Source organism: Streptomyces sp. NPDC058758 (assembly GCF_042746075.1).
Classification (GTDB): domain Bacteria; phylum Actinomycetota; class Actinomycetes; order Streptomycetales; family Streptomycetaceae; genus Streptomyces.
Genome location: NZ_JBHYPS010000044.1, coordinates 19677 through 60469 on the forward strand (window position 1 = coordinate 19677; position 40793 = coordinate 60469).

A 40793-nucleotide genomic window follows, 5' to 3' on the forward strand; every position below is an offset into this window, starting at 1 on the left:
TTTTAATTCCCGGCCCCCCCCTTTTTTAAACCCCCACCTTTTGGTGGGCTGGCTTTTTTTTTTATATTATACTCGCTGGTTTTTATGGGGGGGGGGGCGTGTCGCGCCACGCCCGCACTCCTGGGGAGGAACGTTTCCCTTGACCCGCACCATCCGCACCCGTACCGGCACCGGCCGCCCCCTGGCCGCCGCCGTGGCCCTCGTCGTCGCCGTGACCGGTGGCGCCGTCTCCGCCACGCCCGCCCTCGCGGCCACCCCCGCCGCCACCGGTGCCCCGACCGCCGGGACCCAGGAGCGGGAGCCGGTCTCCCTGCCCACCGGCAACACGCTGCGCGGCGGCGGCCCCAGCGGCTTCCTGTCCTCCGACGCACAGCTGGAGCGCTTCTCCTGGACGCGCTACGCGGACGGCGTCACCGTCGAGCTGCCCGCGGGCCGGTACCGGGGCGCCGTCGGCAGCGACGTCGTCGTGAAGGAGAACGGGCCGAACTCCTTCGAGCTGTACGACATGGCGACGGGCGCCGATCCCGTCCCGCTCGACACCGCGTTCCTCGGCTCCTCGACGAGGCTGCTCAGGTCCGCCGGGAAGATCCTCGTCATGCAGGCGCTGGACGCCTCGGGCAACGCCTCCCTGCACCTGCTCTCCGTCCAGGACGGCAAGGCCGTCGACCGCGTGGTGGCAGGGCTGCCCTCCGACGCCAGGTTCGTGACCTACGACCTGAACGAGCCCGGCGTCTTCGCGCTGGCGTACACCGGCACGGTGGGCGGGGCGGCCGGGAAGTGGCTCGCTTCCGTCGACCTGGCCACCGGCACGATCACGGACCGGCGCGCCCTCCCCGCCGTCGCCGCCGACGTCGCCGCCTCGGCCACCCACCTGGCCTGGTCGGAGCGGAGCGCCGACGGGCAGCTGACCGTGGTGTCGGCCCGCCACGGCGAGACCGGCACGGTCCGGACGCCGATCGGCGCCGGCGACTGGGTCCGGGTCGACCTGATGGGCGACTGGGTCACCTACACCCGGACGGGCGGCGCGGAGGCGACCGAACCGAACCCCCTCTTCCCGCTCAAGGCCCGCCCGCTCGCGGGCGGCACCCCGATCACGGTCATGGAGAGCACCGAGGTCCTGTACGGATCCGAGCAGGTCCAGGGCGGCACGGCCGCACACGGCGAGGGCGTCTACCGGATCGCCCCCGGCGCAGACGGCAAGCCGGTCGCCACGCTCCGCGCGAGCAACGGTCGGGCCACCGTTCTGGACCTGACCGGCCAGCAGGTCCCCGCCGTCCTCGACTTCCGCAAGGAAGTCCCGTGGCCGACCATGACCTGGTACCTCAACCGGGGCAACGCGCTGGTGCAGGTCGACCTCATCCACAAGGCGACCGGCAAGCGGTGGACGTCCGGCCCGTCCTACGCTTACGGGGACGTGCCCCGCTACACCACGTCCTGGGACGGCGCCTTCGACGACTACACGGCCGCCCGCAACGGCGCCTACACCTGGAAGCTGACCGCCAAGCCCCGCAACGGCGTCGGCCCCGACCTGGTGCGCACCGGCACCCTCACCGTCGACAGCGGGACCGCCCCGCACGACTACTCGGACAGCGGCGCCCCGGACCTGCTGGTCCGCAACGACTCGGGCCGGCTCCTGTCGTACGACTTCCGGCAGATCCTCACCCAGTACCTCGTCCAGCCCGAGCGGACGGACCGGGGCACGGGCTGGAACGTCTACGACCGTCTCGTCGCCACCGGCGACGTCGCCGGCTCGCGCTTCGCCGACGTCGTCGGCCGCGACCGCACCGGAGTCCTCTGGTTCTACCAGGGCACCGGCGCGGGCCTCGCCCGCCGCGTCCAGGTCGGCGGCGGCTGGCAGACGTACGACAAGCTCACCGCCGGCAGCGATCTGACCGGCGACGGCCGCGCCGACCTCGTCGCCACCGACAGGTCCGGCGTCCTGTGGCTGTACACCTCCACCGGCAGCGCCACCAGGCCCTTCGCCCCTCGCAAGAGGATCGGCGGCGGCTGGCAGACGTACGACAAGCTCACCGCGACCGGGAACATCGCCGGCGGCCGGGGCGGCGACCTCGTCGCCCGCGACCGCGACGGAGTCCTGTGGCTCTACCTCGGCAAGGGCGACGGCACCTTCACCGCCCGCACCCGCGTCGGCGGCGGCTGGCAGCAGTACGACGAGATCATCGGCATCGGCGACGCCGACCGCGACGGCCGCCCCGACCTGCTCGTCGAAGGGGAGACGATGTACGGGGCCCAGTTCCTCTCCTTCTACAAGGGCACCGGCGACGCCCGCGCCCCCTTCTCCGCCCGCAAGAAGCTGTGGACCCTCGAGGAGCTCAACAACGACAGAGGGCTGGTCTTCTGAGCAGCGGGAAAGCCCCCGTGTCCCCCGGGCCCGGCGGACACGGGCCTTCGTTCCCGGACGGCACATCAGCTCGCCGGAGAGCGACGAACACCTCCACCGCCCCGCACTTTCCACCCCCACCCCCGAGAGGCACGACTCCGTGACCCGTCCCAGACGCACCACCCCGCGCCGCCTCGCCGCGGTCGCCGCCGTCGTCCTGATGGCCACCGCCGGACCGGCCGTGCTGCCGGCCGGCGCCGCCACCGGGACCGGCTCCCCGGCCGCCGCCGCGCCCGCGGCGACGGCGGACGCCACGGCGCCCGCCCTCAAGCCGGGCGACCGGGTCCTGGGCCTGGGGCGGACCGGGTTCCTGAGCCGGGACGCGGACGACTACACCCTCATCCGCTGGACCCGCCTGGCCGACGGGGCGGTGACCACCGTCCCGTCCACATCACGCACCTACCTCTCCCGCGACTCGGACGTCGTGGTCCTCCAGAACCGTGACACCACCTCCCTGAGGGACATGGCCACGGGAACGGACCTCTACTCGGTGCCGGTGAACTGGGACCGGTACGCGGGAGCCGTCGGCTCCCACCTCTTCTTCGGGGCCGACCTCGCGGGCCACGGCCCCCTGGACGTCTACTCCCCCGGCCCGGACGGGCCGGTGCGCCGGACGGTGACCGGGCTGCCCGAGGACGCGTCCGAGCTGTTCGCGGTGGCGGGCGCCGCCGGCGAGGCGCTGGTGAGCTACCTCACCGGCGAGAGCACGACAGCGGTCGCCCGCCACTGGGCGGTCGTGGACCTCGCCTCCGCCACCGTCACCTCCTCCCGCCGGGTCCCGGCCACGGGCCCGATCGGGGAGTACGCCTACGCCCTCTCCTCCGGATACGTCGCCTGGACCGAGTACGACTTGGCCTCGGGTACGAACGTCGTCGTGCTCGACCGCTCCACCCAGAAGGTCCAGCGCTTCCCTATGCCCACATCGGGGAGGCTGCTCATCGGCCTGACCGGGGACTGGGTCACCTACTCCCGGCCCGGAGGGCTTCTGAAGGAAGAAGCGGACCCGCTCATTCCGCTGACCGCCCGCAGTCTCACCGGCACCACCACGCGCAAACTCCTCGACCACACGGTGTCCGGTTTCGGTACGGTCGGCGGCGCGCACGGCTTCGTCGGTGGCACCGTGGCCGGCGGCGAGGGCCTCTACCGGGTCGCGCCCGGCACGGACGGCGTCCCGGTCGCCTCCCGGATCGCCGCGACGGGCGAGCCGACGCAGGTCACACTGCTCCGCCAGGACGTCCCCACGACGGTGGACCTCGACCGCACCGGCGGCAAGCTCTCCATGGCCTGGGAGCTCAGCCGGACCAACGTCACCATGTGGGTCACCCTCCGCAACACCCGCACGGGCGAGTCGATCACCGAGTACGTCGAGCAGCCGGCGCGGGACGAGAATGCGCAGCCGACGCGGTTCGACTGGAACGGCACGCTCAACTGGCAGGGAACCCCCAACCTCTGGACCTCCGCCTCGCCCGGCCCGTACACCTGGGAGATCAGCGCGATCCCGCTCAACCGCGTCGGTCCCACGCTGAAGGCGTCCGGCTCCCTCACGGTCACCCGCAAGACCGGTGCGCACGACTACGACAGCGACGGCTCCCCGGACGTCCTGGCCCGCGACGAATCCGGCAACCTGTGGCTCCAGGACGTCCACTACCAAGAGGAGTGGCGAGAGACCCACCAGAACCCGGAGTCGCTCGTCGGCGGCGGCTGGCAGACGTACGACCGGATCGAGGCCACGGGCAACATCGCGGGTGCCGCCGCCCCCGAGATCGTCGCCCGCGACCGGAGCGGGGTGCTCTGGCTGTACCAGGGCACCGGCAGCGGCAAGGCCCCGTTCACCACCCGCACCCGGATCGGCGGCGGCTGGCAGGCGTACACCCACCTGACGGGCGGCAGCGACCTCACCGGCGACGGCCGCCCCGACCTCGTCGCCACCGACGGGTCCGGCCGCCTCTGGCTGTACCGGAGCACGGGCTCCGCGTCCGCGCCCTTCGCCGCCCGCCGGATGATCGGAAGCGGCGGCTGGCAGACGTACGACCGGATCACCGCGACCGGCCACCTCGCCGGTGGCGCCGCCGGCGACCTCGTCGCCCGGGACCGCTCCGGCGTCCTCTGGCTCTACCTCGGCAAGGGCGACGGCACCTTCGCCGCCCGCACCCGCATCGGCGGCGGCTGGCAGCGCTACGACGACCTGATCGGCTCCGGCGACGTGGACCGGGACGGCAAGCCCGACCTGTACGCGCCCGACGTCAACGACGGCATCCCGACGCCGTTCGTCTACCGGGGCACGGGCGCGTGGCAGGCGCCGTTCCGCCCCGGAGAGGGAGTGAGCCTCATCCAGGACAGCCGTTGGTTCAACCTCTTCGCCTGACTCCTACCGACGCGGGACGGTCGCCCAGACCGTCTTGCCGACCGTGCGGTCCTTGACGCCCCAGGCCGTCGCGAGGGCGGTTACGAGCAGGAGCCCGTAGCCGCCCTCGTCGGGCTGCCGGGACGGTAACGGCCGGCGCTCGCCCCGCGCGTCCGAGAGCTCGATCCGCACGTGCTCCCCGTCCCGCTCCATCCGCAGCTCGAAGTCCCGCCCCGGCACCCGCCCGTGCCGCACCGCGTTGTTCGCCAGTTCGGCCACCACCAGCTCCGCCGCCTCCGCCGCGGGCCCCGCCACCCCCCAGTCGCCCAGCTGGTGCGCCGCCAGCAGACGGGCCAGGCGCGCGCCCCGGGGCGTGGGGGTCAGACGGAGCGTGAACTCCGGCGCGTACTCACTTGTAGGGGTGGTGTTTTCCGGCTTCATGACTCCGAGGGTGGCGCCCGGGACCTACGCTGAACAGCAGCGACGCCACGACGCTGGGTAACTGTACGGGTACGCCAAGAGGGCGGTACGGATGTCGGGGAAACACGAGGAGCGGCCGGAGAAGCCCTCCGAAGTGGACGGTACGGCGCACTTGTTCAAGGCGCTGGGAAAAATCATCAAGGTGCTGCGGACCAACGCGGGCCTGAGCCAGGCGCAGCTCGCCTCGATCACGCATTGCAGCGAGGACCTCGTCTCCGCGATCGAAAGGGGCGTACGGACCCCGCAGCCGGAGTTCCTGTCGCGGGCGGACGACGCGCTGGGCGGCACGGGCGTCCTGATGGCGGCGATCGAGGACACGGAGAAGGCGATCTCACGGGCGCGGACGCGGCACCCGGACTGGTTCCAGAGCTTCGCGAAGGAGGAGGCGCGGGCGCTGGCCGCGCACTATTACGAAGTGCAGGCGGTGCCGGGCATCCTCCAGACGCCTGCGTATGCACGGTCGCTGTTCGAGCATCGCCGTCCCATGCTGGACGAGGAAGCAATCGAGAAGCTGATCGCCGACCGCATCTCACGGCAAGCACTCTTCGAGCGCTGGCCGGCACCCACGCTCACCTTCGTACTGGAGGCGGCAGTCCTGCTCCGCCCCTTCGGCGGAAGAGAGACCCATCGAGAGCAGTTGCGGCGCATCCTGGAGGTCGGCCAGCGCCGGACCGTAGAGCTTCAGGTTCTGATGCTCGACAGGGACGACCACCCCTACCTGGGCGGTGCTTTCACTCTCCTGACGCCCCCTGGGCGGAGGGAGGTGGCGTACACCGAGATCTATGGGCACGCACGGCTCATCACCGACCCGGAAGAGGTTCGCCAGCACTCCGAGCGTTATGGAATCCTGCGCTCACAGGCGCTCTCCAAACGGGAGTCCCTGACCTGGATCGAGAAACTGCTGGGAGAACGATGAGCACCGCGGATCTTGCCTGGTTCAAGAGCAGCTACAGCGACGCCTCCGGCGGCAACTGCATCGAGGTCGCCTACGACTGGCAGAAGTCCAGCCACAGCGGCGGCGAAGGCGGCAACTGCGTAGAGGTCGCCGCCCATCCCACCCTCATCCACGTCCGTGACTCCAAGGTCCCCCACGGCCCCCAGCTCGCCGTCGCTCCGGCGGCCTGGGCCATCTTCGTGGGGGGCGCCGCGCAGGCGTAGGGCCGGCGTTTCTTCGCAGAGCCTCCCTGGGTGTCGGCCAGGGAGGCTCTTCGTCGTACGGGGGGCCTTCATACCCCTTCACCGAAACTTCAACGACGGCACGGTAACGAGACCTTGACGGACGTTCAGATGCTGATCGCACTGGGCTACCCTGTGGCCCATGCAGGGGGAATTGGAAAACGACTCTAGTTTGGCCGGGAGCGGAGCGATACCGCTCGCCGCGGACGACCCGCGCCGCATCGGCGCGTTCCGCCTGCTCGGAGTGCTGGGCTCCGGCGGGATGGGCCGCGTCTACCTGGGCGCGGTCCCGGGGACGTACGCGGCCGTGAAGAGGGTGCTGCCCTCGCTCGCGGAGGACAAGGACTTCCTCAGCCACTTCGGGCACGAGCTGGACAACCTGGCGCGGCTGCCCGGCGGGGCGAGCACGAAGCTGCTGGCGAGCGACCGGCTGGCGAAGCCGCCGTGGTTCGCGACGGAGTTCGTCCCGGGCGTGACGCTCAACGACGCGCTGCGGCTCAACGGCGGGCCGCTGCCGGTGGACGCGCTGTGGCGGCTGCTGCGGGAGGCGGCGGCGGGGCTGCGGACGGTGCACGCGGCGGAGATGGTGCACCGGGACCTCAAGCCGTCGAACGTGATGCTCACCGGGGACGGGCTCTCGCTCATCGACTTCGGGGTGGCGCGCGCGGCCGACCAGAGCCGGCTGACCAAGACGGGGATGATCATCGGGACGCCCGCGTACATGGCGCCCGAGCAGGCCGTCGCGGACAAGGTGCTGACGGGGGCGGCGGACGTCTTCGCCCTCGGCAGCCTCGTCCTGTACGCGGCCAACGGGCGGCCGCCGTTCGGGGACGGCTCCGGGCACGACCTGCTGTACCGGGTGGTGCACGGCGAGCCGGACTTCGGGCGGCTCCCGGAGGTCGACCCGGACCTCGCCGACCTGGTCCGCACGTGCCTCGCGAAGGAGCCCGCGGACCGGCCGACGGCCACCGAGCTGGTCGGGCACGCGGACGCGCGCGCGGCGGGCGTGGCGTGGCCGGAGGCGGTCGCCGCGCGGATCGCCGCGCGGACCGCCTTCGCGGCCGGGGCGCCGACCGCGGAGGCGCTGGCCGAGCTGGAGGCCGCCGATCCGTCGGAGGACGTGGCCACGGCGCCGCTGACCCCGCAGGCCCCGGTGACGGACCCCGCGTACGTGCTGGCGGGGAAGCGGGCGGGGGGACCGGAGCGGAAGCGGCGCAACCGGCTCGTCATGCTGGCCGTGCCCGTCGTCATCACCACGGGCACGACGCTGACGCTGACGCTGGGGCCGTACGAGATCGGCAGGGCGGGCGCGGACGGGCGGCCCTCCGCCTCGCCCACGGCCGTGCTCCCGCCGACGGGGGCGGGGCCGTCCTCGGCCGTTCCCGGCGGGAAGCCGTCCGCGTCCGCGAAGCCCTCCGGTTCCGCGTCCGCGTCCGCGCCGGCCTCGGCGTCCGCGACCTCCGTGCCGCCCGGGAGCCCGCCGCCGGGAGCCCCGCAGCCGCCCGCCGACGGCGGCGGTGGCGGAGCCGTCAGCGGCGGCGGGGGTTCGTCCACGTCCGGCGGGGGCGGCACGTCGACCTCCGGGGGGTCCTCGGGCGGCTCGTCCGGCGGTTCCTCGGGAGGGTCCTCCACGACGTCGGGAGGCACCTCGGGAGGGTCGGGCTCCGGCGGCACCACCACCCGGCCGACGACCACCGCGCCCCGCCCGGCCACGACCGCGCCCAAGCCTCCGCCGACCTCCGGCGGGGGCGGCTCGGGGCCGTCGGGGACGTACGCCCTGGAGAACGGGACCACCGGCAACTGCCTGACGGAGTACAAGCAGCCGTACGGGGTGGTCACGGTCAACTCGATGGAGTGCGGCTCCGACCCGGGCGCCGGGAACTACTCCTGGACGTACCGGGCCAACGCCGACGGCTCCTTCCGGCTGGTCAGCAAGAGGTCGGGGCAGTGCCTCCAGCCCGGCGGCGGCGTCGCCGTCACGGTCGCCGCGTGCAACGGCGCGAGCTCCCAGTCCTGGAAGGTCGCGTCCTCCACGTCGGCCGGCAGGCAGTTCAAGAACGCGGGCAACGGCCAGTGCCTGACGGCCAACCCGGGCGCCGTGATGTCCTACGCGTGCAGCAGCGGCTACGCGGCCCAGTTCTGGCGCGACATCGGCGCGCTGTGACCCCGGTTCCCGCGCCGCCTACGCGTCCGGTGGCGGCGCGGTGAACACCGGGACCGTCACGCCGTCGGCGCCCGTCCGGAAGGTGACCTCCAGCGGCATGTCCACGCGGAGGTCGCCCTCCGGGACGTCCACGACCTCCGTCATCATGCGCGGGCCCTCCGCGAGGTCGACGACGGCCGCCACGTACGGCACCCGGTCGCCGAAGGGCGGCAGGTCGTTGCGGTGGACGACGGACCAGGTGTGGAGCGTGGCGCGGCCGCTCGCCGTCTCCCAGTCGACGTCCTCGCTCCAGCAGTGGGGGCAGAACTCGCGCGGGTAGTGGTGGGGGCGGGCGCAGGCCCGGCAGCGGCGGAGCAGCAGGCGGCCCCGGGCGGCGGCGTCCCAGTAGGGGCGGGTGAAGGCGTCGACGTCGGGGGTGGCGGTCACGGGAAGAGTCCGATCGCGGAGTCGAGGGACCAGGTCTGCCAGGACATGGCGAGGAGGGCGACCAGGGAGATCAGCGCCATCATCGCGTTCTGCCCCTGCTCGGCCCAGTCGTGGATCATCAGGACGAGGTAGAGGAGGTTGAGGAGGAGGCCGGCGGCGAGGGCGACCGGGGTGAGGAAGCCGGTGACCAGGCCGAGGCCGAGGGCGAGTTCGGCGTAGACGACGACGTGGGCCATGAGCCGGGGGCGGGGGGCGACGACCGCGTCGAAGCCCTTCTTCACCTGCGGCCACCGGTGCTTGCCGGCGACCTCGGCGGCCCAGGCGATGCCGGTGCCGCGCTCGAACCAGCCCTTCTTGTCCTTGTGGCGCCAGCTCTCCAGCCACCACAGGCCGAGGCCGATGCGGAGGACGGCGAGCCATTCGGCGCCGGTGAGCCAGACGGTCTGCATGCGTGGTCCTCCTCGATGGACCTCGGGTCCGCGATCTGACGGTACGTCAGTTCAGCGCAGCGCCCCCGCCCTCCGCAAGGGGTCGGAGGGCGTGACCGTTTCGCAACCGAAATCCCTCTTGACCGAGACCCACTGCGTGTACACGTCATTACGCTCAGCGGTCATGGTCACCACCACCCCCCAAGAGCCGGTGTACGTCATCGGCGCCGGCCCCGGCGGGCTCGCGGTCGCCGCCACCCTGCGCGCCCGGGGCGTCCGCGCCGTCGTCCTGGAGAAGTCCGGGGCCGTCGGCACCTCCTGGCGCGGCCACTACGACCGGCTGCGACTGCACACCACCCGGCGCCTCTCCGGCCTGCCCGGGCTGCGGATCCCCCGCGCGTACGGCCGCTGGGTCGCCCGCGCCGACGTGGTCCGCTACCTGGAGGCGTACGCCGAGAAGCACGAGCTGGACGTCGTCACCGGCGTCGAGGTGCACCGGATCGAGCGCGCGCGGGACGGCTCCGGGGGCTGGGTGCTGCACGCGACCGGCGGGCGGCGGCTGACCGGCCGGGCCGTGGTCGTCGCCACCGGCTTCAACCACACCCCCCGGGTGCCGGACTGGCCGGGCCTCGACACGTACGAGGGGGACCTCGTCCACGCGCGGGAGTACCGGAACCCGGAGCCGTACGCGGGCCGGGACGTGCTCGTCGTCGGCGTCGGCAACACCGGCGCCGAGATCGCCGCCGACCTCGCCGGGGGCGGCGCCGCGCGGGTCAGGATCGCCGTCAGGACCGTCCCGCACATCGTCCGCCGCACCACGGCCGGCTGGCCCGCGCAGCGCACCGGCATCCTGATCCGGCGCCTCCCGGCCGCCCTGGTGGACCTCCTCGGCACCGGCATGAACCGGCTCGCCGTCCCCGACCTCTCCGACCGCGGGCTGCCCCGCCCCGACACCGGCCTCGCCACGCGCGCGCGTGCCGGGGCCATCCCGGTGCAGGACGTCGGCCTCGTCGACGCCGTCCGCTCCGGGAAGGTCGAGGTCGTCGCGGCCGTCGAGGCCCTGGAGGGCCGCGAGGTGGTGCTCGCCGACGGCACCCGGATCGCGCCGGACGCGGTGATCGCCGCCACCGGCTACCGCCGCGCCCTCGAACCCCTCGTCGGCCACCTCGACGTCCTCGACGCCCACGGCCGGCCCCGCGTCAGCGGCCCCCGCTGCTCCCGCCAGGCCCCCGGCCTCTACTTCACCGGCTTCGTCAACCCGATCAGCGGCATGCTGCGCGAGCTGTCCCGGGACGCGCACCGGATCGCCCGCCGGATCGCCCGCACCAAGCCCGGGCGGGAACAGAAGCGGAAGTAGGGATCATTCCGGACAGCGGCCCGCGCAGGCCCCGCCCCTCCCGGCGGGGCCTTCGCGCTTCCTCCGGCCCGCCCCATTCCTGACTGAGCGTCAGTTCTGTAATCTGACTGGGCGTCAGGTCACTTGTCCGGGACGCGTCCTGCACGGAAGGGCGGAGCGGAACGATGCTTGGATCGACTCACGGCACCTTCACCACCGGTCTGCGCGCCCGCGTGGACGCCTGCGGGGAGTCCCCCCGCACCGCCGTCCACGGGCACGCCGCCGCGCCCGGCGACCGGGACGTCAGCGGACGGGCGCTGTACGCCGAGGTCCCCGACCTCGACCGCTTCTTCCGTCCCCGGTCCGTCGCCGTCGTCGGCGCCTCCGACACCGAGGGACGGCCCAACACCGGCATCACCCGGCAGCTGCTCGCCTGGGCCGGGCGGGTCGGCGCGGAGCTCGTACCCGTCCACCCGACCCGCACCGCCGTCTTCGGCCTGCCCTGCGTGCGGTCCGTCAGGGACCTGGCCGAGCCCGTGGACCTCGCCGTCCTCCTGGTCGCCGACCCGCTGCCCGTCGTCGAGGAGCTGGGCGAGGCCAAGGTGCGCTTCGCCGTCGCCTTCGCCTCCGGCTTCGCCGAGACCGGCGCCACCGGGGCCGCCGCGCAGGAACGGCTCGCCGAGGCCGTGCGCCGCACCGGCATCCGCCTCCTCGGACCCAACACCAACCTCAACGCCTTCGAGCACTTCCGCGACGACCTCGAAGGCCCCGCCGTCGCCCTCATCACCCAGTCCGGGCACCAGGGCCGGCCCGTCTTCACCCTCCAGGAGCTGGGCGTCCGGCTCTCCCACTGGGCGCCGACCGGGAACGAGGCCGACCTGGAGACCGCCGACTTCGTCTCCTACTTCGCCTCCCTCCCGGAGGTCGGCGCCATCGCCGCGTACGTGGAGGGGCTCAAGGACGGCCGGTCCTTCCTGCTCGCCGCCGACCGCGCCGCCCGCGAGGGCGTGCCCGTCGTCGCGGTGAAGGTCGGCCGCACCGAGACCGGGGCCCGCACCGCCGCCTCCCACACCGGGAAGCTGACCGGCGCGGACCGGGTCGTGGACGCGGCCATGCGGCAGTTCGGCGTCATCCGCGTCGACGGCCTCGACCAGCTCCAGGACACCGCGACCCTGCTCGCCCGCGCCCGCAAGCCGGTCGCGGACGGCGTCGTCGTCTACTCGATCTCCGGCGGCACCGGCGCCCACTTCGCCGACCTCGCGACCGCCGCCGGGCTCACCCTGCCCACGCTCCCGCAGGCCCGGCAGGACGAGCTGCACCAGTGGATCCCGGAGTACCTGAACGTCGCCAACCCCGTCGACAACGGCGGCCACCCGGTCGGCGACTGGCGCGGCCGGAAGATCATCGACGCGATCCTCGCCGACCCCTCCGTCGGCGTCCTCGTCTGTCCCATCACCGGCCCGTTCCCGCCCATGAGCGACAGGCTCGCCCAGGACCTGGTGGACGCGGCCGAGGCCACCGACAAGCTGGTGTGCGTCGTCTGGGGCTCCCCCGTCGGCACCGAGGACGCCTACCGCACCACCCTCCTCGGCTCCTCCCGCGTCGCCACCTTCCGCACCTTCGCCAACTGCATCGGCGCCGTGAAGGCCTACCTCGACCACCACCGCTTCACCGCCGGCTACCGCTCCCCCTTCGACGAGGCCCCCCGCACCCCCTCCCCGTCCTTCCGCAAGGCCCAGGCCCTGATGCGGCCCGGGCAGCGGCTCAGCGAGCACGCCGCCAAGCAGCTGCTGCGCGCGTACGGCATCCGCGTCCCGCGCGAGCAGCTGGTGACGAGCGCGGCGGCGGCCGTCCGGGCGGCCGGGCTCGTCGGCTACCCGGTGGTGATGAAGGCGTCCGGCGGGCAGCTCGCCCACAAGACCGAGCTGGGCCTGGTCAAGGTCGGCCTGACCTCGGCCAGCCAGGTCCGCGACGCGTACCGCGACCTCACCGACATCGCCCGCTACGAGCAGATCGACCTCGACGGGATCCTCGTCTGCCAGATGGTCGGCAAGGGCGTCGAGATGGTCGTCGGCGTGACCCGCGACGAGCTGTTCGGCCCCACCGTCACCGTCGGCCTCGGCGGCGTCCTGGTGGAGGTCCTGAACGACACCGCCGTACGCGTCCCGCCCTTCGGCGAACGCGAGGCCCGCTCGATGCTGGACGAACTCCGCGGCCGGGCCCTCCTCGACGGCGTGCGCGGCGCGCCGCCGGCGGACGTCGACGCGCTCGTCGAGGTCGTGCTCCGCGTCCAGCGGATGGCCCTCGAACTCGACGGCGACCTCTCCGAACTCGACATCAACCCGCTGATGGTGCTGCCGCGCGGCCAGGGCGCGGTGGCCCTGGACGCGCTGGCGGTCTGCCGATAGCCGACAGGAGTCCTGCCGTGTCCGACGCACCCGAGCCGCCCGACGTGCCCGAGCCGACCGAGCCGCCCGACGTCCTCCACTCCGTCGAGAACGGCGTCTCCTGGATCACGCTCAACCGCCCCCACGCGATGAACGCGGTCACCTGGGACCAGCGGGAGCGGATCATCGCCCTGCTGGCGGACGCATCCGCCGATCCGTCCGTACGGGCCGTGGTCCTCACCGCCACCGGGCGCGGCTTCTGCGCGGGCGCGGACCTGCGGGGCTCCCCCCGGGTGGGGGACAAGGTCGCCGGGGACGTGGCCCGCATGATCCGGCAGGGCGCCCAGCGGTTCATCGCCGCCGTCATGGACTGCGAGAAGCCGGTGATCGCGGCGGTGAACGGCACGGCGGCCGGCATCGGCGCGCACCTGGCCTTCGCCTGCGACCTCGTCGTCGCCGCCGAGTCCGCCCGCTTCGTCGAGGTCTTCGCCCGCCGCGGGCTGGTCCCCGACGGCGGCGGCGCGTACCTGCTGCCGAGGCTGGTCGGCCCCCGGCGCGCGAAGGAGCTGATGTTCTTCGGCGACGCGCTCCCGGCGGCGGAGGCGCGGTCGATGGGCCTGGTGAACCGGGTGGTCCCGCCCGACGAGCTGGCGAAGACGGCCCGGGAATGGGCCGAGCGCCTCGCCCAGGGCCCCACCCGGGCCCTGGCCCTGACGAAACAGCTGGTCAACGCCTCGCTGGACACCGACCGCGCCACCGCCTTCGCGGCGGAGGCCACGGCCCAGGAACTGAACATGACCACCCGCGACGCCCAGGAGGGCGTGACGAGCTTCCTGGAACGGAGGGAGCCGCGCTACGAGGGCCGATGACGGTTCGGCGGCCGTGATCGTCCGCGAAGGAGGGCGTCGCGGCCATTCCCATCTGACGCATCGTCAGTTTCAATGCTGGACATGATGGGACACGCGGGGATGGCGGCCACCGCCGTCCGACACCTGAGAGCGGCCGGGGCGCCCACGGCCGTCGAACCCCTCCCCCGGCCCGCGCTGCGGGCCGTGCGCGAGGACGAGCGGGCGCCGGTGGACCCGGCGGAGTTCCGCCGCGTACTGGGCCACTTCGCGAGCGGCGTCACCCTCGTCACCACGGTGGACGGGGCCGGCCCGGCCGGCTTCGCCTGCCAGTCCTTCGCCTCCCTCTCCCTCGATCCGCCCCTGGTGGCCTTCATGGTCGCCCGCACCTCCACGACCTGGCCCCGCATCGCCGCCGCCGGCACCTTCTGCGTCAACGTCCTGGGCGCCGAACAGGGCCCCCTCTGCCGGGCCTTCGCGGTCAGCGGCGCCGACAAGTTCGCGGGCGTGGAGTGGTCCCCCGCCCCCGTCACCGGCGCGCCCCGCCTCGCCGGCGTCCCCGCCTGGATCGACTGCACGATCACCACCGTCCACACCGGCGGCGACCACCTCATCGTGGTGGGGAGGGCGGAGGCACTGGGCGCCGTGGAGGAGGGCGGCGAGCCGCTGTTGTTCCACCGGGGGCGGTTCGGGGGGTTCACGCCGTGAGCGGCAGCCCCCGGCCCTTCCCGGGGCGGCGGATGACGAGGGCCATCAGGGCGGCGGCGGCGCAGAGGGCGCCGGAGGCGTACCAGACGGGGTCGTAGGAGCCGAAGACGTCGCGGGCGGCACCGCCGGCGAAGGCGACGGCGGCGGCGCCGACCTGGTGGGAGGCGAGGACCCAGCCGAAGACGATGGCGGAGTCCTCACCGTAGTGCTCGCGGCACAGGGCGATCGTGGGCGGGACGGTCGCCACCCAGTCCAGGCCGTAGAAGACGATGAAGAACAGCATCGGCGGGTGGACGGAGGGGGCGAGCAGCATCGGGAGGAAGAGGAGCGAGACGCCGCGCAGGGCGTAGTAGACGGCGAGGAGGCGACGGGCCTCGAAGCGGTCGGTGAACCAGCCGGAGGCGATCGTGCCGACGACGTCGAAGACGCCGATGACGGCGAGGAGCCCCGCGGCGGCCGTGACCGGCATGCCGTGGTCGTGGGCGGCGGGCACGAAGTGCGTCTTGACCAGGCCGTTCGTGGAGGCGCCGCAGATCGCGAAGGTGCCGGCGAGGAGCCAGAAGGGGCCGGTGCGGGCCGCCTTGGACAGGACGGTGACCGCGCGGCGGGCCGCGCCCGTGACGGGGGCGGGCTTCTCGGCGTACTCCCCGCCGTACGGGGCGAGGCCGACGTCCGCCGGGTGGTCGCGGAGCAGCAGCCAGACGAAGGGGACGACGGCGAGCGCGGAGAGCGCGACGGTCACCGCCGCCGGGCGCCAGCCGTGGTGCTCGACCAGCCAGGAGAGGAGGGGGAGGAAGACGAGCTGGCCGGATGCGCCCGCGGCGGTCAGGATGCCGGTGACGAGGCCGCGCCGGGCGGTGAACCAGCGGTTGGTGACGGTCGCGGCGAAGGCGAGCGCCATGGAGCCGCTGCCGAGGCCGACGAGGACGCCCCAGAAGAGGACGAGCTGCCAGGCCGCCGTCATCCAGACGGTGAGCACGGAGCCGAGCGCGATGACCGTCAGGGCCGCCGCCACGACCCGGCGGATGCCGAAGCGGTCCATCAGGGCGGCGGCGAAGGGCGCCGTGAGGCCGTAGAGGGCGAGGTTCACGGAGACCGCGAAGCCGATCGTGCCGCGCGACCAGTCGAACTCCTCGTGGAGCGGTTCGATGAGCAGGCCCGGCAGGGAGGCGAAGGCGGCCGCGCCGATGATCGTGACGAAGGTGACCGCGGCGACGGACCAGGCGCGGTGGAAGCGCGGGGTGCGGGTGGGGGCGGAGGAGCTGCGTTCCGTTGTCTGGGCCATGCCGTCGAGGATCCCGTCCGGCTCCCCTCCCCCGCCATTGGCCCGACTGCCACGTTTCCAACGGATCGGGCCACCCGGCCCGGCCGCCCCGCGCGGCGGTGGCGCCGCCTGTCGCCCGCCCCGCCGCGCCGCGCCGCCGTCCGTTACGCCGCGCCGCCCTCACCGTGACGCCGCCCGTCCCGCTACGCCGCCCGCGGCAGGTTCCTGATCGGCCGGACCGCCAGCAGCGCCGCCACCACGAGGACCGCGATGCCCGCCCCCGCGAGCAGCACCGCCTCCGCGCCCACCAGGCCCGCGACCGGGCCGGACAGCGCGCGCCCGACGCCCATCATCAGCAGGGATCCGGCCACGTCGTAGGCGTGCATGCGGTTCAGGGCCTCCTGCGGGACGTGCGTCTGGACGGCCGTGGACCACATGACGAGCCAGTACGCGAAGGCCGTGCCCGCCACGAACTGCCCGGCCGCCAGCACGGGGACGGGCGCGCCGAGGCCGAGGAGCGCCAGGTTCACCGGCAGGCCGAGGAGGGCGACGGCGCCGGAGGCCAGCGGGCGGCGGGGCCGGATCCGGAGGGCGAGGAGGCCGCCGAGGGCGCTGCCCGCTCCGTTGACGGCCATCAGCGTGCCGTACACGGCCGCGCCGTGCGCGCCGGTGACCAGGCTCGCGGTGAGCGGCACCATCGGCCCGGCGACGGTCAGGCCGTAGACGGTCCAGATGGCGATGACCCCCCACAGCCAGCTCCGCGCGCGGAACTCCCGCCACCCGAGGGCCAGCTCGGAGGCGAACGAGCCGCGTTCCCGTCCGCCGGGGGGCGCGGGCGGGATCCGCATCAGCAGGAAGCAGACGGCGCTGACGGCGAAGGTGGCGGCGTTGGCGGCGAAGGCCGCGCCCGCGTTCCAGAGGGCGACGAGGAGGCCCGCGAGCGCCGGACCCGCCATCGTCATCAGCGCCTCCACCACCCGCAGGACGGCGTTGGCGCGCTGCACGTCGGGGGCGATGCGCGGGATGGTCGAGGCGACGCCCGGCTGGAAGAGCGCGGCGCCGACGCCGGCGACGACGGAGAGCGCGTAGACCGCCCACAGCGGCGGGCTGCCGACCGCGAAGGCGACGGCGAGCAGCGCGGCGCCGGGCAGCCGCAGCAGATCGGCGGTGATCATCATGCGGCGGGCGGTGAAGCGGTCGGCGAGGACGCCGCCGAAGAGGACGAAGGCGGCGAAGGCGGCGGTCCACAGGCCGAGGGCGTAGCCGACGGAGGAGCCGGGCCGGCCGGCGCCGAGGAGCCCCGCGGCGAAGGCGACGGGAACCATCCCCTCGCCCAGGACGGCGGCGGCGCGCGCGGTGAAGAAGAGCCGGAAGTTACGGTTCCAGAGGGCGGGAGGCGCGGGCGGCGCGGGGGGCGCGGGGATCCGCGCGCCGGCCCCGGACCTGTCCGTGGTGTCCTTGTAGGTGTTGTCCGTCACGGACAGCCAGTGGTACCACCGAGTGGTCTGGACCACCAGCCCTTTTCGCTCCGTCGCGACGGGAGGAACACCGTGCCGCACCGCGTCGTCGTCCTCGCCCTCCCCGGGCTGCTCCCCTTCGAACTGGGCATCCCGCACCGGATCTTCGGCCGCGCCCGGGACTCCCGGGGGCGCCCGCTGTACGAGATCGTGACGTGCGCGGTGGCCGCGGGGCCGGTGCCGACCGACGCCGACTTCGCCGTGCACGTGGAGCACGGCCCGGAGGCGCTGGCGACGGCGGACACGGTCGTGGTCCCCGCCTCGTACGAGCTGGGGCCGGTCTACGAGGAGGGCAGGCTCCCCGACGAACTGGCCGCCGCCCTCGCGCACATCCGGCCGGGCACCCGGCTCGTCGCGATCTGCACGGGCGGGTACGTCCTCGCCGCCGCCGGCCACCTCGACGGCCGCCCGGCCACCACCCACTGGGCGTCGGCCGACCACTTCCAGCGGCTCTTCCCGCGCGTCCGGGTCGACGCCGACGTCCTCTTCGTCGACGACGGCGACGTGCTCACCTCGGCGGGCGTCGCCGCCGGACTCGACCTCTGCCTGCACATCGTGCGCCGCGACCACGGCGCGGCGGTCGCCAACGACGTGGCCCGCCGCACGGTCGTCCCGCCGCACCGGGACGGCGGCCAGGCGCAGTACATCGCCCGTCCCGTCCCGGACGCCTCCGCCCGCGCCACGACCGCCGCCCGCGCTTGGGCGCTCGCCCACCTGCACGAGCCGATCCAGCTGCGGGACCTCGCCGAGCGGGAGGCGATGAGCGTGCGGACCTTCACCCGCCGCTTCCGCGACGAGGTCGGCGTCAGCCCCGGCCAGTGGCTCACCCAGCAGCGCGTCGAGCGGGCCCGTCACCTCCTGGAGACCAGCGACCTGCCCGTCGACCGCGTCGCCCGGGACTCCGGCTTCGGCACCGCCCAGTCGCTGCGCGTCCACCTGATGACCGCGATCGGCGTCACCCCGACCGCCTACCGGCGCACCTTCCGCCCGGGCCTTCCCCCGGCGTGACCTCCGTCCCCGCCCTCCTCCCCCGGCCGTGACGCCCCGCCCTCCCGGTTCCGTGCGAGGCGCCGTTCGCCGAGCGCGGCGGCGGTGACGAGCAGCAGGGTCAGGGCGACGCCGCACAGGATCGCCGTCGAGGGGGCGACGAACCGCAGCAGCCCGCCCGCCAGGGTGCCGCTCGCGGCGTAGCCGGCGCCGACGGCCGCGTACATCATCGAGTACCCGGCGGCCAGCGCCGACGGCGGCAGCGCCTGCCGCAGCGCCAGGTTGCGGGTGAGCATGGCGGGCGCCTGGAGCAGGCCGGCCAGGGCGAGGGCGGCGCCGAGGGCGAGGGGCCCCGGCAGCAGCGCCACCAGCGCCACCCCGGCGGTCACCCCGAGGACGAGCAGGAGCGACTGCGCCGGGAGCGGTCCGGGCCAGGAGGAGCGGAGCCCGTACAGGAAGGATCCGGCGACCGAGCCGAGCGAGAAGCCGGCGAGCAGCGGGCCCGCCCAGCCGATGCCGATCCCGCGCTGTTCGAGGAGGGCGGGCAGGATCAGCTCGGCGAGCGCGAGGAGGGTGAGGGACGCGGCCCCGAGCACGTACACCGGCCAGGCCGCGAGCAGCGCCCGCCGGGCCGCGCCGTCCTTCTCCTGCCGCTCTGCCGCCCATCCGGCGGGCAGCAGCCACAGTCCGGCGAGTCCGAGCGCCATGAGCGCGCCCTGGAGGAGGAGCGGCGCGCCGGGGCCCGCGCCGAGCGCGAGCCCGGTGGTGAGCGCGGGGGCGGCCGCCCAGATCCCGAAGGTCAGCATGGACTCCAGGCTCAGCGCCTGGGTGACGGCCCGCTCGGGCACCATGGCGGTGAGCAGCGCCCGCAGCCCGGCCGAGACGGCGACGGGCCCGGCCCCCGCCAGGACCGCCAGCGCCCCCAGGACCACGGGGTGGGCGCCCTGCGCGAGGCCGAGGCCGGTGAACCCGGCGGCTCCCACGCCCAGTCCGGCGGCCATCTGCGGCCGCGCCCGCTCGGCCCGCATCCGCAGTCCGAGGACCGGCGCGGCGACGATCTCCCCGATCACGTACGCGGCGGCGAGCACCGCCCCGAGGGTGTACCCGCCCGGCCGCTCCCGCACCAGGAAGACCAGCGCCAGCGGCGCCATGGCGACCGGCAGCCGGGCGGCGGTGGTGACGGCGCACCAGGTAAGGACGGGGCGGGTGAGGAGTTCGCGGTACGCCATGCGGGTGACCGTACTGGCGGACCGCGCCCGAGGACGATCCGGTTTCTAGAAGACCAGCACGCCCCGGGCCACCTTCCCCGCCTCGGCGTCCTGCCGGGCCCGGTCGAACTCCTCCACCGGGTAGGAGGCGGTGACGAGTTCGTCGAGGAGGAGGGCGCCGGTGCGGTACAGCTCGGCGTAGAGCGGGATGTCCTTCTGCGGGCGGGAGGAGCCGTACCGGCAGCCGAGGACGGACTTGTCGAGGAACATCGCGGCGGGCGGGAAGCTGGCCTCCGCCGTGGGCGCGGTCATCCCGAGGAGGACGGCCTGCCCGTGCCGGTCGAGGAGGTCGATCGCGGCCCGCACGAGCCCGGTGTGGCCGACGCACTCGAAGACGTGGTCGGCGCCGGTGGGCAGCACGTCCCGCACGCCGTCCGCGGAGGGCAGGAAGTGGGTGGCGCCGAAGAGGCGGGCCGTCTCCTCCTTGGCCGGGTTGGTGTCCACGGCGACGATGGTGAGCGCGCCGGCGATCCGGGCGCCCTGGAGGACGTTGAGGCCGATGCCGCCGGTGCCGATGACGACGACGGTGTCGCCGCGCGCCACCTTCGCCCGGTTCAGCACGGCCCCGACGCCGGTGAGCACGCCGCAGCCGAGGAGGGCGGCGGAGGGGAACGGCACGTCCTCGGGGATCCTCACGGCCTGCACGGCCTTCACGACGGTCCGCTCGGCGAAGGAGGAGTTGGAGGCGAACTGGAAGAGCGGCCGGCCCTGCCGCGAGAACGGCCGCCCGGGCATCCCGATGGCCTTGCGGCACATGGTGGGCCGGCCGGCGTCACAGTCGGCGCAGGCGCCGCAGTTCGCGAGCGTGGAGAGCGCCACGTGGTCGCCGGCGGCGACGTGCGTGACGCCCTCCCCCACGGCCTCCACGACCCCGGCGCCCTCGTGCCCGAGCACGACGGGCGGCGGGAACGGGATGGTCCCGTCGATGACGGACAGGTCGCTGTGGCAGAGCCCCGCGGCCCGGATCCCGACCAGCACCTCCCCGGGACCGGGGTCCCGCACCTCCAGATCCCCGACGACCTCGACGCTCTTCCCGTCGAACACCACACCCCGCACGACGACCCCTCCCTCTCCTCGGAAACCCGCGTCACCTGTTCGGGCGGTCGCCCGCCGCGGCCGCGCGGGCCATCTCCTCCAGCCGCGCCAGCATCGGCATCGGGTCCGTCCCCACCGTCCCCGGCAGGAAGTCCGCGATGCGCTCCGGCGTCCACACGCCGCCCTCCGCGTATCCGGCCCGCAGCTCGCGCGGCTGTGCCCAGACGGCGATCTTGGGGCCGGCGATCGTGTAGACCTGCCCGGTGACGGCGTCGGCGCGGGCCCGGTCGCTGAGCAGGTAGACGACGAGCGCGGCGACGTCCTCCGGCTCGCCGATCTCCTTGAGCTCCATGGGCACGTTGGCGGACATCCGGGTCCGGGCGACGGGCGCGACGGCGTTCGCGGTGACCCCGTACTTGTGCAGGCCGAGGGCCGCGCTGCGCACGAGCGAGATGATCCCGCCCTTGGCCGCAGAGTAGTTGGCCTGCGCGACGGAGCCCTGGTGGTTGCCGCTGGTGAAACCGATCAGCGCCCCGGAGCCCTGCTTGCGCATCACCGCCGAGGCGGCGCGGAAGACGGTGAAGGTGCCCTTGAGGTGGGTGGCGACCACCGGGTCCCACTCCTCCTCGGTCATGTTGAAGAGCATCCGCTCGCGCAGGATGCCCGCCACGCACACGACCCCGTCGATCCGCCCGTACGAGGCCAGCGCCACGTCGACGAGGCGCTGGCCGCCCGCCATGGTGGAGATGTCGTCGGCGACGGCCACGGCGGTGCCGCCGGCCGCCTCGATCTCCTTCACGACCTCGGCGGCGATCTCCGAGGTCGGTTCGCCGCCCTCGACGGAGACGCCGTAGTCGTTGACGACGACCTTCGCCCCCTCGGCGGCGCACGCGAGGGCGACGGCGCGGCCGATGCCGCGTCCCGCCCCGGTCACGGCGACGACCTTGCCCGCCAAGAAGTTCCCCATCTCCGGCCCCTTCCCGCAGTTTCTGACGGTCCGTTAGATTCTATGGGCCGTCAGATGCCGGAAAACAAGACCCCGGAGGCCCCCGATGTCCCTCCCCGCCGCATTCCACGAGATCGCCGAGCGCGTGAACAACTGGGGCCGCTGGGGCTCGGACGACGAGATCGGCACGCTCAACCTGATCTCCGGCGAGGCGGTCCGCGAGGCGGCCGCCACCGTCCGCACCGGCCGCCGCGTCCCGCTCGCCGTGGACCTGCGGCAGGACGGCGTGCAGACCGGCATGATCCCGGGCCGGGTCAACCCGCTGCACGTGATGGTCCAGGTGAACCAGGAGCTGTTCGGCCCCGGCACGGTCGCCACCAGCGACGACGCCGTAACCCTGGGCCTCCAGGCCGGCACCCACTGGGACGCCCTCACGCACGCCTCGCACTCGGGCCGCATCTACAACGGCCGCCCCGCCGACAGCGTCACCCCGCACGGCCGCGCCGCCTTCAGCGGCATCCACACGGCCCGGCACGTGGTGGGCCGGGGGGTGCTGCTCGACGTGGCGGCGGCGAAGGGCGTGGACCGGCTGCCCGGCGACCACGCGGTGACCCCGGAGGACCTGGACGAGGCGGCGGAGTTCGGGCGGGTGACGGTCCGGGCCGGCGACGTCGTCCTCGTGCGGACCGGGCAGATCCGGCTGTACCTGGCCGGGGACCGGCACGGGTACGCGTTCCCCTCGCCGGGGTTGTCGATCCGCACCCCGGAGTGGTTCCACGCGCGGGACGTCGCGGCCGTCGCCAACGACACCCTCACCTTCGAGATCTTCCCGCCGGAGATCGAGGACCTGTGGCTGGGCGTGCACGCGCTCGACCTGGTCGAGATGGGGATGCTCCAGGGCCAGAACTGGAATCTGGAGGAGTTGTCCACAGCCTGTGCACAAGAAGGGCGTTACGCCTTCCTGCTCTCCGCGATGCCGGAACCCTTCGTCGGCGGCACGGGCACGCCGGTGGCACCGGTCGCGGTCTTCTGACGCCCGGCCTCCGGGTCCGGGCCGCCGAACGCGGGCCGCCGGGACCGGGCGTACGGCTTCCGGCTACCGGCTACCGGCCTCCGGCTACTGGCTACCGACCGCCGACTACCGGGCCGGGCGTACGGCCTCCGGGCCTGCGGCTTTCGCGGGTGGCGGCGCGCCCGCGCGCGCCCCGAGCACGGCGCGGACCGCCGCCACCCGGCCGCGACCCGCACCTGCCGAGGGCGCACGGCCCTCGGCTCCCCTCGCCGCGAATCGCTCACCCCAGGGTGGGCAAAACGGAACGAAGCGTCAACAGTGCACCCGTCCGGGTGAGCCGACGCCCTCCCCCGACACCGCCGCCGCGGGCGTGCGGTCGACCTCGCACCAGATGCTCTTCCCCGCCCCTTCGGGCTGCCAGCCCCACCGGTCGGCGAGGCCGTCGACCAGTTCCAGGCCGCGCCCGTTGGTGTCCTCGCCGGCCGCGTGCCGGGGCCGGGGCGGCCGGTCGCTGCTGTCGGCGACCTCCACCCGCACCCCGCCCTCGGCCGCGAAGAGCATCCGCAGCACGGCCGGGCACCCGGTGTGCACCACCGCGTTGGTCACGAGCTCGGAGATGAGCAGCACCAGCGTCTCCGCCAGCGGCTCGTCGTCCCCTATCCCGGATCCGGCCAGCCGTTTCCGGGCCCACCTGCGCGCACGCCCCACCTCCGCCGGGTCCGGCCCGACCTCCAACTGAACCTGAAGCACCTGCACCGTTCACACCATCCGAACCGGCGGACACACCTTTACGGAACGTGATTCCCTTGTGGGACAGCATGGTTGACGTACAGTCACCGCAACAAGCGCTTCGGGCATATTCCAGCGCGAAGGAGTACGCATGGTCCATACTGTGCGACGCACGCGGCGGGGAGTCGAACGCGGGGCGCGACCCGGCCTCACAAGCACTCGCATCCCACGGAGAGTACCGGAGCGGAACGCCGACTCCGGCCCGTGACGACCCCCCGAAGGACACAACCCGGTATCGACGTTCCGCCCGGCGGCACCGGGATTCGAACACGCTCCGTCACCAGTTCGGGCCCGTGGCCCCCGGCTCAGAGCGCGGCGGCCACCTCCTCCGCGGCCCGCCCCGCCGGCAGCACCAGCGCGGCCCGCACCCACGCCCGCTTCAGGTGCAGGTGGACGTCCGCCTCCCAGGTGAAGCCCATCCCGCCGTGCACCTGGAGGCAGTCCCGCGCGTTCGCCACGGCCGCCTCGTCCGCGAGCAGCTTCGCCCCGGCGATCTCGACGGCGTCGCCGGTGACGGCGGCGGCCCACACGGCGGCCCGCGCCAGCTCGGCCCGCACCAGCATCCCCGCGCAGAGGTGCTTCACCGCCTGGAACCCCCCGATCGCCTGCCCGAACTGCTCCCGCTGCCGGGCGTACGCCACGGCGGCGTCGGTGCACCAGGCGGCGGTGCCGAGCTGCTCGGCGGCGGTGAGCAGCACCGTCACGGGCTCGGCCGGGCCCCCGGCGCCGGGCACCCGGTGCAGGGGCGTGAGGGGGTCGACCGACCGCACGGGTACGGCTCCGGCCGCGTCGCCGCGCACCGCGTCGGCGGCGTCCCGCCAGGGGACGAGCCCCTCGGGCGAGACCTCCGTGACGACCGCCGTCCCCTCCGCGGCGCCCGGCACGGCGCCCGCGGCGACGTGCGTGGCCACCAGCGGCCCCGGCAGCAGCGCCCGTCCCGCCTCCTCGAAGACCAGCACCGCCTCCGGCAGGCCGAGCCCGATCCCGCCCTCCGCCTCCGGGAGGCGCAGCGCGAAGAACCCGGCCTCGCCCAGCTCCTTCCACAGCCCCCGGTCCAGGACCCCGCCGTCCCCGTCGACGGCGGCCCGCAGCGCCTCCCGTCCGAAGCGGCCGGCGAGCAGGTCCCGCACCCCCCGCCTCAGGTCCCGCTGCTCCTCGCTCAACCGGAAGTCCACGCCCGGCTCACCGTCCCTTCGGCAGGCCGAGGATGCGCTCGGCGACGATGTTGCGCTGGATCTGGCTGGTGCCCGCGGCGATCGTGTACGAGAGGGAGGAGAGCCGGTCGAGGTTCCACTCCCGGCCGAGGTCGAGCGCGTCGGGGCCGAGGACCTCGGCGGCGGTGTCGTACAGCTCCTGGCGGGCGTGCGAGTAGTGCAGCTTGAAGACGGAGCCGCCGGTGCCGGGGACGCCGCCGGTGGCCTGCGCCTCGCTGACGTTGCGCTGGGTGAGCCGCCACAGGGCCTGGAAGGCGGCGGCGAGCCGCCCGAGGCGGCGGCGCAGGCCGGGGTCGTCCCAGCGGCCGTTCTCCCGTGCCGCGCGGGCGAGTTCGCCGAGCAGGCGGCGGCAGGCGACGACCTCGCCGACGAAGGCGGTGCCGCGTTCGAAGGAGAGGGTCACCATGGTGACCCTCCAGCCGTCGTTCTCGTCCCCGACCCGGTTCCCGACGGGCACCCGCACCTCGTCGAGGAACAGCTCGGCGAACTCGGTGGAGCCGGCGAGGGTCCGCAGCGGCCGGACGGTGACGCCCGGCGCGTCCATGGGCAGCGCGAGCCAGCTGATCCCCCGGTGCCGGGGCCCCTCGGTGTCCGTCCGCACGAGCAGTTCGCACCAGTCGGCGACCTCGGCGTGCGAGGTCCAGATCTTCTGCCCGGTGACGACGTACGCGTCCCCGTCGCGCACGGCCCTGGTGCGCAGCGAGGCGAGGTCGGAGCCGGCGCCGGGCTCGCTGAAGCCCTGGCACCAGACCTCGTCGCCGCGCAGCACCGGCTCCAGCCAGCGCTCGCGCTGCTCCGGGGTGCCCTCGGCGGCGATGGTGGGACCGGCGTGCAGGAGGCCGACGAAGTTGGCGCCGACGTAGGGGGCGCCGGCCCGCTCGGTCTCCTCCAGGAAGATCAGCCGCTGGGTGGGCGGGGCGTCCCAGTGGACGTGGCCGTACCCGGCGTCGTACAGGCGCCGCTGCCAGCCGCAGTCGTACGCCCGGCGGCCCGGCCAGTCGAGCGGGTCGGGCTTCGGCGGGAGCCCGGGCAGCTCGGCGGCGAGCCACTCCCGCAGCCGGGCCCGGAACTCCTCCTCCTCGGGGGTGTGGGACAGGTCCATCAGGCGATGCCCCGGTCGAGATCGAGGTCCAGCATCCGGATGGCGTTGCCGCGCATCAGCTTGTAGACGGTCTCGTCGTCGAGGCCCCGGACGTGGTCGAGGGCGACCTCCTTGGTGTGCGGGAAGGTCGAGTCGACGTGCGGGTAGTCGGTCTCGAAGGTGGCGTTGTCCCGGCCGACGACGTCGAGCGAGGCGATGCCGTGCTTGTCGCGGAAGAAGCAGCAGAAGATCTGCCGGTAGTAGTAGGTGGAGGGCGGCTCGGGGATCAGGTCGCGGACGCCGCCCCAGGCGCGGTGCTCCTCCCACACGTCGTCGGCGCGCTCCAGGGCGTAGGGGATCCACCCCATCTGGCCCTCGCTGTAGGCGAGCTTGAGGCGGGGGAACTTCACGAGGACGCCGGAGAAGAGGAAGTCCATCATCGAGGCCATCGCGTTGTTGAAGCTGAGGCTGGCCTGGACGGCGGGCGGGGCGTCGGGGGACGCGGCGGGCATCTGGCTGCTGGAGCCGATGTGCATGTTGACGACCGTGCCGGTCTCCTGGCAGACGGCGAAGAAGGGGTCCCAGTAGCCGGAGTGGATCGAGGGCAGTCCGAGGTGGGTGGGGATCTCGGAGAAGGTCACGGCCCGGACGCCGCGGGCGGCGTTGCGGCGGATCTCGGCGACGGCGAGGCCGACGTCCCAGAGCGGGATGATGCACAGCGGGATGAGCCGGCCGCCGCTGTCGCCGCACCACTCCTCGACCATCCAGTCGTTGTAGGCGCGCACGCAGGCGAGGGCGACCTCCTTGTCGTGCGCCTCGGCGAAGGTCTGCCCGCAGAAGCGGGGGAAGGTCGGGAAGCAGAGGGACGCCTCGACGTGGTTGAGGTCCATGTCGGCGAGCCGCGCCTTCGGGTCCCAGCAGCCGCGCCGCATCTCCTCGCGGGTGATCCCCTCCAGGGTCATCTCGTCCCGGTCGAAGCCGACGGCGGCGATGTTCCGCTTGTACGGGAACTTCAGGTCCTCGTAGATCCACCAGTCGGTGGGGGGCCCGTCGGGGTCCATGGTGATCTGGTACTTGCCGCCGACGTAGGCGAGCTCCCCGATCCCGGCCGTGAGCGCCTTCGGGCCCCGCTCCCGGTACTTCGCCGGCAGCCAGGTCTCGAAGAGGTGCGCGGGCTCGATCACGTGATCGTCGACGCTGATGATGCGGGGCAGTTCGGTCATGACCCCTCCACGTTTCTGATGGATCGTCAGATCCTGATGAGGTCAGGCTAGCCCCGGGGGTCTGGACCGACAAGGACCGGACCTCTACGCTCTCCGCACGATCTGACGGTGCATCAGGTACGGGTGCCGGTGGCGGCCGTCAGGAAGGGAGGCTCCGGTGACCGAGACCACGACCGCGACCGCGCAGGCCCTGGCGCTGGGCGAGTCCCGCACCCTGTGGGAACTCGTCGAGCGCCGCGCCGCCCTCACCCCCGACCGGCCCGTGCTGCTCCAGGAGGACCGCGTCCTCACCTTCGGCGGGCTGCGCGAGCGCGCCGAGCGCTGCGCCGCCGGGCTGTACGCCAGGGGCGTCCGCCCCGGCACGGTCGTCGCCTGGCAGCTGCCGACCCGCATCGAGACCGCCGTGCTCTCCTTCGCGCTCGCCCGGCTCGGAGCCGTGCAGACCCCCCTCATCCCCTTCTACCGGGACAAGGAGGTCGGCTTCGCGCTCCGCGAGTCCCGCGCCGAGCACTTCGCCGTGCCGGGCGTCTGGCGCGGCCACGACCACACCGCGATGGCCCGGCGGCTCGGCGCGCGGGGCGTCTTCGAGGCGTACTCCCCCGAGGACCTCCCCGACGGCGACCCCGCCGTCCTGCCCCCGCCGCCCTCCTCCGGCACCGACGTCCGCTGGATCTACTGGACCTCCGGCACCACCTCGGACCCCAAGGGCGTCCTGCACACCGACCGGTCCCTGCTCGCCGGCGGCGCCTGCCTCGCCCACGCGCTGCGCCTCACCCCCGAGGACGTCGGCTCGATGGCCTTCCCGTACGCGCACATCGCCGGCCCCGACTACACGGTGATGCTGCTGCTGTACGGCTTCCCCGCCGTGATGCTCGAACAGTTCGCGCTGCCCGGCTCGCTCGCCGAGTACCGCCGGCACGGGGTCACCGTCGCCGGCGGCTCCACCGCCTTCTACTCGATGTTCCTCGCCGAACAGCGCAAGAACCCCGGCGAGCCCGTCATCCCCACCCTGCGGCTGCTCGCCGGCGGCGGCGCCCCCAAGCCGCCCGAGGTCTACCACGCGGTCCGCGAGGAGCTGGGCTGCCAGCTCACCCACGGCTACGGCATGACCGAGGTCCCCATGATCACCATGGGCGACCCCGAGGACACCGCCGAGAACCTCGCCACCACCGAGGGCAGGCCGCCCGCCGGCATGGAGATACGCGTCACCGCCTCCGGCGAGATCCGGCTGCGCGGCGAGGCCGTCTGCCGCGGCTACCTCGACCCCGCGCAGACCGCCGCCGCCTTCGACGAGGACGGCTTCCTCGTCACCGGCGACCTCGGCCGGCTGACCCCGAGCGGCCACCTCGTCCTCACCGGCCGGGTGAAGGACGTCATCATCCGCAAGGGCGAGAACATCTCGGCCAAGGAGATCGAGGACCTCCTCCACGAGCACCCGGCCGTCGGGGACGCCGCCGTCATCGGCCTCCCCGACGCCGAGCGCGGCGAACGGGTCTGCGCGGTCGTCGAACAGCCCGAGGGCGCCCCGCCGCTCACCCTGGAGGAGCTGACCGCCTTCCTGCGCGCGGCCGGCCTCTCCGTCCACAAGCTGCCGGAGCAGCTGGAGGTGGTGGACGCCCTGCCGCGCAACGAGACGCTGCGGAAGGTCCTCAAGTACCGGCTCAGGGAGCGGTTCGGGGCAGCGGGGCGATCGGCGGCGGCGGAACCGGCAGGCTGACCGGCGGCCCGTCCGGCGCCTCCCGGCTCCCGGCGGGCCCCTCGCCCGCCAGGGCCTCCGGCACGCCCGCGTACACCTCGAAGAGGCGCGTCACGCCGAGCGCGGCGAAGACCCGGGTCACGTGGCCCTGGCCCTCCGCCGCCGCGGGCAGCACCACCCGCAGCCGCCCGCCGCAGGAGCGCAGCAGCCGACGGGCCGCGACCAGCACGCCGATGCCGCTGGAATCGCAGAACAGCACCCCGGACAGGTCGACGACCAGGTCGTGGCGACCCGCGGCTACGGCGTCGTGGACCCGCCGCCGTATCTCCGGGGAGGTCACCAGGTCCAGCTCGCCGCGCAGGCGCAGCACCGTCCATCCCCCGCGGTCGTCCTCGTCGGCCTCGATCGTCGTCACGGTCGGCCGCATGCCCGCCGGGGCCTGGCCGAAACCCCCCGGGCCGGGTATGAGCCGGGTATGACGCTTTCCTTACCATCCGCTCCTGCGTGAAGGCCGCACTTGCGGCAAACAGGCGTGCGTTGTCGGCCGCTCGCACTAGTTTGGGGTGGAGGACGGCACACGGCGGCACGACGAGGCACGGCAGCGGACGAGACACGGCTACGGCACGGCGACGAAGGCGAAAGGCGGAGGGGCCCGGATGGCGAACGACACACCACCGCGCTGGGACCGCAAGATGCAGCAGCGGCTCTCCCGCGGCGAGGCCGCCGCCCTCGGCGAGCTCTACGACCGCTACGCCTCCCTGGTGCACAGCCTCGCCCACCGGGTCCTCGACGACGACCAGGCCGCCGACCAGATCACCCGCGAGGTCTTCGTCTCCATCTGGGAGAACCCCGACGCGTACGACCCCCGGCAGGGCAACCTCCGCTCCTGGGTGGCCCGGCTGACCCAGCGCAAGGCCGTCCACCGGCTGCGGCAGAACGAGGCGACGGCGTACGCGGAGACCGGCGTCGGCTCGGCGGAGGAGCTGGAGGCCAAGGTGCGCCGGGCCACCGCCGCGGCCCGCGCCGACTACATCGTCACCTCCATGCCGGCTCCGCTCCGCAAGGCGCTCGAACTGGCGTACTTCCAGCGGCGGGACTACCGCCAGACCGCCGCCGACCTGTCCATCAGCCACGAGGAGGCCAGGCGCCGGCTGCGGCTCGGCCTCCAGCTGCTGTCCACGGCGAACACCCGCCCGCTGGACGGACCGCCGGGCGGCTACGGGCGGACGCCGTGACGGGGGCGGACGGCGAGGGCGACGACCTCGCACGCGCCCCCTGGATACCGGGCCCCCGGGAGGCCGCCGACGACCACGCGGACCTGTCCGACCGGGCCGCGCCCCCGGCCCTCTCCCACACGGTGCTCAAGTCCCTCCTCGGGGCCTGGGCACTGTCGGCGTGTTCGGCCGCGGAGACCCGGGCCGTCGAGGAGCACCTGACCGCGTGCGCGCCGTGCGCGGACGAGGCGCTGCGGCTGCGGGACGCGGTGACGCTGCTGCACGAGGACCGGGACCTCGACCTCGACCCGCTGCTGCGCTCGCGGGTCCTGGAGCACTGCCTGGGCCGCCGCCCCGCCCGCGTCCCCGTGCCCGCGTGGGCGACGCCGTACGACGCGGAGACCGCCCGCCTGGACGCGCTGCTCCGCGACATCGGCGAGTCGGAGTGGCACGCGCCGGTCCGCCTCAAGTGGTACGAGGACGACCGCCCGGTGCGGCGGAAGTCCACCGTCGCCGGGGTCATCGGCCACCTCCTCGCCGTCGACGGCCTCCTCTCGGGCGCCCTCGGGCTCGACGACCCGCTCGGCCCCGACGTGCCCGAACTGTCGCCGGCGGAGCGGACGGAAGCCTTCTGGGAGGCGCTGGACCGGCCGCCGAACCGGCGGCTGCGGGTGCCGTGGCGGGACCAGAGCCACACGCTGATCCGCACCGTCTCCTTCGCGGGCCGCGGCGTCTCGGACCTGACGGTCACCTACGGCGACTTCGCGCTGCCCCTCAAGGACGCGCTGCTCGAGCGTGCCTTCGAGTGCTGGGTCCACGCGGAGGACATCGCGAACGCGGTGGCCTATCCGTACGACCCGCCGAGCGGCCCGCACCTGCACGGCATGATCGACCTCGCCGCCCGGCTCCTCCCGGCGGCCGTCGCCCACCGCCGCCGCACCGGCCGCGCGGCGCCGCCCCGGCACCTCGTCGCGGCCGGCGCGCCCGGGCGCTCGCTCCACCTGGAGGTCGAGGGCGCGGGCGGCGGCCACTGGTACATCGCCCTGGACTCCCCAGCCGCGCTCGGCTCCCCCGACCACACGGTCGCGCAGGTCGCCATGGACGGCGTCGAGTTCTGCCGGCTCGTGGCCGGGCACATCTCCCCCGAGGAGGCCGCCGCCGGCCAGGACGGCGACCGGGAGGCCATCCACGACGTCCTCTCGGCCGCCGCCTCCCTGAGCCACCTGTGACGACCCGGGGGCCGCGCCGGGCGCGGGCCGCGGGGAGGGTCAGGTGAAGGTGACGGTGCGGCGGCCGTTGAGGAGGATGCGGCGCTCGGCGTGCCACTTGACGGCCCGCGCCAGCGCCTGGCACTCCACGTCGCGGCCGATCGCCACCAGCTGGTCCGGCGTCACCTCGTGCCCGACGCGCTCGACCTCCTGCTCGATGATCGGCCCCTCGTCGAGGTCCGCCGTCACGTAGTGCGCCGTCGCCCCGATGAGCTTCACGCCGCGCGCGTGCGCCTGGTGGTACGGCTTGGCGCCCTTGAAGCTCGGCAGGAAGGAGTGGTGGATGTTGATGATCCGCCCGGAGAGCCGCTTGCAGAGGTCGTCGGAGAGGACCTGCATGTAGCGGGCGAGGACGACCAGCTCGACGTCCTGCTCCTCGACGAGGGCCAGCAGCTCCGCCTCGGCCGCCGGCTTCGTCTCCTTCGTGACCGGGATGTGCCGGAAGGGCAGGTCGTAGGAGGCGACGAGCTCCGCGAAGTCCGTGTGGTTGGAGACGACCGCGACGATCTCGACGGGCAGCGCCCCGATCGAGGACCGGAAGAGCAGGTCGTTCAGGCAGTGGCCGAACTTCGAGACCATCAGCACGACCCGCATGCGCTCGTCGGCGCGGTGGATCTGCCAGTCCATCTGGAAGGAGTCGCCCACCGCCGCGAAGCTCGCCCGCAGCTTGTCCACGGTCACCGGCGCCTCGGCCGAGAAGTGGACCCGCATGAAGAAGAGACCGGTGTCACGGTCTCCGAACTGCTGGCTGTCCTCGATGTTGCATCCGGTGATGAAGAGGTAGCTCGACACGGCGTGCACGATGCCCTGCTTGTCCGGGCACGAGATGGTGAGGACGTACTGGTCGGTCATCCCGACAGCGTGCCACACCGCGCCGTCCGCCCCGTACCTCCGTCCGCCCTCCGGAACGCCCCGTGGACGCCCGCGGACGCCCCTGGGACGCGCCCCCGGGGCACCCGGGGGACGTCCGGGGAACCGTCACGCGCGCGTGAGGATCCGCAGGACGTCCAGGGAGCGCGGCGGGGCCTCCGGGTCGTCCCCGTCGGCCGTCGCGAGGCGCACGTGCGCCTCGCGCGCCGCGTGGACGGCCTCGGACCAGCCGGGGTGCTCCTGGTAGGCGGAGAAGGGCGCGTCGGGGCCGACCTGGTGCAGGATGCGCAGCACCCGCAGGACGGCGACGTCGACGAGCTGGGCCTCCGCGGAGTCGCGGAAGATCGCGCCGACGTACTTCTCGGCGGACCAGCTGTCGAGCCAGGTGTCCTCGACGAGCCGGTAGACGGCGTCGGTGACGTCTCCGTACCCCTCCTGGCCCGCGAGCCAGACGGACCGGTGGAATCCGGGGTCGGAGAGCATGTGCAGCGCAGAGCGTACATGGGCGCGCCAGCGCCACCACGGCATGTCGTTGAGCGGCATGCCGCCCATGGTGGAGGAGCGACGGCCGCGACGGGAAGGGTTCGCCGGACCGGGGACGGTACTGGACATCGCTCGATCGTACGGTTCGCCACCGACAAGCGGATTCACACCCTCCCCTTAGGCGCCCCGACCCCCGCAATTCACCTCCGTGTCACCGAGCGTTGAACAGTGCACACTCCCGCGTTACCCCGGGAGCGGAATGGTGCGTGGACATGACCGGTAGGCGACTGTCCACTCTCCTCGCGTCCGTCACCGCCGCGGCGGCCGGCGCGTCGCTCCTCACCGGGTGTGGCGTGCTCCCTGGTGCCACGGGGGGCTCCAGGGAGCCCGTCACGGTGATGACCTGGGCCCCCGACCAGACCCGCGCGACCAACATGCCCGGCATGCCCGCCATGGCCCAGGCCTACGCCCGCTGGGTGAACTCCCAGGGCGGCATCGACGGCCACGAGCTGCGCGTCCTCACCTGCAACGAACAGAACACCCCGACGGGCGCCGCCGCGTGCGCCCGCCGCGCGGTCCACGAGAACGCGGTCGCGGTCGTCGGCTCGTACAGCCAGAACGGCCGCGCCTTCATGGCCCCGCTCGAAGCGGCCGGCATCCCGTACATCGGCGGCTACGGCGTCACCGAGGACGAGTTCACCAGCCCCCTGTCGTACCCCGTCAACGGCGGTCTCGCCGCGCTCATCGCCGGGCACGGCATGCAGCTCGCCCAGTCCTGCCGCAAGGTCTCCCTGGTCCGCCCCGACACCCTCGCGGGCGACCGGCTGCCCAAGCTCCTCGACGCCGGCCTGAAGAGTTCGAGCAAGCGCGGCGCCGTCGACATCCGGGCCGTCGAGGACGCCACCGAGTACACCGCCCAGGCCGCCACCGCCCGCGCCAGGGCGGGCACCGAGTCCGGCTGCGTCACCGCCGTGCTCGGCGAGCGGACCCAGACCTTCTTCGACTCCTTCCGCCGGCTGCCGGAGTCCACCGGCGGCGCCCGGGCGGACGGCGGGGGCGGGAAGGGCTCCGTGCGGATCTCCTCCGTCCTCGGCAGCGTCGGCCAGCCCGTCATCGACCGCACCGGCGGCGCCCGCAGCCCCTTCGAGGGCGCCTTCGTCACCGGCTGGTACCCGGAGGCGGACGACAAGAGCTGGGAGCCGATGCGGAAGGTCATCCGGGAGCACGCCTTCGCCGACAACCGGGTCGACCCGAACGACGCCGGCGTGCAGACCACCTGGATCGCCTACACCGTCCTCAAGGAGGTGATCGAGTCCCTCGACACCGACACGGTCACCGGCTCGCGCCTCTCCGAGGCCCTCGACCAGGGCACCCGGGTGGACACCGGCGGCCTCACCCCGCCGCTGCGCTGGATGTACGAGGACCTGCTCGGCGCCCCGGACTTCCCCAGGATCGTCAACCACGCGGTGACGTTCCAGGTGGTCCGGAAGGGCCGGCTCGTCGCCCAGAAGCCCGGCTTCGTCGACGTCGGCCCCACCGTCAGCAACCGGGGCTGAACCGCCCCGGCCCCTCCGGTCCGCCCCCTACAGCTGGGTGGCGGACCGCTTCGGCAGTCCGTACTTCGCGGCGGTCGGGTTCCACAGCCCGGCCGCCTCCTTCTTGGCCGCGGTCGCCTCGCCGCTCTTGTCGTTGGCCGCCTTGAGCCGGTTGGTCGACTTGGCCTGGCCGCCCTTGCAGGCGTTCTTGGCCTTCATCTGGTCCGCCCAGCCCGCGTAGTGGTCGTCGGCCGCCGCGGACGCCTGCCACGCGCGCGTGAGGGCCGCCGTCAGGGCCCCGTTGTCCGGGAGCTTGTCGACCGCGAGCGCCTGGAGCTTGGTCACCAGGCTCCGGCGCTGCTCGGCCGCGCCGCGCAGGTCGGCGGCCGCCCGGTCGAGGTTCTTGCACTGCTTGATCGCCTCGACCGAACGGATCACCGCGTCCCGGCTGTCGTTGCTGGTGGCGAGGAGCTTGTCCAGCTCCTTCGCCTGCGGCTCGGCGGGGTCGTCCTTCTTCTCCGGCGCCTCGGAGGCGCCGTCGCTCGGCGCCGGGGCCTGGGAGCTGGGCGCGACGCTCTGGCCGGCCTTCGGGTCCTTCTCCTCGTCGCCGCCGCTGAGCAGGGCGCCCACGCCGAGGCCGACGACCGCGCAGCCCACCACCACGGCCGCGATCAGCGCGACCGGCGACTTCCGGCGCGGCGGCTCCGGCTCGTCGTCGTAGTAGTACGCCTCCTGCTGACCGCCGGGCGCCTGGTAGCCGCCGCCCCCGCCCGGGTAGCCGTACTGCTGCTGCGGGGGCGGTGCCTGGTGGTGCGGGGGGTGCTGCTGGTACGGGGCCGGGGCCGGCTGCTGGTACGCCGGGGGCGCGGGCCGGTCCGGCGCCGAGTCCCGGAAGAGGCTGTCGAACTCCGCGGGCGGCTGCGTCGGCCCGGGACCGCCCGGGACCGGACCACCGGGCACGGGACCACCGGGAACCGGTCCGCCCGGCACCGGCGCCATGTACTGGGTCGCGTCCGAGGCGCCGGCCGGCGCGGGCGGCTGCGGCAGCCGGCCGGTTCCCAGGAACTGCGTCTGCGCGCCGTCGCCGGGGCCGCCCCGGGGCGGCACGGGCGCGATGTGCTGGGTGGCCTGCATGTCGCCGTGGGCGGCGGCCGGCGGCGGGTAGCCGTACCCGGCGGGCGGGCCCGCCGGCGGCGCGCCCCCGGGCACGGGCGCGAGGTGCTGGGTGGCCTGCATGTCGCCGTGGGCGGCGACCGGCGGCGGATAGCCGTACCCGGCCGGCGGACCGGCGGGCGGCATCCCCCCGGGAGCGCCCTGCGGCTGCGGCGGGATGGGCGCTATGTACTGCGTGGCCTGGAGATCACCGGCGGGCGGCGCCTCGGGGGGCAGCGGCTGCGCGGGGGGCAGCGGCTGCCCGCCGGGCTGCGGCGGGCCGCCCGCGGGACCCCAGGCACCGCCCCACGCCTGCGCGCCCCCCTGCTCCGGACCCTGTCCGTTCTGCGTCACCGGGACTCCTACTGATAAACCTACGGAATCGTCGGCTCACGCTACCGGGTGCGTCCGCCGCTCCGCACACACGTGTGAGACCGGTAACACCCTTCGCACGGAACCCGTCCGGCCCGCGGACCGTCCGCTCACGCCGCGTACGCCTCCAGGCGCGCCTCGAACTCCTGGACCACCGCCTCTCCCGCGAAGGGCTCCAGGCGGTCCCTCAGCTCCTCCAGGTACTCCGCCCCGCGCGACGACCGCAGCGTGCCGAGGAGTTCGAGCGCCCGGATGCCCGCGCGGCACGCCTCCTCCACCTCCCGCTGCTGCACGCGCGCCTGCGCCAGCAGCGCCAGCCCGATCGCCCGCCGCCGGGCCCGCCCCTCCGGATGCCCGGCCAGCGACTCCTCAGCCGCGCGGACCGCCTGCTCGGGCCGCCCCAGGTCCCGGTGGCAGTGGGCCAGTTCGTCCGCCAGGTACGCCCCGTCGAAGTGGGCGATCCACACCGGGTCGTCGCCGGACTCCGGATCGGCCCGCTCCAGCGCGCTCACGGCCCGCCCCGCCGCCGACTCGAAGGCCCGGGCGTCCCCCAGCAGGGCGTGCCCGCGCGCCTCCGCCGCCAGGAACATCGCCTCGGCCCGCGGCGGCACCCCGCCCCGGGTCCCCTCCTGCGCGGCGCGCGCCAACTGGGCGATCTCCCGCGGGTTCCCCAGCTCCGCCGCCAGGTGGCTCATCGACGCGGCCAGCACGTAGCCGCCGTAGGCCCGGTCCCCGGCCGCCTGCGCGAGCCGCAGCGCCTGGATGTAGTACCGCTGGGCGAGCCCCGGTTCGCCCGTGTCCACGGCCATGTACCCGGCCAGCTCGGTCAGTCGGGACACCGCGCCGAACAGCTCCCGGCCCACCGACTCCCGGTAGGAGCCCGACAGCATCCCGGACACCACGCTGTCGAGGTAGTGGACCACCACCGGGCGGACGTGCCCGCTGCCGAAGCGCCGGTCCAGGTCGACGAGCGCCGCCGTCGTCTCCCGCACCGCCGCCACGTCGGAGCGGCCGACCCGGGCCCCGGCCGAGCGCGCCACCTGCGCGTCCGGACCGGTGATCAGCCAGTCCCTGCTGGGCTCGACGAGCGCGGACGCGGCGACCGCGGAACCGGTCAGGAACTCGCGGCGGCCCACGTCGCCGCGGTACAGCTCGCAGACCTGCTCGATGGCGCCGAGCACGGTCGGCGCGAACTGGAGGCCGACGCCCGCCGCGAGGTTCCGGCCGTTGGCCATCCCCACCTCGTCGATCGTCACCGTCCGCCCGATCTTGCGGCCGATCGCCTCCGCGATGATGCCGGGCGCGCGGCCGCGCGGCTGCTGCCCGCGCAGCCAGCGCGCCACCGAGGTCTTGTCGTAGCGCAGGTCGAGGCCGCGCTCCGCGCCGACCATGTTGACCCTGCGGGCGAGGCCGGCGTTGGAGCACGCGGCCTCCTGGATGAGTGCCTGGAGCCGTTCGTTGGGCTGTCGTGGCACGAGTGGCCTGGCTGCCATGGGTGGAACCCCCAGACGGGACGGGTACGGACACGGACTGATCACTGCCCTGCGGATATCAGGTCAATGCCGATGTGAACACGCGAAACCGGACACGTCGTTCACCGGCCGCCGGCACCCCCCGGCCCCCGTTCCGCGTCCGTCCCCGCCCTCCTTGGTACCCCTCCCCCGCTCCCCGGTCCCCCGCGCGCCCCCGCGCGTGCACCCATGCGCCCCGCATGCAGGATCGATGCCTCACTCCCGGCGCCGCCGCGCCCGTAACCCCAGGTGACGGGCGCAGTTGTCTTCGACGTGGATGAGACCATCGGAGTCACGACGGAAGCCGCGCAGATCCCCAAGCAGCGAGGGGAGCAGCTGCTCGACAGCGCCGTGCGGTATGCGGAAGAGCGGCACTGGGACGTGTTCCCGGGGACCTGGCTGGAAGCCGTCGACGGCCGGGAGCGCTGCTCCTGCGGCACCGCCGACTGCCCGCTGCCGGGCGGTCACGCCGTGAAGCCCGACTGGGCGACGCTGGCGACGGGGAGCGGGGTCGGTGCCCGGCGCATGTGGTCGAAGCAGCCGAAGTCGTCGATCCTCCTGCCAACCGGCCGCACCTTCGACGCGATCGAGGTGCCCGAGGCGGCCGGTTTCCTCGCGCTCGCCCGCATGGAGCGGATGGAGCTGACGCTGGGCCCCGTGACCTGCACCCCGGACCGCCGGATGTTCTTCTTCGTGCTGCCCGGCGCCTCCGCCAAGGTGCCGGACCTGATCCGCAAGCTCGGCTGGGCCCCGGCCTCGCTCGACCTCGCCACGCGCGGCGAGGGGCATTACGTGGCGGCGCCGCCGACCCGGATCGGCGGCCGGGGCGCGGTGCAGTGGGCGCGGCGGCCCACCCCGGCGAACCGCTGGCTCCCGGACGCGGAGGAGCTGATCAGCCCCCTGGCGTACGCGTGCGGGCGCGAGGCGGCGGAGTCGCGGGCCCGCCGCCAGTGACCCGGGGCTCCCCCGGGGCGGCCCTTTAGGGTGGCCCCAAAGGCGCGACCGGCGCCGTGGGGGACGACCGAAGGGTTGACTGACCATGCCTGACCAGGCATTTGACGGAGCGTTCGAAGCCGCGGGCGCCGCACCGGAACCATCCGGTGCGGCGCCCGCGGTGCAGGTGGAGGGGGTGTGGAAGCGGTTCGGGCAGCAGATCGCGGTCCACGGGGTCGATCTGGTGCTGCCTGCGGGGAAGTTCATCGGCCTCGTCGGGCCGAACGGCGCCGGCAAGACCACCACCCTCTCCATGATCACCGGCCTGCTGCGGCCGGACTCGGGCCGGATCCGGGTGGGCGGCGACGACGTGTGGCGCGAACCGGAGTCGGTGGCGCGGGTGAAGGCCCGGATCGGCATCCTGCCGGAGGGGCTGCGGCTCTTCGAGCGGCTCTCGGGCCGTGAACTCCTCGCGTACAGCGGGCGGCTGCGGGGGCTGCCCGGCACCGAGGTCGACAAGCGGGCCACCCAGCTGCTGGACGTGCTGGACCTGGCGGGTGCGCAGCACAAGCTGGTGGTCGACTACTCGACCGGCATGCGGAAGAAGATCGGGCTGGCGGCGGCGCTGCTGCACAACCCGGACGTGCTCTTCCTCGACGAGCCCTTCGAGGGCGTCGACCCGGTGTCGGCGCAGACCATCCGGGGCGTCCTGGAGCGGTACACCTCCTCCGGCGCGACGGTGGTCTTCTCCAGCCACGTGATGGAGCTGGTGGAGTCGCTGTGCGACTGGGTCGCGGTGATGGCCGGGGGCCGGATCCGGGCGCAGGGCCCGCTGGCGGAGGTGAAGGGTTCGGCGGCGACCCTCCAGGAGGCGTTCCTGGAGCTGGTGGGCGCCCACGACCGCGCGGCGGCGGGGGACTCGCTGGACTGGCTGGGCGGCGGCCGGGGGGACCGCTCGTGAGCGCCGCGGTCACCGGGCCGGCCGCGCCCGCAGGGGACGCCGCCGCCGGGCCGTCGCTCACCCCGGTCTTCGTCCGGCTGAAGCTGTCGCTGATGCGCAACGGGCTGCGGCAGTCGGGCGGGCGGACGGCCGCGTTCGTCGCCTCCCTGGTGGTGGTGCTGGCGATCGCCGCGTTCATGGTGCTCGGTTTCCTGCTGCTGCGGGGGCACCAGGCGGCCGGGGCGGTCGCGGTGCTGACGGTGGGGGTGTTCGCCCTCGGCTGGGCGGTGATGCCGCTGTTCCTGCCGAGCGGGGACGAGACGCTGGACCCGTCTCGGCTCGTGATGCTGCCGCTGCGGCCGCAGCCGCTGGTGCGGGCGCTGCTCGTGGCCTCCCTGGTGGGCATCGGCCCGCTGTTCACGCTCTGTCTGGCGGTGGGCGCCGTCGCGGCCGTGGCGCACGGCGCCGCGGCGACGGTCTTCGCGGTGCTCGCGGTGCCGCTGGTGCTGCTGGTGTGCGTGGCGCTGTCGCGGGCGATCGCGACGGCGAACGTGCGGCTGCTGACCTCCCGCAAGGGGCGGGACATGGCGCTGCTGAGCGGTCTGGTGATCGCGCTGGGCATCCAGGCGGTCAACTTCGGCGTCCAGGCGCTGGGCCGCGCGAAGGACCTGTCGGTGCTGGACACGGTGGCGTCGGTGGTGGGCTGGCTGCCGGCGGCCTCGGCGGTGGCGGCGGTGCGGTCGGCGGCGGACGGGGACCTCGTGGTCGCCGTGGCGCGGCTGGTGCCGTCGGTGGTGGCCCTGGTGGCGCTGCTGTGGTGGTGGCGGCGGAGCCTGGTGCGGCTGATGGTCGAGCCGGACGGTTCGACGATCGGCGCGGCCCCGGACACGGTCAAGGACCCGGGGCGGGGGCGGGGCCCGGTGGCGCGGCTGCTGCCCGGAGGGCGTACGGGCGCGGTGATGGAACGGTGCTTCCGCTACGTCTGGCGTGATCCGAAGACGAAGGCGGCGTGGGTGACGGCGCTGGCGGTCGGCGCGCTCGTCCCGCTGTTCAACGCCTTCCAGGAGGCGGGCTCCGTCTACTGGGCGTGCTTCGCGTCGGGGATGCTGGGCATGCAGATGTTCAACCAGTTCGGGCAGGACTCCTCGGCGTTCTGGATGGTGGCGCAGACGATCGCGTCGCCGGCGGACGCGTACGCGGAGCTGCGCGACCGGGCGTACGTGATGATCGCGATCACCGTGCCGTTCACGGTCCTGGTCGCGGTGGCGACGGCCGCGGTCACCGGCGGCTGGACCCAGCTCCCCGAGGTCTTCGGCCTGGCGTTCGCGCTGCTCGGGGCGATGCTCGCGCTGGGCGTGGTGGCGTCGGTGCGCTACCCGTACGGGATCCCGCAGGACTCGCGGCGGAACGTGGCGCCGGGGCAGGGCGGCATGGCGGTCGCCGCGATCTTCGGCGGCATGCTCGGCGGTCCGGTGCTGTGCGCCCCGCTGATCGCCCTGCTGGTCTGGCTGCGGGTCTCCGACCACCACGGCCTGCTGTGGCTGCTGCTCCCGCTGGGCGTGACGTACGGCGCCCTACTGCTGTGGGGCGCGCTGCGGCTGATGTCGGGGCGGATGGTGCGGAGGCTGCCGAAGATCCTGGCGGCGGTCAGCAAGGGCTGAGGCAGGGGCTACGGGGGAACGGGAAGGGGGCGTCCACGCGCGCCCCGGGGGGCCCCCGCAGTTTTTCCCGGCCGGGCCCGGCAGTGGTAATCCTTGGGGTTCGGGATCGGGCCCCACAAGTTCGGGG

35 protein-coding genes are annotated in these 40793 nt (G+C 74.1%); 18 read left to right on the forward strand and 17 right to left on the reverse strand.

The features are described 5' to 3' along the window. Nucleotides 1-139: 139 nt before the first annotated feature. A complete protein-coding gene (locus ACFW6A_RS33675) occupies nt 140-2362 on the forward strand; it encodes an FG-GAP repeat domain-containing protein (RefSeq protein WP_386645348.1) in 2223 nt (740 codons plus the stop codon). 139 nt (nt 2363-2501) lie between these two features. Further along, on the forward strand, nt 2502-4766 hold the full coding sequence (locus ACFW6A_RS33680; protein WP_386645351.1) for an FG-GAP repeat domain-containing protein: 2265 nt from the start codon (nt 2502-2504) through the stop codon (nt 4764-4766). A gap of 3 nt (nt 4767-4769) precedes the next feature. Here the strand turns inward: ACFW6A_RS33680 and ACFW6A_RS33685 are convergent, their stop codons facing one another. Next, nucleotides 4770-5186, reverse strand: coding sequence for an ATP-binding protein (locus tag ACFW6A_RS33685; RefSeq protein ID WP_386645354.1), 417 nt, complete (start codon nt 5184-5186; stop codon nt 4770-4772). 91 nt (nt 5187-5277) lie between these two features. On the opposite strand from ACFW6A_RS33685, the gene ACFW6A_RS33690 reads away from it, so the two are divergent. The 3 genes from ACFW6A_RS33690 to ACFW6A_RS33700 all read left to right on the forward strand — a co-directional run bounded on the left by ACFW6A_RS33690 (nt 5278) and on the right by ACFW6A_RS33700 (nt 8565). Then, the gene (locus tag ACFW6A_RS33690) at nt 5278-6141 is read left to right on the forward strand and encodes a Scr1 family TA system antitoxin-like transcriptional regulator (RefSeq protein WP_386645356.1); all 864 of its coding nucleotides are present in this window, start codon (nt 5278-5280) and stop codon (nt 6139-6141) included. Then, nucleotides 6138-6383 carry a DUF397 domain-containing protein gene (locus ACFW6A_RS33695; RefSeq protein ID WP_386645359.1) on the forward strand — a complete coding sequence of 82 codons (246 nt, stop codon included), beginning with the start codon at nt 6138-6140 and terminating at the stop codon, nt 6381-6383. The genes ACFW6A_RS33690 and ACFW6A_RS33695 overlap by 4 nt, the downstream gene beginning before the upstream one ends. Nucleotides 6384-6573: 190 nt before the next feature. Next, nucleotides 6574-8565, forward strand: a complete 1992-nt coding sequence (locus tag ACFW6A_RS33700) for a protein kinase (protein ID WP_386645362.1) — start codon at nt 6574-6576, stop codon at nt 8563-8565. Nucleotides 8566-8583: 18 nt separating this feature from the next. Here ACFW6A_RS33700 and ACFW6A_RS33705 read toward each other — a convergent pair whose 3' ends face one another. Both ACFW6A_RS33705 and ACFW6A_RS33710 read right to left on the reverse strand, forming a co-directional pair. Then, nucleotides 8584-8991: an OB-fold domain-containing protein gene (locus tag ACFW6A_RS33705; RefSeq protein ID WP_351852348.1), complete on the reverse strand. Its 408-nt coding sequence runs from the start codon at nt 8989-8991 to the stop codon at nt 8584-8586. Further along, a complete protein-coding gene (locus tag ACFW6A_RS33710; protein ID WP_386482214.1) occupies nt 8988-9440 on the reverse strand; it encodes a DoxX family membrane protein in 453 nt (150 codons plus the stop codon). The genes ACFW6A_RS33705 and ACFW6A_RS33710 overlap by 4 nt, the downstream gene beginning before the upstream one ends. A gap of 163 nt (nt 9441-9603) precedes the next feature. On the opposite strand from ACFW6A_RS33710, the gene ACFW6A_RS33715 reads away from it, so the two are divergent. The 4 genes from ACFW6A_RS33715 to ACFW6A_RS33730 all read left to right on the forward strand — a co-directional run bounded on the left by ACFW6A_RS33715 (nt 9604) and on the right by ACFW6A_RS33730 (nt 14695). Then, entirely contained in the window at nt 9604-10776 is a 1173-nt protein-coding gene (locus ACFW6A_RS33715) for a flavin-containing monooxygenase (RefSeq protein ID WP_386645365.1), read from the forward strand. A gap of 164 nt (nt 10777-10940) precedes the next feature. After that, on the forward strand, nt 10941-13163 hold the full coding sequence (locus tag ACFW6A_RS33720; RefSeq protein WP_351852341.1) for an acetate--CoA ligase family protein: 2223 nt from the start codon (nt 10941-10943) through the stop codon (nt 13161-13163). 17 nt (nt 13164-13180) lie between these two features. Then, a complete protein-coding gene (locus ACFW6A_RS33725; protein WP_351852338.1) occupies nt 13181-14011 on the forward strand; it encodes an enoyl-CoA hydratase-related protein in 831 nt (276 codons plus the stop codon). An 81-nt stretch (nt 14012-14092) separates the two neighbouring features. Then, complete coding sequence (locus ACFW6A_RS33730; RefSeq protein WP_351852335.1) at nt 14093-14695, forward strand: flavin reductase family protein; 603 nt, start codon at nt 14093-14095, stop codon at nt 14693-14695. Here the strand turns inward: ACFW6A_RS33730 and ACFW6A_RS33735 are convergent. Beyond that, entirely contained in the window at nt 14685-15980 is a 1296-nt protein-coding gene (locus ACFW6A_RS33735; protein WP_351852333.1) for an MFS transporter, read from the reverse strand. The two genes, ACFW6A_RS33730 and ACFW6A_RS33735, sit on opposite strands and share 11 nt — an antisense overlap. 182 nt (nt 15981-16162) lie before the next feature. Continuing rightward, on the reverse strand, nt 16163-17383 hold the full coding sequence (locus tag ACFW6A_RS33740; RefSeq protein WP_351852368.1) for an MFS transporter: 1221 nt from the start codon (nt 17381-17383) through the stop codon (nt 16163-16165). A gap of 126 nt (nt 17384-17509) precedes the next feature. On the opposite strand from ACFW6A_RS33740, the gene ACFW6A_RS33745 reads away from it, so the two are divergent. Further along, on the forward strand, nt 17510-18484 hold the full coding sequence (locus ACFW6A_RS33745; protein ID WP_351852330.1) for a helix-turn-helix domain-containing protein: 975 nt from the start codon (nt 17510-17512) through the stop codon (nt 18482-18484). Here ACFW6A_RS33745 and ACFW6A_RS33750 read toward each other — a convergent pair. Genes ACFW6A_RS33750 through ACFW6A_RS33760 form a run of 3 tightly spaced genes read right to left on the reverse strand, consistent with a single transcriptional unit; the run spans nt 18445 to nt 21733 of the window. After that, complete coding sequence (locus ACFW6A_RS33750) at nt 18445-19692, reverse strand: MFS transporter (protein ID WP_386645369.1); 1248 nt, start codon at nt 19690-19692, stop codon at nt 18445-18447. The two genes, ACFW6A_RS33745 and ACFW6A_RS33750, sit on opposite strands and share 40 nt — an antisense overlap. A 45-nt stretch (nt 19693-19737) precedes the next feature. After that, nucleotides 19738-20787 (reverse strand): Zn-dependent alcohol dehydrogenase, encoded by a 1050-nt coding sequence (locus ACFW6A_RS33755; protein ID WP_351852325.1) that lies wholly within the window; start codon nt 20785-20787, stop codon nt 19738-19740. Nucleotides 20788-20818: 31 nt separating this feature from the next. Beyond that, nucleotides 20819-21733 (reverse strand): SDR family oxidoreductase, encoded by a 915-nt coding sequence (locus tag ACFW6A_RS33760; RefSeq protein WP_386645372.1) that lies wholly within the window; start codon nt 21731-21733, stop codon nt 20819-20821. A gap of 85 nt (nt 21734-21818) precedes the next feature. On the opposite strand from ACFW6A_RS33760, the gene ACFW6A_RS33765 reads away from it, so the two are divergent. Beyond that, entirely contained in the window at nt 21819-22745 is a 927-nt protein-coding gene (locus ACFW6A_RS33765; RefSeq protein WP_386645375.1) for a cyclase family protein, read from the forward strand. 291 nt (nt 22746-23036) lie between these two features. On the opposite strand, the gene ACFW6A_RS33770 is transcribed toward ACFW6A_RS33765, so the two are convergent. The 4 genes from ACFW6A_RS33770 to ACFW6A_RS33785 form a co-directional block, all read right to left on the reverse strand. Next, the gene (locus tag ACFW6A_RS33770) at nt 23037-23480 is read right to left on the reverse strand and encodes an ATP-binding protein (protein ID WP_351852318.1); all 444 of its coding nucleotides are present in this window, start codon (nt 23478-23480) and stop codon (nt 23037-23039) included. Between the two features lie 338 nt (nt 23481-23818). Continuing rightward, nucleotides 23819-24688: an acyl-CoA dehydrogenase family protein gene (locus tag ACFW6A_RS33775; RefSeq protein ID WP_351852316.1), complete on the reverse strand. Its 870-nt coding sequence runs from the start codon at nt 24686-24688 to the stop codon at nt 23819-23821. A 7-nt stretch (nt 24689-24695) separates the two neighbouring features. After that, nucleotides 24696-25829 carry an acyl-CoA dehydrogenase gene (locus tag ACFW6A_RS33780; protein WP_351852314.1) on the reverse strand — a complete coding sequence of 378 codons (1134 nt, stop codon included), beginning with the start codon at nt 25827-25829 and terminating at the stop codon, nt 24696-24698. Continuing rightward, nucleotides 25829-27031 carry an amidohydrolase family protein gene (locus ACFW6A_RS33785; RefSeq protein ID WP_351852312.1) on the reverse strand — a complete coding sequence of 401 codons (1203 nt, stop codon included), beginning with the start codon at nt 27029-27031 and terminating at the stop codon, nt 25829-25831. Before ACFW6A_RS33785 ends, ACFW6A_RS33780 begins: the two co-directional genes overlap by 1 nt. Before the next feature lie 157 nt (nt 27032-27188). On the opposite strand from ACFW6A_RS33785, the gene ACFW6A_RS33790 reads away from it, so the two are divergent. Next, entirely contained in the window at nt 27189-28748 is a 1560-nt protein-coding gene (locus tag ACFW6A_RS33790) for an AMP-binding protein (RefSeq protein WP_351852309.1), read from the forward strand. Here ACFW6A_RS33790 and ACFW6A_RS33795 read toward each other — a convergent pair. Then, nucleotides 28693-29154 carry an STAS domain-containing protein gene (locus ACFW6A_RS33795; protein ID WP_351852306.1) on the reverse strand — a complete coding sequence of 154 codons (462 nt, stop codon included), beginning with the start codon at nt 29152-29154 and terminating at the stop codon, nt 28693-28695. The genes ACFW6A_RS33790 and ACFW6A_RS33795 overlap by 56 nt on opposite strands. 229 nt (nt 29155-29383) lie before the next feature. Here ACFW6A_RS33795 and ACFW6A_RS33800 point away from each other — a divergent pair, with 229 nt between their 5' ends. Together ACFW6A_RS33800 and ACFW6A_RS33805 are read left to right on the forward strand one after the other, a co-directional pair. Further along, nucleotides 29384-29962, forward strand: coding sequence for a sigma-70 family RNA polymerase sigma factor (locus ACFW6A_RS33800; RefSeq protein WP_351852304.1), 579 nt, complete (start codon nt 29384-29386; stop codon nt 29960-29962). Further along, complete coding sequence (locus ACFW6A_RS33805) at nt 29959-31170, forward strand: maleylpyruvate isomerase N-terminal domain-containing protein (protein WP_386645380.1); 1212 nt, start codon at nt 29959-29961, stop codon at nt 31168-31170. Before ACFW6A_RS33800 ends, ACFW6A_RS33805 begins: the two co-directional genes overlap by 4 nt. 39 nt (nt 31171-31209) lie before the next feature. Here ACFW6A_RS33805 and purU read toward each other — a convergent pair whose 3' ends face one another. Continuing rightward, nucleotides 31210-32061: a formyltetrahydrofolate deformylase gene (gene purU, locus ACFW6A_RS33810; protein WP_351852301.1), complete on the reverse strand. Its 852-nt coding sequence runs from the start codon at nt 32059-32061 to the stop codon at nt 31210-31212. Nucleotides 32062-32187: 126 nt separating this feature from the next. Next, entirely contained in the window at nt 32188-32691 is a 504-nt protein-coding gene (locus tag ACFW6A_RS33815; RefSeq protein ID WP_351852299.1) for a hypothetical protein, read from the reverse strand. Nucleotides 32692-32834: 143 nt separating this feature from the next. Here ACFW6A_RS33815 and ACFW6A_RS33820 point away from each other — a divergent pair, with 143 nt between their 5' ends. Beyond that, nucleotides 32835-34118, forward strand: a complete 1284-nt coding sequence (locus ACFW6A_RS33820; RefSeq protein WP_351852297.1) for an ABC transporter substrate-binding protein — start codon at nt 32835-32837, stop codon at nt 34116-34118. A 27-nt stretch (nt 34119-34145) separates the two neighbouring features. Here ACFW6A_RS33820 and ACFW6A_RS33825 read toward each other — a convergent pair whose 3' ends face one another. Both ACFW6A_RS33825 and ACFW6A_RS33830 read right to left on the reverse strand, forming a co-directional pair. Beyond that, the gene (locus ACFW6A_RS33825) at nt 34146-35603 is read right to left on the reverse strand and encodes a hypothetical protein (RefSeq protein WP_386645383.1); all 1458 of its coding nucleotides are present in this window, start codon (nt 35601-35603) and stop codon (nt 34146-34148) included. 128 nt (nt 35604-35731) lie between these two features. Then, complete coding sequence (locus tag ACFW6A_RS33830) at nt 35732-37114, reverse strand: transcriptional regulator (RefSeq protein ID WP_386645386.1); 1383 nt, start codon at nt 37112-37114, stop codon at nt 35732-35734. Between the two features lie 291 nt (nt 37115-37405). On the opposite strand from ACFW6A_RS33830, the gene ACFW6A_RS33835 reads away from it, so the two are divergent. From ACFW6A_RS33835 to ACFW6A_RS33845, 3 genes are all read left to right on the forward strand, one after another. Next, on the forward strand, nt 37406-38086 hold the full coding sequence (locus ACFW6A_RS33835; RefSeq protein ID WP_351852287.1) for a bifunctional DNA primase/polymerase: 681 nt from the start codon (nt 37406-37408) through the stop codon (nt 38084-38086). Between the two features lie 85 nt (nt 38087-38171). Beyond that, the gene (locus ACFW6A_RS33840; RefSeq protein WP_386645389.1) at nt 38172-39026 is read left to right on the forward strand and encodes an ABC transporter ATP-binding protein; all 855 of its coding nucleotides are present in this window, start codon (nt 38172-38174) and stop codon (nt 39024-39026) included. Beyond that, nucleotides 39023-40666 (forward strand): transporter, encoded by a 1644-nt coding sequence (locus tag ACFW6A_RS33845; RefSeq protein ID WP_386645392.1) that lies wholly within the window; start codon nt 39023-39025, stop codon nt 40664-40666. The genes ACFW6A_RS33840 and ACFW6A_RS33845 overlap by 4 nt, the downstream gene beginning before the upstream one ends. Nucleotides 40667-40793: the final 127 nt, after the last annotated feature.

Excerpts from the sequence above, each read along its gene's own strand:
- ACFW6A_RS33735 (WP_351852333.1), bottom strand. The coding sequence starts at position 15,980 with ATGGCCCAGACAACGGAACGCAGCTCCTCCGCCCCCACCCGCACCCCG.
- ACFW6A_RS33760 (WP_386645372.1), bottom strand. The coding sequence starts at position 21,733 with ATGGGGAACTTCTTGGCGGGCAAGGTCGTCGCCGTGACCGGGGCGGGA.
- ACFW6A_RS33690 (WP_386645356.1), top strand. The coding sequence starts at position 5,278 with ATGTCGGGGAAACACGAGGAGCGGCCGGAGAAGCCCTCCGAAGTGGAC.
- ACFW6A_RS33840 (WP_386645389.1), top strand. The coding sequence starts at position 38,172 with ATGCCTGACCAGGCATTTGACGGAGCGTTCGAAGCCGCGGGCGCCGCA.
- ACFW6A_RS33695 (WP_386645359.1), top strand. The coding sequence starts at position 6,138 with ATGAGCACCGCGGATCTTGCCTGGTTCAAGAGCAGCTACAGCGACGCC.
- ACFW6A_RS33830 (WP_386645386.1), bottom strand. The coding sequence starts at position 37,114 with ATGGCAGCCAGGCCACTCGTGCCACGACAGCCCAACGAACGGCTCCAG.
- purU (WP_351852301.1), bottom strand. The coding sequence starts at position 32,061 with ATGACCGACCAGTACGTCCTCACCATCTCGTGCCCGGACAAGCAGGGC.
- ACFW6A_RS33780 (WP_351852314.1), bottom strand. The coding sequence starts at position 25,829 with ATGGACCTGTCCCACACCCCCGAGGAGGAGGAGTTCCGGGCCCGGCTG.
- ACFW6A_RS33765 (WP_386645375.1), top strand. The coding sequence starts at position 21,819 with ATGTCCCTCCCCGCCGCATTCCACGAGATCGCCGAGCGCGTGAACAAC.
- ACFW6A_RS33820 (WP_351852297.1), top strand. The coding sequence starts at position 32,835 with ATGACCGGTAGGCGACTGTCCACTCTCCTCGCGTCCGTCACCGCCGCG.
- ACFW6A_RS33800 (WP_351852304.1), top strand. The coding sequence starts at position 29,384 with ATGGCGAACGACACACCACCGCGCTGGGACCGCAAGATGCAGCAGCGG.
- ACFW6A_RS33685 (WP_386645354.1), bottom strand. The coding sequence starts at position 5,186 with ATGAAGCCGGAAAACACCACCCCTACAAGTGAGTACGCGCCGGAGTTC.
- ACFW6A_RS33710 (WP_386482214.1), bottom strand. The coding sequence starts at position 9,440 with ATGCAGACCGTCTGGCTCACCGGCGCCGAATGGCTCGCCGTCCTCCGC.
- ACFW6A_RS33815 (WP_351852299.1), bottom strand. The coding sequence starts at position 32,691 with ATGTCCAGTACCGTCCCCGGTCCGGCGAACCCTTCCCGTCGCGGCCGT.
- ACFW6A_RS33720 (WP_351852341.1), top strand. The coding sequence starts at position 10,941 with ATGCTTGGATCGACTCACGGCACCTTCACCACCGGTCTGCGCGCCCGC.
- ACFW6A_RS33715 (WP_386645365.1), top strand. The coding sequence starts at position 9,604 with ATGGTCACCACCACCCCCCAAGAGCCGGTGTACGTCATCGGCGCCGGC.
- ACFW6A_RS33750 (WP_386645369.1), bottom strand. The coding sequence starts at position 19,692 with ATGGCGTACCGCGAACTCCTCACCCGCCCCGTCCTTACCTGGTGCGCC.
- ACFW6A_RS33785 (WP_351852312.1), bottom strand. The coding sequence starts at position 27,031 with ATGACCGAACTGCCCCGCATCATCAGCGTCGACGATCACGTGATCGAG.
- ACFW6A_RS33730 (WP_351852335.1), top strand. The coding sequence starts at position 14,093 with ATGATGGGACACGCGGGGATGGCGGCCACCGCCGTCCGACACCTGAGA.
- ACFW6A_RS33795 (WP_351852306.1), bottom strand. The coding sequence starts at position 29,154 with ATGCGGCCGACCGTGACGACGATCGAGGCCGACGAGGACGACCGCGGG.